The 57,671-nt window shown below is 44.8% G+C and carries 47 protein-coding genes (2 of these 47 cut by a window edge); 17 read left to right on the forward strand and 30 right to left on the reverse strand.

The annotated features are described in order from the left end of the window. From NC997_RS10780 to NC997_RS10870, 19 genes are all read right to left on the reverse strand, one after another. Nucleotides 1–12 carry the beginning of a hypothetical protein gene (locus NC997_RS10780; RefSeq protein ID WP_190524533.1) on the reverse strand. It extends 2,307 nt beyond the left edge of the window, so the window shows 12 of its 2,319 coding nt (coding positions 1–12); its start codon is at nt 10–12; its stop codon lies beyond the left edge, outside the window. A 79-nt stretch (nt 13–91) separates the two neighbouring features. Further along, nucleotides 92–1,057, reverse strand: a complete 966-nt coding sequence (locus NC997_RS10785) for a beta-1,6-N-acetylglucosaminyltransferase (protein ID WP_190524536.1) — start codon at nt 1,055–1,057, stop codon at nt 92–94. 916 nt (nt 1,058–1,973) lie between these two features. Beyond that, nucleotides 1,974–2,771, reverse strand: a complete 798-nt coding sequence (locus tag NC997_RS10790; protein ID WP_190524539.1) for an FkbM family methyltransferase — start codon at nt 2,769–2,771, stop codon at nt 1,974–1,976. Nucleotides 2,772–2,894: 123 nt separating this feature from the next. Next, on the reverse strand, nt 2,895–3,917 hold the full coding sequence (locus NC997_RS10795; RefSeq protein ID WP_190524542.1) for a glycosyltransferase family 2 protein: 1,023 nt from the start codon (nt 3,915–3,917) through the stop codon (nt 2,895–2,897). Nucleotides 3,918–3,934: 17 nt separating this feature from the next. Next, a complete protein-coding gene (locus tag NC997_RS10800; protein WP_190524545.1) occupies nt 3,935–4,873 on the reverse strand; it encodes a beta-1,6-N-acetylglucosaminyltransferase in 939 nt (312 codons plus the stop codon). Nucleotides 4,874–4,926: 53 nt separating this feature from the next. Then, complete coding sequence (locus NC997_RS10805; RefSeq protein WP_190430090.1) at nt 4,927–5,958, reverse strand: glycosyltransferase family 2 protein; 1,032 nt, start codon at nt 5,956–5,958, stop codon at nt 4,927–4,929. Nucleotides 5,959–6,028: 70 nt separating this feature from the next. Further along, the gene (locus tag NC997_RS10810) at nt 6,029–6,853 is read right to left on the reverse strand and encodes a DUF6817 domain-containing protein (RefSeq protein ID WP_190524548.1); all 825 of its coding nucleotides are present in this window, start codon (nt 6,851–6,853) and stop codon (nt 6,029–6,031) included. A gap of 399 nt (nt 6,854–7,252) precedes the next feature. Then, nucleotides 7,253–8,305 (reverse strand): glycosyltransferase, encoded by a 1,053-nt coding sequence (locus tag NC997_RS10815; RefSeq protein WP_190524551.1) that lies wholly within the window; start codon nt 8,303–8,305, stop codon nt 7,253–7,255. A 140-nt stretch (nt 8,306–8,445) separates the two neighbouring features. Then, entirely contained in the window at nt 8,446–10,320 is a 1,875-nt protein-coding gene (locus tag NC997_RS10820; RefSeq protein WP_190524554.1) for an ABC transporter ATP-binding protein, read from the reverse strand. 399 nt (nt 10,321–10,719) lie between these two features. Beyond that, the gene (locus NC997_RS10825; protein WP_190524557.1) at nt 10,720–11,934 is read right to left on the reverse strand and encodes a glycosyltransferase; all 1,215 of its coding nucleotides are present in this window, start codon (nt 11,932–11,934) and stop codon (nt 10,720–10,722) included. A 48-nt stretch (nt 11,935–11,982) separates the two neighbouring features. Then, nucleotides 11,983–13,227: a glycosyltransferase gene (locus NC997_RS10830; protein WP_190524560.1), complete on the reverse strand. Its 1,245-nt coding sequence runs from the start codon at nt 13,225–13,227 to the stop codon at nt 11,983–11,985. A 56-nt stretch (nt 13,228–13,283) separates the two neighbouring features. Next, nucleotides 13,284–14,807: an MOP flippase family protein gene (locus NC997_RS10835; protein WP_199306015.1), complete on the reverse strand. Its 1,524-nt coding sequence runs from the start codon at nt 14,805–14,807 to the stop codon at nt 13,284–13,286. A 126-nt stretch (nt 14,808–14,933) separates the two neighbouring features. Further along, nucleotides 14,934–15,935, reverse strand: a complete 1,002-nt coding sequence (locus tag NC997_RS10840) for a glycosyltransferase family A protein (RefSeq protein ID WP_190524563.1) — start codon at nt 15,933–15,935, stop codon at nt 14,934–14,936. Nucleotides 15,936–16,006: 71 nt separating this feature from the next. Next, nucleotides 16,007–17,314: an O-antigen ligase family protein gene (locus NC997_RS10845; protein WP_190411167.1), complete on the reverse strand. Its 1,308-nt coding sequence runs from the start codon at nt 17,312–17,314 to the stop codon at nt 16,007–16,009. Between the two features lie 87 nt (nt 17,315–17,401). Continuing rightward, nucleotides 17,402–18,871, reverse strand: a complete 1,470-nt coding sequence (locus tag NC997_RS10850; RefSeq protein WP_348257783.1) for a hypothetical protein — start codon at nt 18,869–18,871, stop codon at nt 17,402–17,404. A gap of 924 nt (nt 18,872–19,795) precedes the next feature. Then, nucleotides 19,796–21,103: a ribulose bisphosphate carboxylase small subunit gene (locus tag NC997_RS10855; RefSeq protein WP_190411166.1), complete on the reverse strand. Its 1,308-nt coding sequence runs from the start codon at nt 21,101–21,103 to the stop codon at nt 19,796–19,798. Nucleotides 21,104–21,240: 137 nt separating this feature from the next. Continuing rightward, nucleotides 21,241–21,576, reverse strand: a complete 336-nt coding sequence (locus tag NC997_RS10860) for a ribulose bisphosphate carboxylase small subunit (protein WP_190411165.1) — start codon at nt 21,574–21,576, stop codon at nt 21,241–21,243. 96 nt (nt 21,577–21,672) lie between these two features. Further along, a complete protein-coding gene (locus tag NC997_RS10865) occupies nt 21,673–22,071 on the reverse strand; it encodes a chaperonin family protein RbcX (protein WP_190411164.1) in 399 nt (132 codons plus the stop codon). A gap of 92 nt (nt 22,072–22,163) precedes the next feature. Continuing rightward, nucleotides 22,164–23,594 carry a form I ribulose bisphosphate carboxylase large subunit gene (locus tag NC997_RS10870; protein ID WP_190411163.1) on the reverse strand — a complete coding sequence of 477 codons (1,431 nt, stop codon included), beginning with the start codon at nt 23,592–23,594 and terminating at the stop codon, nt 22,164–22,166. A 271-nt stretch (nt 23,595–23,865) separates the two neighbouring features. Here NC997_RS10870 and NC997_RS10875 point away from each other — a divergent pair, with 271 nt between their 5' ends. From NC997_RS10875 to panB, 4 genes are all read left to right on the forward strand, one after another. Further along, nucleotides 23,866–24,591 (forward strand): hypothetical protein, encoded by a 726-nt coding sequence (locus NC997_RS10875; protein WP_190524566.1) that lies wholly within the window; start codon nt 23,866–23,868, stop codon nt 24,589–24,591. A gap of 158 nt (nt 24,592–24,749) precedes the next feature. Then, entirely contained in the window at nt 24,750–25,862 is a 1,113-nt protein-coding gene (locus tag NC997_RS10880) for a two-component regulator propeller domain-containing protein (protein ID WP_190428494.1), read from the forward strand. 92 nt (nt 25,863–25,954) lie between these two features. Next, entirely contained in the window at nt 25,955–26,488 is a 534-nt protein-coding gene (locus NC997_RS10885) for a hypothetical protein (RefSeq protein ID WP_190428493.1), read from the forward strand. Between the two features lie 85 nt (nt 26,489–26,573). Continuing rightward, nucleotides 26,574–27,362, forward strand: coding sequence for a 3-methyl-2-oxobutanoate hydroxymethyltransferase (panB, locus tag NC997_RS10890; protein WP_190411159.1), 789 nt, complete (start codon nt 26,574–26,576; stop codon nt 27,360–27,362). 127 nt (nt 27,363–27,489) lie between these two features. On the opposite strand, the gene NC997_RS10895 is transcribed toward panB, so the two are convergent. The 4 genes from NC997_RS10895 to NC997_RS10910 form a co-directional block, all read right to left on the reverse strand. Beyond that, complete coding sequence (locus tag NC997_RS10895) at nt 27,490–27,867, reverse strand: hypothetical protein (protein WP_190524569.1); 378 nt, start codon at nt 27,865–27,867, stop codon at nt 27,490–27,492. Between the two features lie 172 nt (nt 27,868–28,039). Beyond that, nucleotides 28,040–28,408, reverse strand: coding sequence for a hypothetical protein (locus NC997_RS10900; protein ID WP_190411157.1), 369 nt, complete (start codon nt 28,406–28,408; stop codon nt 28,040–28,042). Between the two features lie 264 nt (nt 28,409–28,672). Then, the gene (locus NC997_RS10905; RefSeq protein ID WP_190524572.1) at nt 28,673–28,933 is read right to left on the reverse strand and encodes a hypothetical protein; all 261 of its coding nucleotides are present in this window, start codon (nt 28,931–28,933) and stop codon (nt 28,673–28,675) included. Between the two features lie 81 nt (nt 28,934–29,014). Beyond that, nucleotides 29,015–30,643: a mechanosensitive ion channel family protein gene (locus tag NC997_RS10910; protein ID WP_190524575.1), complete on the reverse strand. Its 1,629-nt coding sequence runs from the start codon at nt 30,641–30,643 to the stop codon at nt 29,015–29,017. A 298-nt stretch (nt 30,644–30,941) separates the two neighbouring features. Here NC997_RS10910 and ahcY point away from each other — a divergent pair, with 298 nt between their 5' ends. The 3 genes from ahcY to NC997_RS10925 all read left to right on the forward strand — a co-directional run bounded on the left by ahcY (nt 30,942) and on the right by NC997_RS10925 (nt 35,343). Continuing rightward, on the forward strand, nt 30,942–32,219 hold the full coding sequence (ahcY, locus tag NC997_RS10915; RefSeq protein ID WP_190411155.1) for an adenosylhomocysteinase: 1,278 nt from the start codon (nt 30,942–30,944) through the stop codon (nt 32,217–32,219). A 479-nt stretch (nt 32,220–32,698) separates the two neighbouring features. Then, nucleotides 32,699–33,322, forward strand: a complete 624-nt coding sequence (locus NC997_RS10920; RefSeq protein ID WP_190430793.1) for a DedA family protein — start codon at nt 32,699–32,701, stop codon at nt 33,320–33,322. 767 nt (nt 33,323–34,089) lie between these two features. Beyond that, entirely contained in the window at nt 34,090–35,343 is a 1,254-nt protein-coding gene (locus NC997_RS10925; protein WP_190524577.1) for an Hpt domain-containing protein, read from the forward strand. 149 nt (nt 35,344–35,492) lie between these two features. On the opposite strand, the gene NC997_RS10930 is transcribed toward NC997_RS10925, so the two are convergent. Together NC997_RS10930 and NC997_RS10935 are read right to left on the reverse strand one after the other, a co-directional pair. Continuing rightward, entirely contained in the window at nt 35,493–36,170 is a 678-nt protein-coding gene (locus tag NC997_RS10930) for a VOC family protein (protein WP_190524579.1), read from the reverse strand. Between the two features lie 98 nt (nt 36,171–36,268). Beyond that, nucleotides 36,269–37,042: a class II aldolase/adducin family protein gene (locus tag NC997_RS10935; protein ID WP_190524582.1), complete on the reverse strand. Its 774-nt coding sequence runs from the start codon at nt 37,040–37,042 to the stop codon at nt 36,269–36,271. 1,151 nt (nt 37,043–38,193) lie between these two features. Between NC997_RS10935 and NC997_RS10940 the strand changes: the two genes are divergently transcribed. Together NC997_RS10940 and NC997_RS10945 are read left to right on the forward strand one after the other, a co-directional pair. Beyond that, complete coding sequence (locus NC997_RS10940) at nt 38,194–40,158, forward strand: patatin-like phospholipase family protein (protein WP_190524584.1); 1,965 nt, start codon at nt 38,194–38,196, stop codon at nt 40,156–40,158. 255 nt (nt 40,159–40,413) lie between these two features. Next, a complete protein-coding gene (locus NC997_RS10945; RefSeq protein WP_190524586.1) occupies nt 40,414–42,219 on the forward strand; it encodes an ABC transporter ATP-binding protein in 1,806 nt (601 codons plus the stop codon). A gap of 39 nt (nt 42,220–42,258) precedes the next feature. On the opposite strand, the gene NC997_RS10950 is transcribed toward NC997_RS10945, so the two are convergent. Beyond that, nucleotides 42,259–42,633, reverse strand: a complete 375-nt coding sequence (locus tag NC997_RS10950) for a cytochrome c (RefSeq protein WP_190524588.1) — start codon at nt 42,631–42,633, stop codon at nt 42,259–42,261. Between the two features lie 281 nt (nt 42,634–42,914). On the opposite strand from NC997_RS10950, the gene petG reads away from it, so the two are divergent. Beyond that, nucleotides 42,915–43,028 carry a cytochrome b6-f complex subunit V gene (petG, locus tag NC997_RS10955; protein WP_190411146.1) on the forward strand — a complete coding sequence of 38 codons (114 nt, stop codon included), beginning with the start codon at nt 42,915–42,917 and terminating at the stop codon, nt 43,026–43,028. Between the two features lie 87 nt (nt 43,029–43,115). On the opposite strand, the gene rsmD is transcribed toward petG, so the two are convergent. The 3 genes from rsmD to NC997_RS10970 all read right to left on the reverse strand — a co-directional run bounded on the left by rsmD (nt 43,116) and on the right by NC997_RS10970 (nt 44,959). After that, nucleotides 43,116–43,664, reverse strand: a complete 549-nt coding sequence (rsmD, locus tag NC997_RS10960; protein WP_190524590.1) for a 16S rRNA (guanine(966)-N(2))-methyltransferase RsmD — start codon at nt 43,662–43,664, stop codon at nt 43,116–43,118. Nucleotides 43,665–43,702: 38 nt separating this feature from the next. After that, entirely contained in the window at nt 43,703–44,338 is a 636-nt protein-coding gene (gene hisH / locus NC997_RS10965) for an imidazole glycerol phosphate synthase subunit HisH (protein WP_190524592.1), read from the reverse strand. An 84-nt stretch (nt 44,339–44,422) separates the two neighbouring features. Beyond that, nucleotides 44,423–44,959: a DUF4362 domain-containing protein gene (locus tag NC997_RS10970; RefSeq protein WP_190524594.1), complete on the reverse strand. Its 537-nt coding sequence runs from the start codon at nt 44,957–44,959 to the stop codon at nt 44,423–44,425. 136 nt (nt 44,960–45,095) lie between these two features. Here NC997_RS10970 and NC997_RS10975 point away from each other — a divergent pair, with 136 nt between their 5' ends. The 4 genes from NC997_RS10975 (at nt 45,096) to NC997_RS10990 (ending at nt 49,944) form a co-directional block, all read left to right on the forward strand. Further along, nucleotides 45,096–45,608: a peptidase C15 gene (locus NC997_RS10975; RefSeq protein ID WP_190524597.1), complete on the forward strand. Its 513-nt coding sequence runs from the start codon at nt 45,096–45,098 to the stop codon at nt 45,606–45,608. 249 nt (nt 45,609–45,857) lie between these two features. After that, nucleotides 45,858–47,285 carry a DUF3370 domain-containing protein gene (locus NC997_RS10980; protein ID WP_190524599.1) on the forward strand — a complete coding sequence of 476 codons (1,428 nt, stop codon included), beginning with the start codon at nt 45,858–45,860 and terminating at the stop codon, nt 47,283–47,285. Nucleotides 47,286–47,507: 222 nt separating this feature from the next. Next, the gene (locus NC997_RS10985; RefSeq protein WP_190524601.1) at nt 47,508–48,302 is read left to right on the forward strand and encodes an alpha/beta hydrolase; all 795 of its coding nucleotides are present in this window, start codon (nt 47,508–47,510) and stop codon (nt 48,300–48,302) included. A gap of 265 nt (nt 48,303–48,567) precedes the next feature. Then, the gene (locus NC997_RS10990; RefSeq protein WP_190524724.1) at nt 48,568–49,944 is read left to right on the forward strand and encodes a DUF3370 domain-containing protein; all 1,377 of its coding nucleotides are present in this window, start codon (nt 48,568–48,570) and stop codon (nt 49,942–49,944) included. A 19-nt stretch (nt 49,945–49,963) separates the two neighbouring features. Here NC997_RS10990 and NC997_RS10995 read toward each other — a convergent pair whose 3' ends face one another. Next, nucleotides 49,964–50,506, reverse strand: coding sequence for a hypothetical protein (locus tag NC997_RS10995; protein WP_190524603.1), 543 nt, complete (start codon nt 50,504–50,506; stop codon nt 49,964–49,966). A gap of 587 nt (nt 50,507–51,093) precedes the next feature. Here NC997_RS10995 and NC997_RS11000 point away from each other — a divergent pair. The 3 genes from NC997_RS11000 to sufU all read left to right on the forward strand — a co-directional run. Next, nucleotides 51,094–56,460, forward strand: coding sequence for a CHAT domain-containing protein (locus tag NC997_RS11000; RefSeq protein WP_190524605.1), 5,367 nt, complete (start codon nt 51,094–51,096; stop codon nt 56,458–56,460). 377 nt (nt 56,461–56,837) lie between these two features. Further along, nucleotides 56,838–57,140 (forward strand): STAS domain-containing protein, encoded by a 303-nt coding sequence (locus tag NC997_RS11005; RefSeq protein ID WP_190524607.1) that lies wholly within the window; start codon nt 56,838–56,840, stop codon nt 57,138–57,140. 186 nt (nt 57,141–57,326) lie between these two features. Further along, a protein-coding gene (gene sufU, locus NC997_RS11010) for a Fe-S cluster assembly sulfur transfer protein SufU (RefSeq protein ID WP_190426735.1) crosses the window boundary here: on the forward strand, nt 57,327–57,671 show its 5' portion. Its footprint extends 138 nt past the window's final position; the window shows 345 of its 483 coding nt (coding positions 1–345); its start codon is at nt 57,327–57,329; its stop codon lies off the right edge, out of view.

Below are 57,671 nucleotides of genomic sequence, written 5' to 3' on the forward strand. Positions count from 1 at the left end.
TGCATTAAGCATCGTTGAGCCTCAAATCCCATAATCAGCTACTTCCAACTAAGGAATTATAGCTGACTATACAGATTTGACGGGTTAAGTCTTAACTAATGCCTAAGGTGACTGGGCTACTTTCTTTTAAAACTCTTGCATCAAGCATATCTAAAATTCTGCTGTCCTGCGTCATATCGAATTTTCGGGCAAAGTGAACGTCCCTTCTTATAATTGCTGAGTAATCTTCAGCATTTAGAGTACGAGGATGACCGTGGCGAGTCCCAGTCCAATCAATATAGCGTTTATAGTCGTTACACAAATGAAATTGCCCGCTATTGACTAAAACCGTTTGGACAAAAGATTCATCAGGAATACAAGTCTTTTTATAGTAATTAATTAGCTCGGGGTTATGCTGGCAGAAATGATGTAAATATTCGACACACTTCCTCGATAGAGTCTTGAAGTAAGACCCTGCATAGCATTTAAAGTTTTCATTGAATGGAGATGAAGTCGTACGAACTCCTAGCATCAGCCCATAGGAAGAATTTATTCTCACCAAAGGCTGGACATTATTAATGACCATGCGAGGAATTTTGACGATAGCGCGTTTCCACAGTGGTAAATATTGACCCGAACGCCAGTACTGATAGAGATAGCGATCGCTACCTTCCCGGCTTCCCCAAAGATTTTCCTCTAAATCTGAAAGTACATCAAAATACTCTAAAAAGCCATCAAACGGTGATTCCGCAAGAAACTTCTCAATTTTTGGTAGCGGTTGAATCGGATAGTCTTGGCCTGTAATATTGGCAAGCCAATCAAATTCAACATTATGGCTAAAAAGCCAGTCAATGGCATTCAGATAACCTTGAACAATCGAAAAATCTCCTCGTCCTCCCGTACCCCTAATTACATTCACTCCTGGGAATTCGTGAAAGGCCGTTACGTCTAAATGACAACCCCTAAAGTCATGGCTAATCAATATCTGAGATTGGGGACTTGATTTTTTTAGAGTTTGCACCAGTCTAAAAATCTGTTCGGGATTTTTATGACTTTGAATCAGATATAAAACTTTCACGATCTTTAACCTCCAGAAAACAACTGCACGAAAAAGTGAACGCAACAATCTGCCAAAGTGTTGTGCATAACACTTCGGATGTACCATAAGTAGAGATAGCTAGATTCAACCAGGTCAAGGTATTAAAAAAAAACCTGATTATCTGCTCTCTATGCGGTAACAACAAAATTTGCAACAATTGTCAAACTAGAAATGCCTGCATAATAAATACTGGTGATTTTGTGCAAGCAAAGTCATAAATTGACAGAGAAATCTGTGTTCAAAAACTTAACTAAAACTGTTTAACTGCAATAGCATCGACAAAGTTAAAACAGCAGTAAATAGGTGCTTTCACTGGAAATCAGGCACTCTAGAATAGTTAAGTTCAGAATGGTAAATAGTAAACCTGGTATATAGACGAAATGTGGGTTTATTTGGTTCCCGGTTTTCAACCGAACCTTGTTTTATTGTTTCACCCACATAGACATAGATACTAAACTCTGTACCCTAGGAAAAAAATCTCTGTCTTTTAACCATGTCCAAATTCAGTAATGGTGTACAAAATTAGATTCTTCACGACAGGCTATGACCTTTTCGTTGCACCCAATTTTTTACATTTACAGCTATGGTCATAATTAAAATCCCAGTCTAAGGAACTCTTTAAGGGACTCAAGCCACGCTTGCAATCCTAGTCGCTTTACGCTTTACATCTTGTTACAGTGCCTATGGTGCAAGCGTCCCCCTTAAGATAGACTTTACTTATGCGATTTGTCCGCCTAAAGTAAAACATTAATATATTTCCTTTAAAATTAAAATAACAGTAACAAGCAATACCAATCTTGCCTGCACAAAACTAGCATAATAAAAAGTACTAGAAAATTAGCTAATTGCCACTTTGCAGATAGCTCAACAAGTATTCAGGCAAATTTTTCTGTTACTAAGGCATTGCTAAAAAATTCCAAGCAGAAGATTTTAGAAATTCATCCCGACTCAGCGGAGCTAAACCATCTACCCAATTTTTTAGCTTGAAAATTTTTAGACCACACTCATTGACAAGCAGATCGTAAATTCTGCTGTCGTGCCATTTCCCATCTTTCAATGTGCCATCAACCCATTCTTGAGAATTAATTAAGCCACTCTCGAAGACTAAGTAAGGTTTATAAGTTTTTAATGTTCTAATAGCACCTCTAAAAACCTGCAATTCTACGCCTTCTACATCTACCTTGATGAAATGAATCTTAAAGTCTGGAGCTAGTACATCATCAAGTCTCTGAGTTTTAACAGTGATTGGTTCCATAAGTGCATCAGGAATATGGCTTTCACAGCATTCCTTATCCAAGCTACTTACAGCCGGAGCATTCACTACATACCAAAAAATTGTTTCTGCCTCCGAATCACTCAAAGCTGTTTCTCTGACCTCAACAGTTGGAAATTTTTTTCTAAGCCTACTCGCTAACCGTGGTATTGGCTCAAATGCATAATGAAATCCCAGAGGTGAAAACTGTAAAATTTGGCTAAGTAAATCCCCTGTGTTACAACCAACATCAATACAGTTTGAGTTTTTTGCTAAAACACAAGACATGATTTCAATTGTGAAAGCATTGTCTTGTCTATTAAGAATGTCACTGCGTTTCGGAGGCTTTACGATATCTAAAAATGGTCTAACGACCGGATCGAGAAATGAACCCTTGATTGTTTCTTTGAAAAAGTTTTTTATTTCTAAGAAGATTTTCATGGTTTAGCTGCTCCAGTCACTAAAACGCCACTATGCTAACATCAATTAAGGTAGCTTCAAGGTTTTATTGAAGCAGTTAAATTAATTTTATTAGAATTAAAAAAAAGTTGTTGATTATAAAGATTAGCTAGACTGATCTTGAAGAATACGGCGTCTTTGAATAAGCCCAGTCATTTTGGCAGCAAGAGCCTCTATTTGGTAATAAACAGGATGGGGTAAGAAGCAGAGCAAATAGGCAGCTGCTAAGGTCATCAGCGTGCGGCGGGGCTGCTCCAAAAGGATGCGCCAGTGAGCAGCCAAGGCTCGGTGCATTAGCTGCACAGCCATTGAGCCTGCTTTTAAACGGACTGCACTTCTCGCTAAATATCGCAGTTGATATGCTTTAGTGGGGTTTTCCCATTCAGCAATTAATTCTGGAGCGTAGGAGCGTGTTTTTTCAATTACCCTTTCGAGAGCTTCTAATTGCTTCAGCAAACTAGCTGAAAGACCCCCTGCGTTTACCCGATACAGTGTCAGCGCTTCAGGAATGCCCTCAATTTGCCAGTTGGTTTGAAGGAGGATGCGAAGCCAGCATTCTATATCCTCTGCCTGACGAAAGTTATCATCAAAATAAAAATCTTCAACAGTCCCGTAAAGATTATCTTGAAATTTAATCGCTTCAAATACCTCTCGCCGAACTACGGGAGCAGAACCATTTCCGACTGGATTGTCGCGAAGTAAATCGGGTGGTGTAATGTCCTTGAACTTGGGCATCAGATAGGTACCCAAGGAATTTCCCGTTTCATCAACAAAAGCAGAGCGACTAAAACTAATCCCTACCGTTGAGGAATTATCTAAATGTTCGAGATGTTTCTCTAATTTTTCCGGTAGCCAAAGGTCATCGCCATCTAAAAAAGCTAAATAGTCGCCATGAGCATGGCGGATTCCGGTGTTTCTTGCTCCAGCGAGTCCTCTATTTTTCTGGCTAACGATTTTAATTCTAGGGTCTATATACTGCTGGCAAATTTCTACAGTTCTATCGGGAGAGCCGTCATCAACTACAATAATTTCAAAATTTTTGTATGTTTGAGCTAGAACCGATTCAATTGCAGCACCTATATACTTTTCTACTCCGTAGGCTGGAATAATAACCGAAAATTTTTTCATGAAAAGTACCATTTTCTTTAAGTTGCTTGAAAAATTCTTTCGTCAAGCATATCTAATACTTTGCTGTCCCGGTTCATGTCAAATTTTCTAGCAAAGTAATATTTATCTTTAATTAAATTTGGAAAATCTTCAGATGTGAGGATGCGGGGATGACCGTGTCGGCTGTTCTCCCAATCAATATAGCGCATATTGCGGGGATAAAAATTAAACAAACCACTATTTAATAAGATGGTTTGCATAAAAGATTCATCGGGAAGGCGAACTTTCTTGTAGTAGTTCACCAAATCAGGATTGGCAGAGCAAAAATCATGAATGTATTGAATGCATTGTCTAGAAATTGTTTTAAAGTAAGAGCCTCCATAGCATACAAATTTGTCATTAAATGGAGCTGAAGCGGCCCGTTGCCCGATGATGAGTCCATAGGAAGAATCAATCCGCACAAAAGGCTGAACATTATTAATAAGAACTCGAAAAGGTTTGAATAAGGCTCTTTGCCACTTGGCTAATTCTATACCTGACCACCAGTATTGATAGAAGTAGCGATCGCGCCCGTCTTTAGCTCCCCAAGTACACTTATCAGAAAGCACATTAAAATAATCAAAAAATCCATCGTACTCGGTTGCAGCCAGAAAATTCTCAAATTTTGAGAGCGATTGAGTCGGATAGTCTTGACCTGTGAGATTAGCTAGCCAATCAAATTGAATATTCTGGGTTAAAATCCAGTCAACAACATCCAAATAAGCTTGGGTAATTGAGAAATCGCCTCTTCCAACTTTCTTGGCTCTCAGTACTTTAACATTCGGTAAACTCTCGAAGAGTTCTACATCTATTTGACTAGCATTAAAGTTATGACTCATCACTATATAAGAGTCATTACTGGACTTTTTAATAACTTTAACCAGCCGATAAATTTGCTCCGGATTGGTATGGGTTTGGATCAGGTAGACAACCCTCATATTCTGTAACCTATTTTGATGGCGAGCGGGTGTTTATAAAAAAGGTTCTATCATTATGCCAATTGACGGGAACGATCTTGAAGAATGCGTCGTTTTTGGGCGGCTCCTGTCATTTTTAAGGCAAAACTTTCCATCTGGCGGTAGAGAGGACGTGGCAGTAGCCACAGCGAATAGGCAGCTCCCAACGTCAAAAGTGTCCGCCGGGGTTCGTCAAGAATCATGCGCCAGTGGGTAGATAAGGCGCGGTGAGCCATGTCTACAGCGGTTGGAGCAGCTTTCAGCCGGACTGCCCAGCGGGCTAATTTCCGCAACTCGTAGGCTTTAGCTGGGTTTCCATACTGAGCAATCAAATCTGGAGCATAGGAGCGGGTTTTTTCCAGCACTTTTTCCAAGTCTTCTAACTGCTTAAGCAGATTTGCTGAAGCGCCCCCAGCATTTACCCGGTACAGCGTCAAAGCTTCAGGAATGCCTTCGATTTGCCAATCAGTCTTCAAGGAAATGCGAAGCCAGCATTCGACATCTTCAAAATGTCGCAATCTTTCATCGAAATAACAATCTTTTGCAGTACCCTGAGGAGCATCTTGAAACTTAATAGCTTCAAAAACCTCTCGCCGAATCACCGGAACTGAGCCATTTCCAATCGGGTTACGGCAGAGGATCAAGGGTGGAGCAATATCCTTGAGTTTAGGCATTTGATAGATACCTAATGGCTGCCCCGCTTCGTCAATAAAAGCAGAGCGGCTAAAGCTAAGCCCGACAGTTGGTGAATTTTCTAGATGCTCAATATGTTTTTCCAGCTTTTCTGGCAGCCACAAATCGTCTCCATCTAAAAAAGCCAGATATTCTCCTTGAGCATGGCGAATTCCTGTATTTCGAGCGGCGCAAACTCCGCTATTCTGCTGGCGAATAATTTGAATTCGAGGATCTTGGAATTGCTGACAAATTTCTACACTTCGATCGGGAGAACCATCATCAATAATTAGAAGTTCAAAATGTTTATAGGTTTGGTCTAAAACTGATTGCACTGTAGCAGCTATATATTTTTCGACTCCATAAACCGGAATTATGACAGAAATTTTTTTCATTTTAATTTTGAAAAATTGTGAAAAATTAATATTTGCTACAGCCAGCACTTCCTTGTGATTAACTGCCCCCTTACTCTGACTGACTTATAGTAGGAACATCCTTTGTCATGGAAGTACTGGGACGCAAATTACCAAATTTACGGGCTATGGCAGAAACTAAACGACGCGGTTTATGAATCAACAAATTATAAAAGGTGAGTGACAGCCGCTTCTGGTAGGACTTTGGTGCAAGACGAAACGAAACATCTTGAGCGTTTGTGTTACAAAGTTCCCTAGGTATTTCAGCGGAGGCAGTTTCTTTAAATGCTTCTGTTAGTTGAGTAGCTAAAGTAGGAAAACCTAACTTTTCTGCCATTTCTACGATCAGATGACCGTCATAATTAATGTATTGTTGATGTTTGAAATCTCCACAATAAACAATGCCAAAATCCAAGTATTCCTCTAGCTCATTGGCTAAGCGCACCAAAAGAATATCGCGATCAAGCGGATCGAGCGTATCAATGCGGTGAAAAATAGCGGGAATCGTCTTTTTATTCCAGGACAGCGTTGCATATCTAGCAAGATACTCCTCAATCTCTTTGCCAACAACACGTTTTACCTGTTCGCGTTTGGCATTAGAAATGCCTTTTTTCCCGTTTCCAAAGTCACCATGAGTATAGGTAGCATGAAGCAGACCTGTTGCTACTATCTTTGCAGGTACATGAAGAGAAACCAGGATACTAGCAGTGCTGACTAGATGGGCAATAAACGTCTTACCTGAGGCTCGAAAAGCACCTGTGAACAGCTGCATTGTCAGCTGATAAGCATCACGGATGCGGTTAATATCGTTGCTTGAGTAGCCTTCTGCACGTAGCTGGTTGAAGAGTTGAATGTTTGTTTGAGCAAAAGAGTGCATAATTTTGCTTTTGATTGGAATGCTTCATTTTTGTTGCACTTGGCTTAGGCGAAGTCCATTGATTTTGTCTAAGTCAAGTGCATTTAAAAAAATTAACAATCATTGAACGGCTTAGGCAAAACGTCTCTCTGAAGAAGGAAAACCCAAACAACATTTCAATTTCAACAGGAGCGTTCCTGAAAAAGCGGGGAATCGCTTAACACAGAACAAGTTTAGTAATAGCATCCACTTTTCCAAGGTAGGAGTACGACTAAAAAAGTCTGTGGATTGCGATCGCTTTCCCCACTTGTTTTCTGGATGAAGACTTAGGTTTTGGCTGTGTAAGGGTATTTATCGTCGAAGCGATCGCACCTTCTTTTGGCACCTTCGTTTCGTCGTTCTACACCCTTACACGCCAACCTAACGGGACGATGCCGTCACTGTAGGCTTCTTCTCCGGTATTGCAGGCATCTGAGGTTGTAGCCCTTTCGCTTGCAGGCGAGCCTGACGATTCGTGAGATAACGGTTAAACACCTTATCTAGAGGACGCAACACTTTTGCCACCCCGCCCCCAGCAAGACCTAAAGTCAGGCGGCTACCAATTGGGTTCAGGATTGTCACGTATCGCCGCCATCCCAAGCGCTTGTAGCGATATTTGAAGTACCCGTCCTCGTCCAAATTCCATTTATCGCGCAAGCGATGCAAGCTATTGAGTTCCCAAGCGTCGCTCCAACGCAGCATATAGAAGAGCATATCTGACGGCTTCAGGGGCGGGCCTGGAACATAAGTGACAAGACACGCAGGCTCAAAGTAAACGCTACCACCCGCCTCAACGACTGTCATGCAGAAATCGAGGTGTTCTTTAGTATTGAACATTTGTTCATCGAGCAAGCCGACTTTCTCAAAGATTTCAGTGCGAACCAGTACGCAATGGAATTCTGCTAGTTCGGTTTGTTGACGTTTGAGCTTGGGTCGCACCTCCGCTACTTTCTGACCTTGCTTGTACATTTTCTCGCGGAGACGCCGTCTGGGGTTTTCGCCGACTTTTTCCAGCCAAATGTGGGCTTCTCCACCGGCAAAATGGACAATTTCGTGTACCGGAGTGCCTTGGCAGGTCAGGGGACCCACTACGGTAGCGTTTGTCTCTTCAGCGCACTGAACTAAGCTTTCCAACCAGTCTGGGCTGACGATCACATCGTTATCGATAAAGACGAGATACTTGGTTGTAACCTGACTCAGACCGAGGTTTCTGGCGCGGTTTGGAGTGAGGTAGTGATCGGTGCGAATGATTTGAAATCCTTTTTCACTCGCTTGCTGTTGCAAATAACGCTGAATGTGAGCGGGTGAACCCCCATCTACGTAAACTAACTTGAATGGGACTGATGTATGTTCGTAAATGCTTTCCAGCGACTCGCGGGCGCAGCTGAAACGTTCGCGGGGTGAAACAACAATCGTAACTTGGGGATCTAACATCAGGAACTCCTCGCTAAAGACTAAACAATTTATCGGCTGTTTTGTTTGCTATGCATCAACTCAGCTAGATAGGGAAAAAACTTGTTTGTGTTTAAAGTCTGTACTGTGTAGTTGCCCGGTGTCGCTTGGGCAGGTCTGTTTTACACAGGCAAAGACTGGAGATTGTGGTAAGACCAGTAAGCTCCCTGCTGGGCAAGCAACTCGTCATGCCCTCCCTGTTCGATAATTCGACCTTTCTCCATTACCACAATTTTGTCGGCATTCCGGACAGTAGCCAAACGGTGGGCAATCACAATTACAGTCCGGTTTGTTCGCAAACGTTCCAGTGCTTCTTGCACTAACTGTTCTGACTGCGAATCTAAGGCGCTGGTGGCTTCATCGAGAATCATGATTTCCGGGTCGCGCAGCATTGCCCTAGCAATTGAAATGCGTTGTCGTTGTCCTCCGGAAAGCCTAACGCCTCTATCTCCTACCACTGTGTCGTATTGGTTGGGCAACTGACAGATAAATTCGTGGGCATTGGCAAGGCGGGCTGCCTCAATCACCTTTTCTCTGTCCATTCCCTCTAAACCGTAGGCAATGTTATCCAGAAGTGAGGCATTAAAGATGTAGGTGTCTTGGCTAACGACTCCAATGTGCTGGCGTAGCGAGACAACATCGTAGTTCCGGATATCTTGACCGTCGATCTCGATAACACCATCGGTCACTTCGTAGAAACGGGTAACGAGAGATGCCACAGTGGATTTCCCGGCTCCAGAAGCGCCAACCAGCGCCACAGTTTTGCCACGAGGAATTTCTAGATCCAAACCGTTGAGGACGTAAGACCTGCCGCTGTAGGCAAATTTTACATTTTGGAAAAGAATGCGATCGCGCAACCCTGTAAATTTCTGGTTTCCATTAGGAAGCGGATATTTCTCTGGTAACGAGAGCGCCTCCGTGACTTTCGTTAACGCTGGCAGAGACTCTTGGACAGAACCCCTCGCGGCATTCACCTTTTTCAGTACCGGAACAATTCTAATCAGAACCAGCATGAATATCAGCAGCTCTGCGGTCGTGAGCAGACCCTTGGAGATAAACAAAGTGTAGCTACCGACTAAAACCACCATCGCCGCAGCCAAAGTCGCTAACTCTGTCAGCGGGTCGATGATGTTTAGCTTCTTAGCTAGTCCGATGTTCGCCTCCATATAATTGCTACTGATCTTATTGAAGCGGTTCAGTTCAAAATCCTCCGCACCATAAGATTTAACGATGCGAACACCGCTTAACGTATCTAAAGCCATCGCGTTTAGAGTGCGTTTAGCAGTAACAACTAAACCCCCCGATGTCTTAATCTTTTTCAAGAAATAACTGAGCCATAAAGCAACGCCTGTAATCAAAAATGTCGTTAGAACCGTCATTTTCCACGACACGATCACCAACGTTCCCAAATACGCGATTAAAATCAGCAGGTTGGTCAAGCCATAAAAGAAGTTAGTCAACAGCTTGTTTGTTTCCATCACCTCTGTATGTAAGGTGCTGGTTACTTTACCCATCTGCACATTATCAAAAAATTCAATGGGCGAATATAAATAGGTTTGATACAGCCGTTTCCTCAAGCGTTTGATGACGGCTTCCCGATAAATGGAAGTCAAGACTTGGGAAATGTAGTAGAAATACCCTTTTAAAATTAAAGAACCCATGAGGACTAAGGCAAACAAGCTAATGAGCGTTCCTTTACCTTGCTGCGCTAGCCAACTGTTCAACCCTTCCGTTAAAGCCATTTGAGGAAGAAGCGTTCCACCTCCTTCATTCAAAATTACTTTTAGGAAAGGAATCATCAATCCGATTCCTACACTATCTAGAATAGAAGACAAAATCATTGTCACTAAACCTAGATAGAGAGTTTTCTTCTGCACCTCCAAAATCAGAGAGGTCAGTTTATCGAATTTTCCAATTCGCTTCATTAAGCCCAATTTTAATTTTGCTTTAGCCTCACGCAACCTTGTTTCTCGTCCGAGTGTCTGACTTCGACTCATAGTGTCTACCGCTACTGAACCTTTGAACAGCCAATCGTTGATTGCTAATTCCAGGCTAAATTTTCTTGCCGGAGCGTTTTTTCCTGATGTTTCACTGTGCCGACGCTTGCTCTTAAATTATTTTGCTCGTAGGAAACACAGTGTTAGCTTTGTTTACTTTCTCTAGTAAATGTTACCAGACTTTTTGCTATAAAAGCATCGAAGAAACACGATTTTCCCTATTTTTAATGTGAAGTTTTAGTGAAGTTGCAATTAATATAAAATCCTTACTTGAAGTTTTTATTTTTTAACTCATTCAATCAGAAAATTATTCGGTTTATATCATGTTTTTTCTAGAAAAATATACTTCTAATGGCAGATTTTAACCTGCCAAATGCAATTTTAACGGTTGAACTCTATCTAATGGTAGATTTCTACTAACCGCTCGTTCAACTTGTTAAAGTCGTAATGCGCTTCTACGTAGGCGCGGCCGGAGCGACCCATTTCAGGCCAAACTTCCGGATGTTCAAATAAATAGCCCAACTTTTCAGCCAGAGTATCGGCATCTCGTTCGGGAACCAAAAAACCTGAAATCCCATCTTCAATCAGTTCTGGAATGCCACCGTGTTGCGTCCCTATCACGGGTAAACCCATTGCCATTGCTTCTTTTAATACGTTTACGGGGGCATCTTGATCGCCGTTCTTCGCTGTCACGCAGGGGGCAATAAATATATGGGAGTTGTCGAGAATTTCAATGAGTTCCTGCTGCTGCTTGTGACCCAGCAATTTTACTTTGTCACTAACATCCAGCTCATCAATGAGTTGCTGCAAACTTTCCTTTAATGGCCCATCCCCAACGATGTTGTACTCGATGTTGGGGTATGCCTTAGCCAACTTGGCAATGGCACGAATTCCATACTCAATCCCTTTTTTTTCGACAAGGCGACCTGTGGTGACAATTCCAATGCGACCATCAGCGGGTAGATGACGTGTGGTAAACACAAACTTGCTACAATCGATGCCCGAACGAAGGACGATGATTTTCTTCTCATCGCAACCTAGCTTAATCAGGCGACGTTTGAAATAATCGCAGTTAGAAAGAAAAAGGTCTCCTGTGGCGAATAAGGGATTATAAACGTCTTCACCGAATTCCTGAATATGCTGGCTAATATCGAAACCGCGAAATGAGGTAATTAATTTTCCGTGGGGCGCACCAATCAGCCGAAATGACATCCCGATGAATCCTAAAGGGCCAAATTGACAATGGATGACGTCGTATTCTTTGTTGCCCAATAATGAGACTGCTGCATATAGTAACCTCAATGAAGCAGCTTCTTTGCCATACTTAAAAACATTAAGCGATCGCAGCAAGAGGGCCGGGTCTTTGTAGCTGTTCGCGAATAGCAACCCCAAGCCTTTTAGCCCGCGAATCGCAATATTAGATGGCATTTGGATATAGTAGGTGCGATTCAGGAGTTGGTACTTTTCTACTGCTGGATGCACCTTGGAAGTATCTCCGAGTTGGTCAGAATAGATATCAACTTCGTGACCCCGATCGATTAAACCAGCGATTTGGTTTAAGATAAAGGTTTCTGACAAAACCGGAAATCGACCAACAATCATCGCGACTTTCACAACAATTCTACCCCTATAACTTGACTTTTCTATTTACTAAATACCCTATCAGGTAATTAGCAGTTTCTCGTATATTTCAACTAAATAGTCGTTTAGCTGCCCAATTTCATAGTGCTTTTCCACGTATGCACGACCAGCCGCACCCATTTCGGGCCAGACCTCTGGGTGGGCGATTAGGTAGCCTAATTTTTCAGTCAAAGCATTGACATCCCGTTCTGCAACTAGGAACCCTGAAACCCCATCTTCGACTAGCTCAGGGATGCCACTATGGTAAGTGCTGGCAACTGGCAAACCCATTGCCATTGCTTCTTTTAAAACATTAGGAATTCCTTCTTGATTATTATCCTTACTGGTTACGCAGGGAGCTACAAAAATGTGGGAATCGTTGAGAATTTGCACGACTTCGTGCTGTTGTTTCCAACCCAAGAGATTTACTATATTTCCAACATCTAGCTCTTGAATCAGTTGCTGCAAGTCTGGCTTTAAAGAGCCATCACCAATGATATTGTATTCAAGATCGAGGTTCATTTTTGTCAAGTTAGCAATAGCGCGAATACCATATTCAATCCCTTTTTTTTCAATTAGGCGACCTGTTGAAACAATCCGCACTTTACCATCGGGATGCGGATAGCGTGTCTTAAAGGAAAACCGATTACAATCGATTCCTGAGCGGAGTACAATAATTTTTTTTTCATTGCAGCCCAGACTAATCAATTTATTTTTAAAATGGTTACAAATGGGCAGGAAACAGTCTCCTTTTTCAAAAAGCTTTTTATAGATATCGTCACCATATTGACTGAGATACATAGTGAGGTCAGAACCTCGAAATGAGATAATTACTTTAGCTCTAGAGGCAGCAATTGTCCTAAAGTACATCCCTAAGAATCCTAAGGGTCCAAACTGGCAATGGATTATATCGTATGGCTTATTTGATAGAAATGGGAGTAACGAGAATGTTGTATACAGCATCCTCAATGAAGCAGCTTCTTTGCCATACTTAAAAACATTAAGCGATCGCAGAAATGCAACAGGATTTTTGGGGAAATTTGCTAACAGCAGCCAAATCGCCTTAATTACATAAATTAAAGGATTGGCTGGTCTTTGCTCCGGAACATAGTAGGTGCGATCAAGAAGTTGATATCTTTCCACATCTAGGTGGATTTTGGCAGTATCGCCCGGTTTCTGGGCGTAAATGTCAATCTCGTGTCCTCGCTCAATCAGTCCCACAATCTGATTTAAGATGAACGTCTCTGATACAGTAGGAAATTTACCAACAATAAAGGCGATTCTCATCGTAAATTTCACCTAATATCCGATACTCTGCTGTCATCATTCTGGACGGTTAAGCATCAAGAGCCTTTAGGTCGTTTGAACTGTTTTAGTACAGATAGGTAAAGGTCTTTGGTATTGAATACATAGAACATCAAGATTAAATAGGTCAAAGCCATTACCGCCAAACTGACAATGACTGTAGCCCAAACGGTTAAAGTTGGCGCGATCGCTAACTTAACCCCAAACGCGATCGCTCCTGCGATTAGAGATGCCAGCAAAGGATGCTTCATGGCTTCTAATAAATTGAGCATGGTGATAGACGTGCCGCGCGTTGCATAGTACATACAAGGCAATGTCTGCAATAGCTTGGCAATTGAATAACTTAAAGCAACACCGCGTGCGCCATAAGGTAATCCAAAGAAAAAAGAAATCACTAAGAAGCTGGAAGAAAATACTCCCCACTTGAACATCTGAGCTGTCCTTCCTGAAGAAATATAGAGCCAGCCAGAGGTATTCGTAAGTGGTTGAACGAGTGCAGATATACCAAGAAGCTTGAAGATTGTACCAGCCTCTCCCCATTGGGAGCCAAGTATCAGCTCGACCAATTCTTCGGAGACAATCATCATAAAGAGGACGATAGGCGTCGTCAAAAATCCGATCAGCGATAGTCCTTTTAAATAGTGATTGCGAAATTGCTGTGGCTCAGAATGCAATCGGCTCAGACCGGGAACGGCAACAGCGGTAATTGGGGAGTTGATTTGTTGCAAAGGAAGCATCATTAGGCTGTATGCTTTCGCGTACACACCTAGAGCCTCAGCACCCCACACCCGTCCGATTAAAATGTTGTCCAGGTTTCGGGCGCAGTAGTTAAGGACGCTGAAACCAGTGAGGTTGCCACCAAAAGCCAGCATAGAACGGACGCCTGAGCGTTGAGCAGGTAAGCCAGGACGCCAACCACACATTACCCAAACCCCAGCAGCCGTGACGATTGCCGTAGTCAGTGACATAAATACCAGCGACCAGTATCCAGCCCCATACAAAGCCGAAATAATCGCGATCGCTACCCCCAGCACGATGGAGACGATCTCAATTGCAGCGAGAGCGGTAAAGCGCATCTGTCGCCGAAGCAAGGCTTGGTGCTGGACGCTCAACCCACCAAATATAAATGCACTGGCAGAAACGATCGCAATCCAGGTCAGGCGCGGCTCACCATAAAACCAAGCGATCGCCGGTGCCATAGCCGCAGTCAATAGCATCAGCAAGAGGCTCATCCCCACATTCACCCAAAACAGGGTGCTGACTTGCTTGTGGTTGATTTCGGCTCTTTGGATCGTCGCCGTTGACAGACCCATGTCATTGAAGAGAAACACAATACCCGTCACGCTAGTCACCATCCCAATTAGACCGTAGTCTTGAGGTGAGAGTAGACGAGCTAGCACAACCGTCGATCCCATTTGAAGTACAAATTTGCACCCCTGACTCACCATCGTGACTGCACCGCCACGAACCGAGCGACCTTTTAAATCAGCCTTCAGATGGTCAGTCTGAAAGTGCTGAGTTTGGTCAGGCTCAGATAGAATCTTTTTCTCTAATCTCGACAAATTGATACCTCTTATAAAACTCTTTGAAGCGACTACTTGAAAAGTTACTAATCATTTTGGGTATTTATAGAAGAATTTAAACCCTTCGTATAACTCACCTCAATTTGGTAGGTCTTCAAACTAAATTTAGGGCGTCTCCTTACCGAGATTTTCTAAATTTTTACTCCAGCGCTGATATCGAAAATCACGAAATTTAGTAGATATCTGCCGAAAATAGTTAGCGAATTTAGGGGAAAGCGATCGCATCACCAGCCATTTCAGCAGTAAGCGCTGAGCGCTGCTATTTAGGAGCATTTTTGGATACAAACGAACTGCCGTTTTTAGTTTGTAACCCGCTTGCTTAACTGCATCAGGATCTGCTTTACGAGTTAAATACAAATCGGCGAGGTGCTGATAAACATTTGCTAAACTCTGGTTCTTGAGAGATTGCAACTCTGCTGGTGCTGTCTGAAAAGCCTTTTCAAGCGCCATCAGATTATATTTTTCCCTAACCTCTATTTTGGAAGAAATTGAGCCAGGTACTTGACGATAAAAAATCTGATGTTGAGGAACCAGAACGTAAGACCACTTAGCTGCTAACCTGAGCCAGTAATCCCAATCATGAGTAGATTTTAGTTCTGGGTCGAGTTCCCCAACGGACTCAATTGCTTGCTTACGAATCAGTGGAATTGAACCACAAACTAGAAAATTGCTGACTAATAATTGTGGATAAACATTTCCTTCAAAATATACGGGTTGCTGCACATATAAAAGTTTTCCTTTTTCATCTATAAAAGAAGTCCAGCTATAAGCTACTCCTGCTTCGGGGTGCTTTTGTAATTCTGCAAGTTGTAGTTCTAGCTTGTCTGGTGTCCATAAATCATCTGCATCAATAAAGGCAATAAATTCACCTTTAGCGTGAGCTAAACCGCGATTGCGAGCGACGGCGGCTCCGCCATTTTCATAGACAAATACTTTTACCCGTTCATCTACAATTCCTTTAAGCAGTTCTACGCTTTTGTCACTCGATCCGTCATCAACTAAAATTATTTCCAAGTCTGAAAATGTTTGCTGCTGAACAGATTTAACCGTTTCCAAGATTGTTTGTTCAGCATTGTAGACCGGAATTATCACTGATATTACTGGCATTTAGTTTAACCTTTGTGTAAGTCTAATAAAAAAAATGTTATCTTAATTCCCCTCAATCATCAGTAAACAGTTTAAAGTTCTGTTTTGACTCTATAACCGTTTTCAGGAATATTGGTCTCAGTGAATAAAAAGCTAGGAAACTTTTCTTTGATGCTAATTCCTAACATAACTAACCCAGGCCAATAAACATAGGCAAGAGCCTCTATATTTTCCCCAAAAGTAAACATAAATATCACCAAGATTATACTTAATCCTACTCGTGAAACTCGACTGCTTTGCGACTTAATTACTAAATCTATGAAGCTCCAAGCCAAGGGAATGACAAGTGCCGTAAACCCTACGATTCCTTTCGTTACCAGAAGACCAAACCAAGTATTGTGAGAACCGATGGGCTTGAATGTTGCAACAGCAGGCCCTTTAAATTCACCAATTCCATGTCCCCATATAGGAGCTTCTTTCCAACGTTCTACTGCTAGGCGAGCCAATATATCTCTCACTCTGGAAGAGCCTGCTCTTGCCTGGTAGAACATATCTGAGAAAGCTCTAAATGAATTGATTAGCCAGGAAGAAAACACTCCCATAATAAAACTAGCGATTCCGGCTATGAGCTGTATATAAGGTTTCGTAAAATTTGATAAAGCCCAAGTAGAAAATATGACAAAAGGAAGAGATACAATACCTAGGCGCGAAACCGAACCCACAATCATTGCAACCGCGCCAATCATGCCAATGAATCGCCATTTTTTGTTCGATTCTTGCGCTGCTAGAAAGAAATAGATATTTCCTACCATTCCCAAGGCGGGTGCCCAGGGGGTAAACAATTCAAGACGAACTCCACCTCCTTCAGGATCGAGACCGTAGAGGTTAACACTGTAGTAAGCAAGACCGCTACGTTCTATGATCCGCAAAGGGGAAGTGTAGATATGAGAAGGTAGGTGTAATCTAGACGCTGTATAGCAAACGATCACAGCAATTAAGCTTTGCAGACAAAGTATGCAAGCTGCTCTATAAATTATCTGTGGTCGAATTTTTAAACAGCCTGCAAGAGGAAATAACGCTAAGGGAGCATATCTTACAACCCAATTGATTGATGAGTTAAGAATTTTGCCTAATCCTAGATTGAAATTCATGTGAGCAGCAATTAAAGCCACCTCCATGACTAAGATACAAATAATCCACACCCAGATTGTTGTGGGAATGGTTATTTTCTCCTCAGTGGGCGTATTCTCTGTTTGGTTCCACAGTTTCTTTCCTACACGCCACAAGAAAAACCAAGCTAGTATAGGCACTAAGGTCATTTGTAGCCCAAGAATGTGAATTACATAAATCCAGGTAATGTAATACCAAATCAACTTTTCTTCAAGATTTTGAGGTTTCATTGATATCTGGTTCATGCATCTTGGGTCTAATCAAAACAATATTGTTGCTGCGGTTTATCTCCTGAAATCTGAATCGATTTCCAGTGATTACGGACTGGTATCCAAGTAGGTATGTTTAACTAGCGTAGAAGACCGAGAAATTTTGCGATCGCGCAGCCACAGTAACAGTAGTCCATTAGTACAAAACAAGGAACCTAAGGCTGCACCTAGCAGAACTAATTTCTTATTGGGGGCACTCGCAGAAGTTGGAATTGTAGGCTCTGTAAAGATTTGAAGTTGAGGATAAGAGGAAGATATATTTGACTTGCTCAAATCCAATCTCGCTAAAGTAGAAGAAAAAACTGCTTCGGCAATTTGCACATCTCGCATCAGGTCGGCTAATGAAACCTCTTGCTGTGCAAGTGACTTGAGCCGATTCTCAAGTAGAGCAAGCTGTTGGTTGAGCGATCGCGCTTCTGCTTGGAGTCCTTGTGCCTCTGTCTGCACTGTCACTAACTCTAGGAAAAGAGCATCCCGCGAGGTTCCCGATCCACCACTTTTGCTCAGGTTAAGTTCTTCTAGACTTGCTATCGTAACGGGTCGCTTTAAAAGAGATCGCCCCTGCCTCAGTAAAGCCGTTTGAGCGGCATTTAGCTTTGCCTGCTGCTGAATTAGAGCAGGATGATCGGGTAAAAACTTTGATTGCAAAGCAACGAAGAGGCTGTTCGCTTCACTATAGTCTTGTAAGTATTGTTGAAATAGGGAGTCGGCTTGAAGAACAAAAGCATCTGCTGCTTGTTTAGCCGATAAATCTAAGCTACTAGATAGTCCTTGCAAACGAGCATTCGCATCTTGCTGTTTAGCTAATACTTCAGCCCGCTGTCGGCGTAGCTGTTCAATATTTTGTGAAAGGTTCGTAAGTTGATCCGTAGAAGTTAAACCCGAACGCGCTTTGTACTCAGATAGGCGTGTTTGCGCTGCTTTTAATTTTTTTTGGGACTCCCCAAGGGTGGATTGTAGCGTTTTATCCTGCTGAGCGGCTTCCTTAATTCTCAGTTCGTTGATTTTTACTTGCAAGGCTTCGTAGAGCGCTAAAGATTTTTTATAAGCTTCGTCGGGAGTCGTTCCTTGAAACTCAAAAGTCATCAGCGTGGTGTTGTCTAATACTTTAGCCCTAGGTTTACCAAAATCTTGCAAGGGCATATTGAGCTTATCAGCAGCAGTCTCCAAGACCGGCTTACTGAGAGCTAGAAATTTATAGTTCTCTCTAGGATCTTGATTCGTACTCATGTACGGAGAGTCGCTTTTAGAGGAAGCTTGCCCAATCCCTGGCAGGTTGATATTGCTGGCTGAACCGGCTGAGGGTAAACTAAGCGCTAACTCAGTGCTGTAATTGGGTTTGGTAACTTTTATATAATATAAAGCTCCTCCCCAAATAGCTGCATTAGTTAATAGTCCTAAGACTAAGTAACGCATCCAATTTCCTTGAGACCTTGCTGATTTCGAGGAAGATTTAGAAATACTTGCAGAGTCAGTAATAGCCAAATCTTCATGGGGAGAGGTAATCGGGCGTTTCATAGTCAAAGAATTAGGCTTACACTAGGGTTATTGCGATTGTTTGTCTCTTTGAATAGCTAGGCTCAAGGACTGAGTGGCAATCTTGATTCAATAGTTTTGTATAACCTTCGCTTATTAGAGTATACACAGCCTTTACTTCGCTACTTTTTAGGAGTGATTTATCATTGCTCCCGTGAAGAGATTAAGATAAAACGCTTTGATTTTTTCAGTTTCAAACAACAGCTAAAATGCAATTTCAAGAGCTATTTAAAAACTACTAAAAAGCCTTTTGATTGACTGCAATTGCAACATAGAATGTTTTTCTATCCACCCTATAATTTATTTTTCGCTAGTCATTCGCTTTTCGCATTAGAAACACCCGGAAAAAGCTTAGTTACTCGTATTTAAGAACAGCCTAGATTTCAATGAAATGATTCGGTTCAAGGAATCATTAAACATAATTTTAGTGTCATCTCATCGTAAGGGGCTTTACATAGCGAAACATCAGTCCAGAGGATGATTATGGACTGCATGATTTTTTTTAACCAAAGTGCAAATCTAGCGAACTAAAAACGTGTCGAAAGAGCCACAGGCAGCTTGTTTGAGCGATTCCTCGTGAGATAGCGATCGCTCTGTTACGGTGACAAGTAAAGTGATTAAGCGATCGCTATCTCAGCAATGAAAACTTCATCAAAAATTGCACAAAAATCGTGCAACTTTACCTAAACTTTACAGAAGTTGGATTGATTTTGTGATTCGATGAGCCTCTATATCTTAATCACGATCGCTCACTTCGTTACTGTAAATTTATACCGCAAAGGGCGACGAAATTAACAAATTTTTGTTCCCATCTCGCTTTTATTGAATTATCGATTCGCCAGGATAAACAAAAGCGATCGCCCCAACAGAGCGATCGCTTTCCCAGCAAATACTGTACTACAAACGTTAACTATTCGGACGTTGGATAATCGTTTCTGCAACGCGCCGCTTGGCCTTGGGGTCAATGCCAATGAAGCGCACGTACTCCCCATTATGCTCGCTCAAGCTAGCTTCCAAAGCAGCGATCGCTTCCGACGCATTTGTTGTCTGAATGGGATCGCCGCTTTGCCAAGATTGGCTGCGGAACCGACGTGCATTTGCGTGTTCTATACCAATGCGATAGCCTTGGGCAAGTAGATCCCGGATCTGTTGCTGCACCTCTGGACTAATTCGGGCACTATTTACCTGAGTGTTGCTGCTGTGACCGTTACCTCGATCGGACTCATGAGGGTGCGATGGCTCGTTCGCCAGTTCATTGCGGACAACGGTCTTCCGATTTTCCGGGGGTAGGGATGACATCTGAGGCACATCCCTAACTTCTGGAGTCACGGAGCGTCGGCTTGTATTGTACTCCTCTACCAAGCGTGAATTCTGAACTCGCTGCTGTTCTTGAACCATCAGGTTGCCAAACTCGATTAAGCGAGAAAGAGTGAAATCAGGCTTTTTGAACACTGGTGGTCCTTCAGCACTGTTTACTACCCTAGTAGAAACCCGGTTAATCCCAATATCGTGGATGAAAGAGCGGATTTGTTCATCGTAAATGCGCGATCGCACTGCACCAAAGAAATCAATCGCTTGATCGGGAAAACGATCGACTAACTGTTCAATCTGACTGCGAGATAATCCATCTGGCTCAAAAATGCCTCCGACGATGCCAATCTTGTCATCTCTATCGGGTTCCCAGTGGAATTTTTCCATCCGACCATCCCGAATCAACGGCGCATACAGGGTGGCGAAGTCATTGCCTGTGACAATAATCGGCACTCTGGGTAGCGGCGTGGAATCATAACTGCCAGGAAGTTGCACATCTGTAGGTTTATCAGCAATATTCATCAGCGTGCCATTCACCAGCTGAGTATTCACCGTATATTGGGTGCCTTGATCGAAGCGCCCTGCCCCAGCATCCAAATCATTGATCATTAGCACGCACATCTTGCCGCGCACCTTGATCAAGTCTGCTGCTTCCCGATAGCGCAGGCGGATCAAACGCCCGGGATCTCCTGCATCTGGACTTTCCAGTTCCCCTGCCGACATATGGACAGCTTCAATGCCCATCCGCTCAAATACTAATTCACACTGAAAAGATTTTCCCTCTCCCTTCCGTCCGTGAACTCCGAGAATCAGAGGAACTCGTACTCCAGGGAGGTCAAGAAAATTTTTGGTGATATGAACCGCCAGCTTGTCTAAAAAGCGGGGAGAAATGTAGTAGGTCATAGTCTGTTAAAGTGAATGCTCCGATTGCTAGGCATCAAACAAACAAATTGGAGAGGTAGATTGCTCTGCCTCTCCAATTTTGCACGAACGAGTTAAAAGTGAGTCGGTTAGGCAGCGCCCACCTGACTAATTAAGGTTTAGTAACCTCTTTGGTTTGGTTTCCCAACGATGAAGCTGAGAACTTGGCACTGCTTGATGTTATCAAAGCCCATGACTCGGACATAGGCGTTGGGGTTCTCAGAACGGCAAGCTTTGATTTCAGTGAGAACTTCTTGGGTTGTCGTAGCATTGAACAGAGGCAGTTTCCACAATGTCCAGTAGTGCTGTTCCGGTGCAGAACTATCGCTGAATTCAACCCCTGCAATATAGCCTTGGTCGAGGATGTATTGGATTTGCTTGTTGATTTGCGCGTCGGTAAGGGCTGGCAAATAGGAAAGAGTCTCGAAACGAATCTCTTTAGGCAGAGTTCTCATAGTTGTGTGGTCTTCCTTGTAGGTATGTCTGCTAAGTGGACGCTTGATGCGGTCTAACGTCCAAAGTTGAAGAGTTCTGTCAGATGACGGTCGAGGTTATCCAGACTCGCCTGGTGATTCAGTTTGTTGTTCCGGCTGGAAGCTGGGGTCAGGTAAAGTAAGTAGCGTAATTCGCTCCAGATGTTGACGCCGATATTCGATATTAGATTTCTCAATACCAGTGCGAGTCATCTCAGGTAAAAAGTCTGCTACTTCCTCTGCAAGATGCTGGCGCACAGTCATAATCCGAAGCGCTAACTCTGGATTTTCTTTGAGTAATTCCTTGACGTAAGCTTCTCCATCTTGGATGACGCCCGTTTTAGAAAAGTTACTCAGCCAAATTGCCAAAGGAGGATTTGTTTCGCTCAACTGAGCCACGATATTTTTCACTGCCTGATAAGTCAGGTAGCTAATCAGTGTCTTAGCCGTGTCTTTGGCAATTTGCTTGAGATCCATATTTGACCCCAGACCTAAAGAGTTCTGAATTTTGAGTGTTGAGTTTGTTTAAGTTTAACTCAGCACTCAACAATCATGACTCTGTCATTAGATTACAGAGTATCCATTGCCTCGAACTCGAACTTGATTTCCTTCCAAAGTTCGCAAGCAACCGCCAACTCAGGACTCCACTTACAAGCTTCGCGGATCACGTCGCCGCCTTCGCGCATCAGGTTGCGACCTTCGTTACGAGCTTGGACGCAAGCTTCCAAAGCAACACGGTTGGCGGTTGCACCAGGTGCGTTACCCCAGGGGTGCCCAAGGGTTCCACCACCGAACTGCAAGCAGGAGTCGTCACCAAAGATTTCCACCAGAGCAGGCATGTGCCAAATGTGGATACCACCAGAAGCCACGGGCATCACACCAGGCATAGAAGCCCAGTCTTGAGTGAAGAAAATACCGCGAGAACGATCTTCTTCAATGTGGTCTTCGCGCATCAGGTCAACAAAGCCCATCGTGATGCCTTTTTCGCCTTCCAGTTTACCAACGACGGTACCGGAGTGCAGGTGGTCTCCACCAGACATCCGCAGACACTTGGCGAGAACGCGGAAGTGAATACCGTGGTTCTTTTGACGGTCAATCACAGCGTGCATCGCGCGGTGAATGTGCAGTAGGATACCGTTGCGGCGGCACCACTTAGCGAGGGTGGTGTTAGCGGTGAAGCCACCCGTCAGGTAGTCGTGCATGATGATCGGTGTGCCGATTTCCTTAGCGAATTCAGCCCGTTCCATCATCTCTTCGCAGGTGGGAGCAGTCACGTTTAGGTAGTGACCTTTGATTTCACCTGTTTCAGCTTGAGCTTTTTCGATGGCTTCTTGAACGAACAGGAAGCGATCGCGCCAGCGCATGAAAGGCTGGGAGTTAATGTTTTCGTCGTCTTTGGTGAAGTCCAAACCACCGCGCAGGACTTCATAGACTGCACGACCGTAGTTCTTAGCTGATAAACCGAGCTTCGGCTTAATCGTACAACCCAGCAAAGGACGACCGTACTTGTTCAGTTTGTCGCGCTCAACGGTAATCCCGTGAGGAGGGCCTTGGAAGGTTTTGAGGTACGCAACAGGAATTCTTAAGTCTTCCAAGCGCAGCGCACGTAAGGCTTTGAAACCAAACACGTTACCCACCAGAGAGGTCAACAAGTTGGTAACAGAACCTTCTTCAAACAAATCCAGGGGATAAGCAATATAGCAAAAATATTGGTTGTCTTCGCCTGGTACTGGCTCGATGTTGTAGCAACGACCCTTGTAACGATCCAGGTCTGTCAGCAGGTCTGTCCATACTGTTGTCCAGGTACCTGTGGAAGATTCAGCAGCAACAGCAGCTCCAGCTTCTTCTGGAGGAACACCAGGCTGAGGCGTAACCCGGAAAGCCGCCAAGACATCAGTATCTTTGGGGGTATAGTCTGGGGTGTAATAGGTGAGTTTGTAATCTTGAACCCCGGCCTTATACCCAGTCTTTGTCTGAGTTTTTGTTTGAGAGTAAGACATGTCTTCCTTCCTGAGGGAATCCTGAATGTTGTTACGGGTTTAAGCGATCCCATAACTTTTTTCTTTATTAATTTTTAACTATACCAGCAAGGTAATAAGTTGATATTCTAATCTTCTTTTTGTAAACATAAGCTTTACTTATTGCCTATAAATCTATAGGTTTTGTTACAAATAAAGACTTGACTTTTGGAAACAATTAGTAAACGAATAAAAATCACTGAAAATAGCGATCGCGCACCGAATATTATAGGGTCGTTGTTTTTTGTTGGGAATGCTAAAAAAAGTTTCTCTCCTAGCCGCATCCTTGATGCTGGCAGCGTGTAGTGCGATCGCTGTATCCAACCATCTGCCGCTGAGTACATTAACCGATGTGACCACCTCTCGCCGCGATCCCGCTTCGATCGGGACTCAAGCAGCCCCATCCATGACAGCGCTACCAGAACCTCAGTGCCAAGGAGAAATTCCCAAATCGCTCGAAGCAAGCTTGGGCGAGTATCGCTTGGCGCAAGAATCGGACTTTGTCGCTTCCATTCGTGCCTACGAGCGAGAAAATCCCGGACAGCGAAAGACTTGTAGCATTTTCACTGCTGACTTCAACGAAGACAAGCAGAAAGATTACGCTCTATTGTTAGTCAACCCTAAAAATAATAATTTTCGATTTTTGATCGCCATTAGCCAGAGCAGCGGACAGTTCGATTCAGCCGTGGTTAAGGATTTCAGCCATCTTCCAGACTCCTCAGAAGGCACTATTTACACAGCGATTAGCTTCAAACCATCCGGAGAACTAGGACCAGCCGCCCGCGAATATTCTCCTTTGAAATCTGGAACATCGGAACAGCAAATTTTTAAAGCAAAACCAGCAATTGAACTCTGGAAAGCACTACCAACTGATTCAGCCGGTGTCCCTCAATATTTAGAAATTGGCACCCTTGCATACTGTTCAAATGCTTTCTACTTTGTCAATGGCAAACTAAAAACATTTGGCGTTTGTGATTAATTTGTTGAGTACATATACTCAAGTTATGCAATCTGCGATCGCGACTTCGTTGTAATTTTTCAATCTGTCGCTAACACAGGCTTAAATGTAGTAGGAACTTATATTTCAGCTAAATGAAGAGAGGCACGTTAGCAAAGCCTCTTCTAAGGAGATTAGCGATGGCATTCTTGAGTGAGCGTATCGGTTTGTTTATTAGTGCTACGCTGCTTTCTTTAAGCCTACCAGTATGGGGAATCATCCAATCAGATTCACAGACCCGTGGTAGTGGCGTACTAGCTCAACAATCTACGGAGGTAGACCGGGGAGATGACCTACTCACCTATCCACCCTCATCGCCGCCGCCTGGAGGTCGTCCCTTGCCCCCCGAACGCCGACGGCAAGAAGCCACCCCCCTACCCGCAGATTTTCGCGTCACTGCATTGCAACCGGGTTATACCGGCAGTCTCTGGGTTGGTTCCTGGCAGAGTTTAGCGCGGATAAATCCGAGGACAGGCAATGTTTTGGCTCGGATTGCTCTACCGAACTATACCATCGGCGCGTTAGCGCAAGACCGAGTGGGACGGGTTTGGGTGGGAACTTACGAAGGACTGTTGCGTGTAGATCCCCGTAGCAATGAAGTGACGGCGCAAAATTTCACCTTACCGTCTAACCGGGTGTTGTCGCTATTGACTGACCAACGGGGTTATCTGTGGGTAGGAAGCGATCGCGGTCTTGCCATGATCAGTCCCGACCAGGGATTGTTGATGACAACGGTGCAAAAGCTTCCCGGAGTGTCAGCGAATGCCCTCACCCTCGACCGCGAAGGTCAGTTATGGGTTGGAACCTTAGAAGGATTAGTGCGAATTAATACCGCCAATGCCTTTGTGATGAAGCGGCTGAGGGATATTCCCGGCACCACAGTGCAAGCTCTCACCCTAGATCCACAGGGACGGATTTGGGCAGGAACGCCCAGCAGTTTGCTAGTCATTGACCCGAAAACCGGGGATGTGCTGCGGTCGGTGACGCCACTCAGGGGGCGCAACGTTACCGCTGTGCGCTTTGCCCAAGATCGGAGCGTTTGGGTGGGGACAGATAATGGTTTATTGAGATTGAATCCGGATACGGGTGCGGTTCTGGATCGAGTTGGCGACCTCCCCTCCAGTCGGATACTCTCTTTATCAACGGATGTCGCCGATAAGTTGTGGGTGGGAACCAGTGAAGGACTCGCTTGGATTAGCTTGACGACGGGGCGCGTGACCCCGCACTTAGCCTTCGTTCGGGGAGAAGAGTAAACAATTTGTCAAGGTCTAGATTAACGGAATAAGTCAGCCGGAAGTTGAAGTCTGTTACAGGTTGTTTGAGTCATTAACAGATTGACGCTTCCATGCTGAAAAAATTTGCCAAAACCGTTGTAAGTGCAGCGATCGCTGCCACAGCTTTCTCTGCGATCGCTCAAGCTGCTAGTCCAGCAGACATCCGGATCAATACCATCCGATTAGAAAATACCCTCGATGCCAGTGCTAACGTACGACTGGGTTACTTTGAAGTCCCCGATCGAAACACAACTGTTTCTGCTTTCGGGGGTGAGATGCGCCGCTACGATGTCCACATGGCGCGGATGATTGCCTTGAGTCATCGATTCTACTGTCAGCAACCCTATTCTGCTGGAATTGAAAAGGTAGTCGTTTGGGATTACAGAGCTAACAATGGCAGAATCGATATGGGTACGTTCAATATGCCTTGTACTCTGGTAGAACAGGTAGTGAACACCTATGGTCTTGGTGGAACAGTGCCGATGGAAGTCGAACTGACTGACGGTTCTGTAGGAGTTTTTAACATACAGACCCTAGATATTGAAGACGGTTGGGAAACTGACGATTTTCTAAGATTTGTGCAAACGATGAAACCGGAGCGCTGAAATAGTTGTTAATTTTTACAAGTAGGGTGGGTTCTAGCCTATCCCTACCAATGATTAACAACCTTCTCAAAATCGCATCTAAAAAATGGCAGTCACCACCCAGCAATTAATCCAGTGGAAACAACAGGGGCGTCCCATTGTCGTGTTGACAGCTTGGGATTATGCGATCGCGCAACTTTTAGACGCCGCTGGAGTGGATGTGATTCTGGTGGGGGATTCCCTAGGGATGGTGGCACTCGGTTATCAGACAACCCTGCCGGTGACGCTAGATGAAATCCTACACCATGCATCCTCCGTGCGTCGCGGTGTCAAACAGGCGTTAGTCGTGTGCGATTTACCATTCTTGAGTTATCAAGAAAGTCCTCAGCAAGCGATTCACTCAGCTGGGAGAGTATTAAAAGAAACTGGCGCTCAGGCGGTGAAAATGGAGGGAGGATATCCGGCAATGGTGGAAACGATTGCCAGAGTCGTGCAAGCAGGCATTCCGGTGATGGGTCATGTGGGTCTGACTCCCCAATCGGTACATCAGCTAGGCTACCGACAGCAGGGGAAAACACCAGAAACGGCAGAGAAAATTTTACAAGAAGCGATCGCGCTGGAACAAGCAGGTGCTTTTGCGATGCTTTTGGAGCATATCCCATCCGATTTGGGATTGCAGATTACCCAAAAATTATCGATTCCGACGATAGGAATTGGGGCTGGGGTGCATTGCGATGGACAGGTACTCGTTACCGCCGATTTGCTGGGACTCTCCGAACGCCAGCCGCCCTTTGCTAAATCTTACGCCAATTTGCGAGAAACAATTACCCAAGCAGTGCAGAATTACGGTAGCGAAGTGCGATCGCGTCAATTTCCTGATTCCCCACAGCCCTAAGCAGGATTGCTAGATTCTTATTTAGACGCCAAGAATAGCACCAAGGTACGCGAAGGGAATCCTGATTCTGCGTACTTTTGCGTTATTAACCTCTGCGTTTTTTGTATTGAAAAACAGGCTTGTGTGGCTAGGATACTGGATCTAAAGGTTCGCAAAAATTTTCCACACCCTGCTGAGCCACATACATCAAAACGGGCGTTACTAAAGGGCTTGGACAAAGTTTTGTTGCTGCCAAATGTCCCATCATCCGGGCGAATTTCCCATTAACCAGCTCGTCGCGAAATTCTTCTTGGCAGATAACAGCGCGGCATTTTTTACTTACAATAGGCAACCATTCAGCGTTCGCTATCTCTGGTTGCTGTCCTACTCGAATGGCTAGCACCATCGCCGCATCTTCTAAATCTCCTTCACAATCCTCGATTACATCCAAAGCTGCCAGAGCGTCTGGATAATCTGCCAATTCGGAGCGAAAATTTTCAATTTCTGCTGATGTAACGATAGTCATGAGATTGTTATTCAAGGTAGCCAATCTGGAATTCAGATAGGCAATTACAACTATTGTGCCAAAGCATTGCCATTGTGGTGCGACAAAAAAAGGGCGGGCAGTGCCCACCCCCACTTGTTTGTAGAAACACCGACTTATCCCATCTTCTGGTCATCGGTGAAGCTTTTATCGCTTACACACCCACCAGTTCCAAGGCTTCGGAACCAGCAAGCTGTCGGGCGATCGCAAGACGTGTTTCCAGCTTGGCAACGCTAAACTGGTTGCGGAGATACTCCAGGTGAGCCACCGCATTGGCTTTTTCAGCACTTAAGCGCATCATCGTATTCAGCGCCTGCTGATACTCCAAATTCACCATCAGTAATTCAAAGCGACGCGCCTTGCGTTGATTGTCATTTTTCAAATCTTGCTCAAATGCCACCGTTTTGTCAGCATTGCCTTCCATGCGGTTAATCACCAGATGAGCGGCGGCAAGCTGAGCATCCACTTCATTTACAGTATGAGCAGCTTGAGCGATCGCAGCGGGATATTGACTCAGTTTCATTTGCATCTTCTTCTTGAAGAATACTTGTTGTAGAAAAATCTGTACTAGTCCACCGAAAGCGGACTTCCGTAGCGTCGGTAGGCGAACGGCACTGCCTTGTCCTAGTGTCGTCCGGACATGAGAAGCTGTAAAAAATTTGTACTAGCCTTCATGAAAGGCGGCTGTGTTCTTGTATCCCCACCCTCGCCGGATTTCGACTTCAAACCGGAGGGCGGGTTTACAACAACGATTGCTGAAATGCCAAATTAGTTGGGTATTCCGCCTCTACGCGACTAATTCCTTGAGCTGCTTCGGCGTCACTGGCACATCCAGATGAACGCGCTCTGGTTGCAGATTTGGTGCTTTTTCCAAAACTTGGACTTCGATATGGACAGCTACCAGGTAAGAACCGGCATCCGCTCCCACAGCTTCGGCAATCAAACTCGCTAAGTCTGGGCGTTCAGCAGTGATAGGGTTTCTGAGAGTGCAACGATCCCAGTCATGCTGAGCAGTCGGATTCAGGCTGAGAATGTAGTGCTTGGTCATGGCTTGAATACTTGACTCCATGTGGGGTTCAGGCGGTTTCTCGACTGGATTTGCCTACCCTTTTATTATAGTACATCAGTACTAAATTGGCGAGTGAGATTCGTGTTCATCTATCTGAGATTTTGCAGGCAGAGAACGGTTAAACCAAATCTCCTGCTGGGGTAGCGGGATTGGCACGCCCGTCTCATCAAAGGCGATTTTTAGACGGCGGCGGAACTCCCGCGCCACATCCCATTGTTTCAAGGGCTGGGTTTTAATCCATACCCGAATCGTGACGCCCCGTTCCCCAAAATTATCGACTCCTAGGACTTGGGGTTTTTCCAGAATTTGCTCTTGCCATGTCACGTCACGGCTCATTTCTTGGGCAATGGTGTCAATCAGCTTCAGCGCCTGATCGACATCGGCATGGTAGGCGACAGGGATATTTAAGTCTGCCCGCGACCAGTTGCTGGAAAGATTAGCGACAATTTTGATTTCACTGTTGGGAATCGTAATCAATCGACCCTCAGCATCGCGTACCTGAGTAATCCGCAGATTGATGTTTTCTACCAAACCGCCTACGTCGCCTACAGCAATCACATCGCCAACCGCATACTGGTCTTCCACAATGATTAAAAACCCATTAATCGCGTCCTTAATCAGGTTTTGGGAGGCAAGAGACACCGCAACGCCAACCAAGCCAGCACCAGCAAGTAAGGGGGCAATCTCCACACCTAATGTCGTCAGGGCGACCAAGCTACCCACTCCTAACAAGACTAGGGTGGTAATACTTTTGGTGACACCGGAAATTGTCGAAACTCGCAGTTGCAAACGGCGGGAGGCTTCGGGCGTGAGTAAATAGCTGTTGGCTAAAGCGCCAGCGAAGCGGTCGATCAAGACGTAGCTCAAACGTATGACAACATAAGTCCCTAGTCCGACAATCCCCAGTCGCAAAGGGATTTGGAGAACGTTGAGCATCAAAACCTGTAGGATGCGGGTGTAGGGGAATAAACCAAGCCCGATGAGGGTTCCCCCGCCCCAAATACTGGCTTGCGCCATTTGATACAAGCGGCGCTGAACTTCTTGTAAATTCCCTTGTTGTTGTTGAGCCAGCTGGGTTGTGACCGGATGACCTGTAGGTGTAGTGGTGGTGCCGGTTAACCGTCGTCGCGATCGCTTGGAACTACTGTGAATCGCGCAGCTACTCACAATCATTGCTACCAAAAACCCGCCCGCGATCGCACCTCGACGAGTTAAAAACTGGGGTTGTCGCTCCCGTTTCGCCCGTTTCAGTCCTTCTTGCAAGGATTCTTTGAGCTTTTCTGCCCGTGTATCTAAGTCTCCCCCTTGTAAGTCGGCATCGGGTCGTGTCACTGTCAGCAGGGGTTGGTCATTGACATAGATGACTGGCAAATTATTTTGCTTTTTGATTTGAATTAGGAGTTTTGAGGAATCCTCCTGCAAATATTGGCGACTAATTGTTTCCAATCTCTGCTGAATATCTTGGATACGTGCGGGTAATTCCGACTGGGGTGCGGCGACTTGAAACAGACAGCGACCATCCAAGCGGATGCAACCAGACATGATTCGGCTTTGTGCATCGCTACTGGGTAGGCTAAGTGCGGGTAGTTCCAAATTCTGCGGAAGTGGAATTTGAGCTTGAATTGGAGATGCTACCCAACCAGTCAACAGAATGGTTCCAGCGATCGCCCAAGAAGATTGAGAAGGCATTTCAAACCTCCGAAATGCATTGAACACAGGTATTTGGGTAAACTTAAGTACATTTGCTTACTTAAATAATCCCCACCCAGCCTAACAACCCCTTTGTCAGGTAACTTCACACCAAAGCGAGAAGTTAAGCAACAACTTGGCAGAGTAAGGGTTCTGGCTCGATTTCGGATTTCTCCTACCCTCAAACCATTGTGTGGCTGGTGGGGTGGGGCTAAAAAATCAGGCTACCGTTTTAGCGGTCTAGTCGAGTAACCTAGTAAAAACCTGCAACTTAAATATTTGTTGAGCAAGCAATTTCATGACTGCAACTGTTACTCAGCCCAAGCACGAAGTCAAAGACCTCTCCCTCGCACCTCTAGGTAAGCAACGGATTGAATGGGCAGGTAGAGAGATGCCCGTGTTGAGACAAATACGCGATCGCTTCGCCCAAGAAAAACCCCTCGCCGGTATCCGGTTAGTCGCCTGCTGCCACGTCACAACTGAAACCGCGCACTTGGCGATCGCTCTCAAAGCCGCTGGTGCTGATGCCCTCCTCATTGCCAGCAACCCCCTCTCCACTCAAGATGACGTGGCTGCTAGCCTGGTTGCCGATCATGGCATCCCCGTATTTGCCATCAAAGGCGAAGACGCTGATACCTACAGTCGCCATGTGCGAATCGCCTTGGATCACAAACCCAACATCATCATCGACGATGGTAGTGATGTGGTCGCTACTCTGATTCAGGAACGTCAACACCAGATTGCAGATTTGATTGGCACCACCGAAGAAACCACAACGGGCATTGTCCGTCTTCGTGCCATGTTCAAAGATGGTGTTCTCACTTTCCCCGCCATCAATGTTAACGACGCTGACACCAAGCACTTCTTCGATAACCGCTACGGTACCGGGCAATCTACTCTGGATGGGATTATTCGCGCCACCAACGTTCTGCTCGCTGGCAAAACGATTGTTGTCGCCGGTTATGGCTGGTGCGGCAAAGGCACGGCACTCCGGGCGCGGGGAATGGGTGCCAATGTGATTGTCACCGAAATTGACCCCACTAAAGCAATTGAAGCGGTGATGGATGGCTTCCGAGTGCTGCCAATGGCAGAAGCCGCCCCCGTAGGCGATTTGTTTATTACTGTCACTGGCAACAAGCACGTCATTCGCGCCGAGCATTTCGATGTGATGAAAGACGGGGCAATGGTTTGCAACTCCGGTCACTTTGATATTGAAATTGACCTCAAGTCGTTGGGTGCCAAAGCGACTGAAGTCAAAGAAGCGCGGAACTTCACCCAAGAATACCGCCTCCAGAATGGTAAATCGGTTATTGTGCTGGGCGAAGGGCGTTTAATTAACTTGGCGGCTGCGGAAGGACATCCCAGCGCAGTGATGGATATGAGCTTTGCCAACCAAGCTTTAGCTTGCGAACACCTCGTTAAGAACAAAGGCAACCTGGAACCTGGATTGCACTCCATTCCAGTCGAGGTTGACAAAGAAATTGCACGGCTGAAGTTGCAAGCAATGGGCGTTCAAATTGACAGCTTGACACCCGACCAAATTGAGTACATCAATTCTTGGACTTCTGGAACCTAAATCGGTAAGGGTGGGCAATGCCCACCCTTCGTCATCATGTAGTAACAACTCAGGATTGCCACTTATCCGGATTGTTTGTTTGTATTACCGAAAATTTTGCAAGAACAGCCTCAGTTGTAGAAACTGACCCAGAAAACGTTAGGGTTACTCAACAGCTTTTCAACCTCACGAGATTCTTAATGCAGTCAATCTGAGCTTGCTAAAAACTGAAACCTGTCTTTAGTAAAAAAGGGTAATTAAAAAATGATTCCTACTTCAAATTGCCAATAAAACTTTCACTGCAAAAATTGGATATTGCAAATTTACGATGAAGATTTAGATAAATCAATTTTCAGATTCTCGAAAACCTGATAAAGTTAAGCAAACTTAGCTTGTTCACTAAACTTAACAGTTTAATTGTGACGTTAAGACAATGCGATCGCCAGAAGTATTGAAATTTTCAATTAAAATAACTGTCCCCTAATACCCAACACTGACTTATGCAGGAATGGATCACGAACACCATGAATTCCCTCGGTCACTTGGGAATTGGACTGCTGATGTTTTTGGAAAATCTTTTTCCCCCCATCCCTTCCGAACTGATTATGCCCTTGGCAGGGTATGTCTCAACGCAACCAAATAGCAAAATCCACTTTTTTGGAGCGATCGCAGCAGGGGTAATCGGCACGATGCTGGGTGCATTGCCGTGGTACTACGTGGGTAAACTCGTAGGCGAAGAAAACTTAAAGCGATTAGCGAATAAGTATGGCAGGTGGATCGGGTTATCCAGCAAGGATATTGACAAGGCAGATAATTGGTTTGATAAGCACGGCGGTAAAGCAGTGTTTTTCTGCCGTTTGGTTCCTGGAGTTCGCACTTTAATTTCGCTTCCAGCAGGCATCAGCGGGATGCCTTTATTGCCTTTTTTAATCTACTCAACCCTTGGCACTACATTATGGGTGGGTTTGCTGACTTATGCCGGATACGCACTAGGCGAAAACTATGAGCTTGTAGATGAGCATCTTGGGCCTGTTTCTAAAATTGTGTTTGTGATTCTTATTGTCGCTTTTGTTGTCTGGTTAGTTAGGAAAAAGCAAAAAAACAAAGGCAACAAGCAAGCGTGAAGAGGAAAAGCTTGGTTATCTACAAAGAATCATTGATTCCCAGAATGGCTAAGTCATTTTATAGGTGTAGCCATCCTCAATGATTTTTGAATCTCTGTAGAGACGCGATATATCGCGTCTCTACAAGCAAATATCCGTTTATAAATTAAATAGGATTTCTATAAAAAAATATTCAAGAACTAGGGTACTTTCCGAAAAAATTTAATTGGTTCGAGCCAAATTTACTCAATAGCTACCCTTAACCCTACTTGCTCAGGGGGTTTTGTTACACGCGGAACTTTTTTTATAAAAATGTTAAAAACTCCCCAATACCAATTCACTTTTTCGATGCTGAATATCTGAATTTCTTAAAGCAATCAACAAAGGGGTGCCAGACCGAACTCTTGCAGAAATAGAGCGAAAGGGTATAAGCAAGAAAGGAGTTATATTGGAGCGTTTTTCACAAAATTTTCGCACTTTTCGCACTTTTGCTCCAAAATTGCCGTATTAGCGCTGTGCAATCGCGAACGTTTTTAGCTTATAACTGGATCTGGCATTTTTAAAACTTTATATTAAAACTTTAGAAACAGGGAAGCGATCGCAATTGAGTGGAGCGATCGCTGACAACAATTATTGAAAAAACTTCAATCAGTCTCAAGCTGTGTTAGAACCGGAGAGATCGGTAAACAGAGCGCATACGCTACGCGACCCCTGCGGAGTTTTCCCTTGAGCGAAGCCTAGCGCGTTGCGGTAGAAAATACCCTACGCGAAAACAAGGAGAAAAGAGAATGATGTCGGGACAACATCAGCGAATTATTGGCTACTTTATTGAAGAGGCAATTGACCACCTCAATACACTTGAGCAAGGTCTCCTGGATCTACAAGGCACTATCGAAGACCCAGAAAAGATTAATCAGGTTTTTCGAGCTGCTCATTGTATCAAAGGTGGTGCAGCAATGCTGGGATTCCTCAGCATTCAGAAAACGGCTTACCGCCTAGAAAGATGTTTCCAGGTCTTCAATGCTTGTCCCGTTAGGATCGATCAAAAGCTAGAGTCACTCTTACAACGGGTTTTGGATACCCTAAAAGCTCTGATGCAGGAGCTTTCTTGGTCTTGTGGGTTGAATGATGAGCTGACTCACAAGATGATGTCGAAAGTTGAGCCAGTTTTTGAAGAACTTAATAATCACCTCAATCACTTGTTTATTGAAGGAACAAGAGAATATATCCAGACAATTGAGCAAGGATTGCTGTCCGAAACAAGCACGATTAAAGACGCAGAAGAAATCAACCAGCTTTTTTGTGCTGCTCATTCGATTAAAAGCGGAGCAGCGATGTTGGGACTCACAAGTATTCAAGAAACTGCTCACCATTTAGAAAAGGGATTCCAGGTTATAAAAGAGTATCCAATTCAGGTTGATCAAAAGCTAGATTCATTCTTGTTGCGGCTTTTGAAGACGCTACAGGCACTTTGGCAGCAGTTACAAAGAGCGCTTGGTCTAACTGAAGAAATAACAGGCAAAATTATGTCGGAGGTTGAGCCAGTTTTTCAAGAACTCGACAATCACTTGAGATTGCTGGTTATTCAAGCAGGATTTGTTCGCACCAATCTGACTCTCGTAGCCACGGCGGGAACGCAACGGATTGATATATGTGGTTATTTTACGGTTGAAGCTAAATGTACTCTTAAAGTCATTCGTCAAGCTGTCAGTAAAGTCGGAGGCAGAATCACGGGTTGCCAATGCATACCGGGTGCTATCAACGACCACTTTTTCGGGGAACCAGAGGGAATCAACGACCAGCTCTCGATAGGCGTGTGGCTACCAACCTTTTCCTGTCAGCAAGAGCTTCGAGACACGATTCCGTCTGAGGGTGGAGTCATTGAAACCGTTCATATAGAAGCGCTCCAGACCTGTCGAAGATGCCGTTTTTACTACGGACAGTGCGAAATTGTCTGTGCGGTTCATCCTTCTGGCCCCAAAGAAGAACCTTGTCGGGATTGGGAACAAGGGGATGATTGGATAGGGGAATTATGGGCTTAGGTCGCTGTTATCTTAATACTTAGGCATCAAGAAGCAAATGAGCGATCGCTTTTCTCTGATTTCATCCCAGAACAGATAGCGATCGCATCATCATCAATTCTAAAACGCCTCTGGATCAATCACCGGCAACTAGCTACTTAAATCAATACTCATTTTGCGTTAATCCCTGCGACTTCCGAGAGCCGAAGACCCCCTATATTTTGGCAGTAAAAAGTTGCGTGATTTTCAGGACTACGACCAATTAGCTCGATAATTTGTCCTGCTGAGTTTTGCCAAAACCATTGGCATAGAGAATCACCCTTAAGAGGCTCTCTAGACAATGGATGAAACCCTTTTTTCTCCCAAACTAAACCAGCACTCTGCACATCGTCTACCCGAATCGCAATATGGTGGACGCCAGTGTTTCCCCGCTCATGTAGGAATCGGTCAAGTTGATCGTCTGGTGCGTGGGGCGCAGCTAGAACCACCAACCCCCCCGACGGCATCAATATTGTCAACAAGTGCAACCATAAATCATTGGTAATTACATAAGTTTCAGGACAAAATTCGATAGGAAAGAGTCCTGGCCCTTCAACAATCTGACCGCCCAATTGACACAAAGCTTCAGCGTAATTTTTGAGACGTGTAAAATCAGGAAAAGTCAGGACAAAGTGATCCACTTGCACTCGTTCACCATACACATTGGTGACAAATGACCAGCGTTTGAAAAACTCAGGAGTGGTCAATTCTGCCTCGAACTCCAATAAGCCATCTTTTTGGGAAAAAGGTGAGTCTAGGTCGGAATTCAAAGTTTTATCGTTTCCTTTAGGTAGCTCTAATTTCGTCATTTATCTACCCTCATTATTCTTTAAATCCAATCGGTAGATGCTGGTTTGTAAATCCAGCCTTTGTTAGAAGCTTCCTCACTCCACACTTTTAAAAACACTTACTCCAGCAGATCTGGTTGTTGACGCACAATCATGTCGTAGAGTGGTTGAAAACTAAACCACCCCATGTGGTGCGACCCCACTTGACGAGACGTCAAACGAGCCATATCGGAGTCAATCAGGACAGGCTTCCCAGCCGCCTCTGCCATTAGCTGTGCCTGACAGGAGCGATCCATTGTGATAAACCACCAGGCAGCTTCATCGACTGAGTGACCTACTGTGAGCAGCCCGTGGTTGCGGAGGATGAGAGCTTTTTTGCCGCCTAAAGTGTCGGCAATCCGCTTGCCCTCCTCTAGTTTGAGAACGACGCCCGTGTAGTCATCAAACAGCCCGTGGTCTTCGTAGAAGCTACAGGCATCTTGCGTGAGAGGGTCAAGGAGGCGACCCAGACTTGACCAGCTTTTGCCGTAGGTTGAATGGGAATGTGCGGCTGCTACAACGTCGGGACGGGCGGCGTGGATGCGGGAGTGGATGGCAAAGGCTGCTTGATTGACAGGCTTATTCCCCTCAACGACCTCACCTTGCTCATTGACGAGAAGCAGATCGCTGACTCGGATGAGACTGAAGTGCATCCCGAAGGGATTGACCCAAAAACAATCGCGGTGTTCGGGATCGCGGGCGGTGATGTGTCCGGCGATGCCTTCACTAAAGCCGAAGCGAGCAAACAGGCGAAATGCAGCGGCTAGGCGTTGTTTGCGGTGGAGGCGTTCATCTTCGACAGAAGCAAAGGTCGGCGGCTGGGGAATATTGATAGGAATGTCTAATGTCTGCATAGATTCAGCCTGTATAAATCGGTTGTTGCAAAGATGTTTAATTCGTGAGTGTATTGTATTCTGCCAGGAATTCACTAGAAGAGCGTTAGCGATCGCTACCGATGAGCGGCGATTGAGCGCAGGAGTTTTTCAGGCAGATACAAGGCTTTCTCTAAAGCTGTTGCCCGAATTTTGAGTTCTAGAATTTATTTTTCCTTGGTAAGGAAGCCATTGCAATCTGAGCAATCGCTATAAAGTATTTATTTCTTTAGCTTTATTCCTAGCTAAACTGAAACTAATTGGAGAGAGGTTCTTGAATGCAGGAAGAATTTTATTGGTAATTCTTCTTTTATTTTAAACGTCTTTCTTTTAAAGTGCCATCATGGACTAATTCATGAATTTATATTTCGTCATAAGAAATAGAGCAAAAAAATTAATCTTTCTTAATTATTCATAAAGTAGCGATCGCTCATCTAACTCCTTTAATTGTTCGGCTCAAGAGAGCGATCGCGCTTCAGCCAACTAACTTTATTATTCATAGGATGGGTGGAGCAGAAGCAAAACCCATCAAACTTTTGTCAAGATTGGAGTCACTGATACTGCTGGCATTTATAATACTGAATAATTACACAAATGTAACAATTGCTGAAGCCATTGGTATATTGATATTTCGTTCCCCACCAAAAGGTGTAACACGATAGAGGATGTATTTGTAATACTTTCATGAACAGCATCTAGAACTCAACGCAGCTTCCAAAATTACACAGTTGATTAAAGCATCCTAACTTAGTTCTGGAAGTAGCCTCAGCAGCAAGTTACAAGCAGGAGAGGAGACGCTTGTGATTCTTTCCCGAAAAAGTTTTAATTATTCTCTGCTCATATAAAATAGTGAGGTTGTCGAAGAAACGAACAGCTACTTAGAGCAGCATCCCCCTATTTATAGGAATGGCTGTCGCCAGAGAAGCAAGACGCTAGCTCAAAATGCCAGCTTAGCAATATCACTCTGTTTGCTCAATGCTATGTACAACCAGAACCCAGCTTTTATCTCTTCTGTTGCCAAGCAAAACAATTTTCTAGAATTCCAAGCAATACTCTTATGCCAAGAACCTCATAACAGAAGTTCGCTGAATTAAACTAAACTTCAAGTTATTTTCACCGCCAAGTATATTGTCATGAAAACCGAAACCAAATCTGCACAAACTCCCAAACTGATTACACTCAACTGCTCTGGTGGCATTTCATTGGGTGCTTATATGGCAGGAGTTTTTTATGAATTGACGAAAGAATCCGTCAAGGCTGAACCGAAAGTGATTATTGATATTATTACTGGATCTTCAGCAGGGGCAATGTCTGGTGTCATCGCCGCCTACTGCTTACTTCAAGGAAAGGTAGATCCACCTTTTAAATTCGATCAACGACTCAAATTTTCAGAAGAAGAGCATAAAAGCCCTTTGTATCAAGCCTGGGTTCAACAAGCCGATATTCAAAAAATCGATAGCTTTTCGGTAATGCTATCTAGTTTTAAAGATGGATTTCAAGCGACGATAGAAAGTTTTGCCGATAGCTTTGAAGCAACCCTAGAGAAATATAAAAAGAGTTCTAATCCACTTAGAAAAGGTTTTTATAAGCTTTTTCATCGTTCTAAAGCCTCTAAATCTACTCCCCAAACAAAACGCGAAAAAACCAATCTCAGCGTTCTTTCTGGTGAAGCAATTGAAAAAATTGCCGAACTTGTTATCAAGCCTCCCCAAATTACAGAAAATACGAAACCCCTGGCGCTTTTAATGACGCTTACCAACTTGCAAGGACTTCTTGAACAAATCAATCTCACCGATGCACAAGGACATTTGGAACAAGAAATTGAAACGATTACCAGTTCAGAGACTCGTCAATTTCTTTTTCATTCAGGAATTCCTCAAGAAACAATGAATAAGATGTGGGCCAAGGCAGTAATGGGGGGTCGCGCTTCCGGCGCTTTTCCGGTTGCTTTTCCACCCATTTGGGATCATTCTGATATTAGTAGTATCAATCTTAAAGACCTCAGTGATGACTACTTTAAAACACCCAAAAGACAAGAACTGAAGGAAGAAGGGCTAGGCGCTGTACGTGAAAGCAAGGCAGATGATACACATTTAGTATTTCTGTATACGGATGGAGGCATCCTAGATGGTCTACCTATTCTAAAAGGAATTGAACTAGAAAATGATTTGCGCTCCAATCAAATACACAAAAAGGAGCGTTCAAGTCAGTTTCAGGAGGAATTTACGGCACAACAGCCATCAATTAATACAGAACGATTGCACGTGTATATCCGTCCAGTTCCCGTAGAAAATTTGAATAGTGCAAAACGCCTAACCCAAGGGGAATTTTCGACACTAGAAGTTGGATTGAGTGGCTTAACGCTGCCAAAATCAGAACATGACTCGCTCCGCTTAAGAGAAATTCAAAAACGAAATCAATTAGCCTTAGCAAAGGAAAAATTAATAGAAGCAATTGAAGATAAAAATTTTGGAGATATCAGCCAGATTGAGAAAATTATCGAAGAAGCAATCCCTTATCGGCACATAAAGCTTCGTCCAATTACTCCAGCAATTATCGGCGAAATTGCTAATTCTAGAAGTAATGGAATAAGCAGGCTGCAACCCATCTACGATAATCTACCCAAAAATATTAAAGCTTCTCTGCAAGAAGGAAGCGCCGCAGAACTACTCGCATCAGATTTCCTGGGTGCATTTGGTGGTTTTTTTGACAAACGTTATCGAGATCATGATTTTCTATTGGGGCGAATTTGTGGAATTACTTGGTTACACCAATACTGCAATGTAGAAATTACAGAAGCAGAAGTAGATACGATAGTAAGACAAATCAAGAAATATCTGCTAGCACAAGATCCGCAACCTGCGGATCTGAAACTTAGTCAAAAAATTAGGATTGCTAGAATAGTTTTACGCGCTTTGAGAATTGTATTAACTGAATCAAAAATTATTGGATTGATTTGGTTATTCGTTTTTGGAATCCTGAAAGTATTAGCGATTTCAGGGTTAGCAATTCTTGAAATTTTGGCAACTGTATTGATTGTGGTTTCTGACTTGATGGAGAAAGCACAAAACAGGATGTTTGGCAACGAAAAAGTATAAAAAAATGTGTCTGAATACTGACATTGTTGGTGCTGCCATTGAGCGATCGCAACTTCGTCTACCTCGTCGATACACACAAGCTGGAATGAAACCCTCCCCGCTAGCAGAAAGAAAGCGGGATTGCCCTTATTTTCCTTGCGGAAGGGGGAAGCGATCGCTTCCTATCCCTAAAATACACCCAAGAATAATCGCTCAGAAACAACCGAAAACTGGTAGCGTCAGACAAAGGAGAAGATTATTACAGGACGTTAAGGTTTGAAAACGCGCTCTAGTTACTGGCATCTACTGCCATACATCCGCCCTCAGTGGAAAACCATCGCGCAAGCTTTCGCTTGCACGTTAGGGGTTACAGTATTCTGGCCCATCCAGGCGGCACTTGCAGGCAAAATCGCCAATTTCATTGGACAAGGCGATATGGCAGCACTTGCCCAGTTAGCAGGAGTGCTGGCAGTCGTTTTTCTCGTGCAGAAAATCCTGATGTATGGACAGGATTCGCTGATGGCGAAAGCCGCCCTTTTCGTTGCCTTTAACTTACGCAAGCAAGTTTATACTCACCTACATCGTCTCAACTTTGGCTACTTTGAAACTGCACAAACCGGCGATTTAACTTACCGTCTCACCGAGGATATTGACCGAGTTGGGGAAGTCGTCAATAAAGTTTTCCATGACTTTATTCCCTGCGTGTTGCAGCTAATCGTCGTACTGGGCTACATGATTTATCTCAACTGGCAGCTGACATTGGCAACGTTTATCGTCGCACCGCTGATGGGCGTTTTAATTGGCTGGTTTGGCGAACAGATGCTGAAGTTTTCTCGCCGCAGCCAAAATCGCGTCTCTAATTTATCGGCGTTGCTGACAGAGGTGTTTAGCGGAATTCGTCTAGTACAAGCTTTCGCCGCCCAAGATTATGAAATTGCCCGTTTTGCCCAGGAAGCTGAAGAAAACCGGAAAGCGAAGTATGCAACTGAACGGCTAAAGGCGATTCAGAATCCTGTGGTTGGATTTTTGTACGCGATGAGCGTTTTACTGCTGTTTTTCCTCGGTGGCTGGCAAATTTCGATTAATAATCTGACTGGGGCAGAATTTGTTAGCTATATCGCAGCAGTGGCGTTACTGATTGACCCGATTGCCCATCTCACCAGCAATTACAACGAATTTAAACAGGGTCAGGCATCGGTCGATCGGATTTTTGAACTGATGGCGATTCAGCCAACCGTAGTGGAGAAGCCGGGTGCCGTTGACCTTCCGGCAGTCACGGGTAAGGTGGAATACTGTAACGTTACCTTTGCCTATCCGGCACTAAATTCCCCAAGTCCTACCTTCTCAGAGGATGACTTAGATAGGGTGGAACCTCTTTCTAAGTTGGGGCAAGGAGGAACTCCGGTGCTGCAAAATTTGAATTTGCTGGCACACTCCGGAGAGATGATTGCCTTGGTGGGTGCGTCGGGTGCGGGTAAAACGACTTTGGTGAATCTTCTTCCCCGCTTTTATGACACCCAAGCGGGTGAAATTTTGATTGACGGGATTAATATTCAGGATGTGACGCTGCGAAGTCTGCGGCGGCAAATTGGGATTGTACCGCAGGAAACGATTCTATTTTCTGGGACGATTGCTCAAAATATTGCTTTTGGACAAGCGCAGTTTGACCTCAAGGACGTGCAAGTGGCGGCAGAGATAGCCAACGCCCACCAGTTCATTACCCAATTTACCCAGGGCTATCATACCTGGGTGGGGGAGAGAGGGGTCAATTTATCGGGGGGGCAAAAGCAGAGAATTGCGATCGCGCGTGCTGTTTTGCTGAATCCTCGAATCCTCATCCTGGATGAAGCAACCTCTGCCCTGGATTCGGAATCAGAAGCCTTGGTGCAGGAAGCCCTAGAACGGATCATGCAAGACCGGACTGTTTTCATCATCGCCCACCGCCTCGCCACGGTGCGCCGCGCTGACCGGATTCTGGTTGTGGAACAGGGGCAAATTATGGAATCGGGAACCCATGAAGAATTGCTGCAAAAGGGCGATCGCTATGCCCGATTTTACGCACAACAGTTCAGTCAGGTCTAGGCTGATGATGAATGACCGATCATCCATGCCCACTCCCATCTACAATTCCTCTAAATAACGCAGTAAGTCTGCCATTTCTTGGGTACTGGGCTGAAACTGGGGCATGGGTGGTGTATCCCCACTGATGACTTGGTGAATGATTCTTACGCGAGACTTGCGCTTAGAGATGGCTTCCAGACTTGGCCCCACTCGACCGTGTGCTTCCAATCCATGACATCCCGCACAGTTCATTTGAAAAATCGCGTGTCCCTTCACGGGGTCGCCCGTTAGGGTCAAAACTGTCTTGACATAAGGATCGGAGACGCGAAACAGGTTAACCCCAACAAGTGCTAAGAGGATGACCAGGAAAGCAGCCAATGCCATCAAGCTGAGGCGCTGCATCAGGATTTCAGGTTTAGGTAGCTGGTTATCCAAAGGTTTTTGAAAGTGAGATGTAAGGGCAGTTTTTGATCGGGGCGCAAGCGATCGCTATGCAATGAACGAGTATAGCGATATGTGTGGTTGTGTATCGATAAAGATTTCGATTCATATACATAGCTTAAATTTTCTAGAGAGTCGAGGCAAGCGTAGTTTTCTCCAGCCTGCTACTGGAATCGGAGATGCCTTGAAATTGTGTCGCTACAGCCTCACCCGTTCTTCCGCTCTAGCTTGTAGGATGAGAAACAGGCAAGAAACGTTAACAAAGGAGTACTGACGTGGTAGAACCCCTGCTTTCTGGTATCGTGCTTGGTTTGATTTTAGTCACCCTCGCGGGACTATTCTTCGCTGCCTATATGCAGAAAAAGCGCGACAACAAACTAGGAGTATAAAAGTGCTGTAGGGGCGCGGTTCTCCCGCCCTCCTGAGTCAGCTGAGTGAGGTGGGCACAGCCCACCTTTTTAAATGGTTGTAAACTTTCAGATGCTGGCTGGGCAATAGAAGCTAAGGGCAGTGTTGCCGTAAACCTTTTGGCGACAGATTTCCAGTGCGGGAACGGGTTCAACCGTCCAGTTGTTAGGACTATGTTCCACTGCGAATTCACCGCCTTCAGCCAGTAGTTGATGCTGCGCGATCGCTTCCAACACCGGCTGATATAATTCACTCGCATAGGGTGGGTCAAAGTATATCCGGTCGAACTGCTGACCGCCAAGGGTTTTCAATCGTTGAACGACATCCCCCCGCAACACTTGAAATTTTTGGTCTTCTTGAGCGACTTGCTGCCAGTTTTCCTGGATAATGGCGCAGGCGCGACTCCACTGTTCAATTCCGACGACGTAACTGGCACCCCGACACAATGCCTCTGCGCCCATCGAACCACTACCGGCACACAAATCCAACCAGCGACAGCCGGTGATGCTGCCCTGCCAAATGTTAAATACTGCTTCCCGCACTCGCCCTAGTGTAGGTCGGGTTTCTTGACCTGGCAAGGTTTTGAGTAAGCGATTGCCGTAGATTCTGAGGCTCATAATTAGGTCAGACGTGCCGCTACGCTAAGGCAACTTTACTATGCGGCAACTTCGGTTCGTACCTGGGCAACAAAGTTGGATAATATTTGCAGTCCGCTGGTAGAAGATTTTTCCGGGTGGAACTGCACAGCCATCAAGTTATCACGCGCGATCGCAGCCGTCACCGTTTGGCTTCCGTGGGTGATGGTGGCGGCGCGGATTTGAGGATCGACGGGATCGACGTAGTAAGAATGGACAAAATAAACCCAAGACTGAGACGGTAACTGCCGCCAGATTGGGGCATCCGGTTGGGCGATTTCCAGTTGATTCCAACCCATGTGGGGAATCGTCAAGTTAGGTTCAGGTCGAAATCGTCGCACCACACCGGGGATAATGCCTAAACCGGGTTCTTTGCCTTCTTCGCTGGAATCGAATAGAATTTGCAATCCCAGACAGATCCCTAAGAAAGGTTTGCCGGATGCGATCGCTTCTTTGATGGGTTCTACTAGGTGGCGCGATCGCAAGTGTTGCACTGCCGGATCGAAAGCTCCCACCCCAGGCAACACTACAGCATCCGCCCGTGCAATGTCTGCCGGTGAATCCGTAATTTTAGGGGTTGCACCCGCTTTTTCCAATCCCTTACAGGCAGAGTGCAGATTTCCCATGTCGTAGTCGATGACTGCAATGACTGACATTAATATGCGCCTTTGCTGACTTTTGTTGTTTGTGTTGGGTGTCTAGTTCCCTTCTTTTAACTTTACATTCTTTTGTTAAAAATTTCAAAAATATCTCTTTTCACCGTTTGGCAATTCATACTGAATGAATATTTCTTTACCTTCAGGCAGTTGTAATTCCGAAATTTTGAAAATTTTTAAGTTTTTGTCATCTTCCTCAAAGTATCCCCGATTAATTTGAATGGGATTATATACTTCTACATCCCTTGTCCCAAATCTATCTTCGGAAGAATCTAAAAGTATCTTTATTTTATCATTTTCAACGATCATGTATTCTGTGACAGGATCTCCCTCTTGGGTGATACAGATTTTTTTTGCCCCAAGATTACCTTTTTTTAACTTGAATACCCAGCTCAGCAAAGACTTGGTTGAATTGTTTTCATCAAAATTAGTTAATTCTTCTCTAGATGGGCACTCGATTGCTTTGAGCAATTTGTCTTTCTTCAGCCGCTCAAGCAAAGCCTTTTCTTCTTTTGTAATCTTTTCTTGATTCAGATTGACAGTCTGCGTTTGAGCGGCTTTTTCTAAATTACAGCCTGATGCCAGAAGCACCACTCCTAAAATAAGAAGTAATCGTCGCACTTTCTACCTCAACCTCATTTCAACATTTGTTACATTTGCGTCTATTAAACGAAAGACGCATCTCTCTAAACATTTGTTGCTGTCAGGCAGGTAAGTGGTTAGATTAAGCTAATCCACGCATCCCACAAAGCTACTTATGAATCGAAAAATTCTGCTAACGTCTTTTACTACCTGGCTTCCCCATCAAAACTCTAATGCTTCCGACGATCTATTACTGGAAGTTGGCAACCTAGACTCTTTATCGCTATCATTGAGTTTTTTAAGAGAGCTACCCGTTGATGTTGCTCAAGCAAGCGATCGCGTCTTTGCCAAAATTAACGAATTACAGCCGGATGCCATTATCTGCTGCGGTATGGCAGAGTCTCGGACTCAATTGAGCGTAGAATCCTGTGCGGCTTGTGGAACCACACTGCTAAAAACATCGGTAAATCTAGAAAAACTATTAACAGGCTCAGTCGCAACTGAAATCAGCGATGATGCCGGTAAATTTGTCTGCGAAGGGCTGTATTACTCAGTATTAGACTACTTACAAGAACGCCAAATTAACAGCCGCTGTATCTTCGTTCACGTCCCAATCCTAACTCCGGAAAATTCTTCGGGAATCATGGCAGATTTTTTATGTATTCTGAAGAACCTGGCACTTTCTTAAAGTCCTTGATGTCTTAGCACCCATCCGGAAAATCTTTGGTTGGCATCCTCAGCGAACGTACAAGGACGACTCAGTAAAGTTGTGGCTTCACGGACGAAGTCCGCCTACACTGACTAACAGTAAATTTAGCTTGCGGAGGCAGGCTTTGTTTGTGTCGTCCCATTTAGTCTGAGGGCACACTTTTCAAAAAGTCTAGTCAGATGATTTTTCCGGATAAGGTCGTTATCGTTTTTAAATATTAATCTTCCCATGTTGCCATTCTTGCCCCTTTTACCGCTTGCTCAAACACCACCGCCGCCACCCAAACCAGCCCCTCAAGAGATTGTGCGACCCCAGCCAGTTATGCCTTTACCCGGACAACTGGATAAAGTGCCGATGTTTAACAGTAACAGTCCAGAATGGGTGAAAAGTGAAGGGATTTTACTTTCTACTTTTCCCCCAAATGGGAAAAAGGTGCCAACGGCTCATCTTAATTTTCCTTTCCAGGGGAGATTTGATTTATTTGCCCACCACTTTAGCCACACTCCCAAGGATTTGCAGACGCTTTATCTGGGCGTAATCTTGCATAATCCGGGGAAAAAACCCGTCAAAGTGGAAGTATTGCAAGCGGCAAGTCAGCTAATGCAGAATGCGCCCTATGTCAAACTGCCAACTTATGTCGAAAATCGCAACGGAGACGTATATTCCGGTCATGGCGATCGCGCAGTCAACGATGTCATGCGAGGCAAGCGACAAGCTGATTTTCCCGCCCAGCTAGTGATACCACCGGGACAAAGCCGTTTGTTGATGAATCATCCGATTCCGGTGCGGAATCTAGAAAAGCCCATCAATGGTCGGTCTACGCTAATGAGGTTGCAGAGTAATGGCAAGGTTTATGCAGCCAGTTTAGCGATGTATGCCAAAAAAAATCCAGATGGCAGCGAACGGAAACCAACCCAAGCAGAATGGCAAACTTTACTCGATACAGGCACTTTAGCCGGACCCAGAGATAAAGCCCCCTCCCCTCCAGGGCAAACCAGCGGGCAATTTATCTATAGTCGCGTAGCAGGAGTCTCTGAAGGTTCTGCCTGGAAAGCGCAACTGGTAGATAAACCCAATGCCCAAAATCTCACCATCCCCCAACCCGGTAACGCCATCTCCTATCCCATCAGTTCCCTCAAGTTAGGCACCCTCGGTACAAGTCAAGTGCAAACTGCAAAGATGCTGGTGCGCTATCCGGATACCGCTTACGAAGCACATGGGAACTACGGAGTTGAATACAACCTCAGCGTGCCCTTAATCAACTCCACAAAACAACCTCAAACTGTCACCCTGACGCTAGAAACGCCTTTGAAGGAAGACAAGCTAGCAAAAGGAGGATTGCGTTTCCAGCAACCCCCGCATTTTCCAATTTTCCGAGGTACGGTACGGTTGCGCTACAACGATGACCAAGGAAAACCCCTGACGCGCTACGTGCATTTGTGGCACCAAACGGGTCAGGTAATAGAACCACTGCTAACGCTAAAAATGCCACCGGCGAGTCGCCGCCAGGTGCAAGTCGATTTGATATACCCACCAGATGCGACGCCGCCGCAAGTCCTGACTGTGCGAACTTTAGAAAATACCTCAGCGAATGTAAGTGATAAGTCATTAGTGGAATTGATGCGTGTCCTGTATGGAATTCGGTTTGTACTTTAGTTAAAAAGTTTCCTGATGTATTGGCTGCGGCGTTTGCCTCGCTTCCCTATTTCCAGGTGTAGGGCTTCCAGGCGTAGGGACACGGCATTGCCGTGCCCTTACTTTAGACAGATGAGAAAACTAGATAAAAATTGTTAACTTATGTAACATCGTCTAATTTAGGAACCTGTCCAAAATGCCTAAATTAGTGCCCTCTGTCTCAAAAAATTGAAGGTCAATTCAGTGAAAAGTAATTTCATCAAAAAGCAAGTTAATTTGGATAACTGTTGTCTTTCCTACTATGAAGGAGGAATTGCCTCAAATTTAGATCCGATACTTTTTATACACGGATGGGGAGTATTAGTTGAACCTTATCAAGACAGTTTAGATATTTTATCTGAGCGTTATCAGGTAATTGCGCCTGTTTTACCAGGTTTAGGAAACTCAACCGCACCTGAAAAAATTCAAAATTCTAATGACTATGCAAATATTATTGGTAATTTTGTAAAAAAGTTAAATTTAAAAAAAGTTCATGTAGTTGGACATTCATTAGGGGGCGCAATTGCCATAGCGTTGGCTGCTTTAATGCCGTCGATTGTCCGCAGCCTCATCGTCGTAGATAGTACAGGGATTCCTCTGGGTTCTATACCGGAAGTTGTATTGAAAAGGGCAATTGAAATGCCTGCCCAATCTTGGCAAATGAAGATTCAGCCTGTCAGCGCTATTTTTCAAAACTTGTTTTATAACAGCTTGTTTAATCCTGGAAATACGATAAAGATGGGATTTATCGCCTTACAAGAAGATATCAGACCAACTTTGCCAAAGGTTGAATCCCCTTGTTTGATTTTATGGGGAGAAAACGATGTTCTGACTCCGGTAAAATTTGCCCAAGAATTATCACAAGGGATAAAAGGTTCTAAGCTAAAAATAGTTGAAGAAGGATATCACGAATGGAACCTTTTTTTTCCAGAGAAGTTTACAGAGATTATCTTTAGTTTTATTGCGGAAATTGAGGAGAAAACCTCAGTGCGGGTATAAAATTACCTAAAAATTTGGCTAAGAATAATTTTGGGCGATAAATCCTTCTTTTTTCCCGATCGCGAATCGCGTACTCATAAAAAAATGCTTTTTGTAACGATGCCAGGTCTAAAATAACTTTGTTTTAAAATTTCCCGATCCAATAGCAGCAGCTCTTCCCTTGCCTGTCCTTGGTAAATTGGCTCAATTGGGAGAATAGGGGTGCGATCGCATCCTACAGCGGAGAAAATGGTGAGTGCTAACCGTGAGACTCCGAAATCGCTTCATGCTGACTTTTTTGCCGCTTTTTCTTCTCGCGCAAACAAATCCAATCCCGACACCTGCACCCCCGCCACCACTTGAGGTCGTGCAACCGCAGGAAGTCCGCGCTTTACCGGGCAAACTGGATGACGTGCCAGTTTTTAATAGCAACAGCCCGGAATTAGTCCAGACAGAGGGAATTTTACTTTCAACCTTTCCCCCCAGCAAAAAAAGCACCTCGGCGGCTCATTTAAATTTTCCCTTCCAAGGGCGTTTTGATGTGTTTGCCCATCATATTGCTAAGCCGCCGACGCCGGAAGACTTACGGACTCTATACTTGGGAATCATCGTGCATAATCCCGGTAAGCAACCCGTCACGGTGGATATCTTGCAAGCCGCCAGTTATCTGAGTCAACCAGATGCGCCGTTTGTTCCAATGCCGTCGGTTATTGAGAATCCCTTGGGTACCGTGTATGCTGGCCCTGGCGATCGCGTCAGTAATGATATTTTGCGAGAACAGCGTCAAGCTGATTTTCCCCCTCAGTTGACAATTCCGCCGGGGGAAAGCCGGATGTTGATGAATCATCCGATTCCTGTAAAGACGCTAACGCCGCCACTGAATGGTCGCTCAACATTAATGCGGTTGCGGAGCAATGCCAAAGTCTATATGGCGAGTTTAGCGATGTATGCGCGTCAAAATCCTAACAAGAGCGAACGTACACCGACGCTGGAAGAATGGCAGACACTTCTGAATTCTGGTAATTTAGCACAGCCGCGCGATCGCGTTCCGACCTCTCCTGAAGCCAATAAGGGGCAATTGATCTACGGTCGTGTTGCTGGTGTCGCACAAGGTTCTCAGTGGAAAGCCAGACTGGTAGAAAGACCGGGTGCAGCGAATCTGAGCATTCCCCAACCTGGAAAAGCGTTTTCCTATAGCCTCAGCACCGTTCCTCGCGGCACTCTCGGCACCGAACGAGTGCAAAGTGCCCCCATGTTGGTGCGCTACCCAGATACCGCTTATTTGGCTCACGGCAATTATGGAGTGCAATACAGCCTCACCTTGCCGTTGATTAACGATACAAACGATAGTCAGACTGTAACCTTGGCGATACAGACACCAATTAAACAGGATCGCTTGCAAGGAGGACTGCGTTTTCTAGAACCACCGCCTCAGCAAGTTTTTTTCCGGGGCACCGTCCAGATCCAATACACTGATGACCGAAGCTTACCGCAAATTCGTTACGTGCATTTAGTTCAACGGCGCGGTCAGCAAGGCGAACCTTTGATAACCTTGAAGATGCTACCGGGCGATCGCCGACTGGTAAAAGTCGATTTTATTTATCCCCCAGACGCCACGCCGCCACAAGTTTTAACGGTTAGAACCTTGGAAAAGACTTTTTAAAACGTTGTAATTAAGCCTTTTATCTGCGGGATAATCCCTGACCGCGATTGATATAGGTCTGGACATTCCGCAGTGCTTGGCTCGCATAATAATCGCCCGGACGCTGCTTCAATGCCCTTTGGAAATTAATCAGCGCGGTGTGATAATCGCCTTTCTTGGAAGCCTCGTAGCCAACTCTCATGTATTTGTCATAGTTTGTTGCTGCTGGGGCACTTGCTGGCGGGGGATCTTGCCCTTTTAAATAGTCTGTAATATTCCAATAAGCGAGTGTGGCATAGCGGTCAGTTGGGCGTTCGGCAAGTGCTGACCGAAAGTAAGACAAAGCGGCTGGATAATCCTTTCTTTGTGTCGCTGCATACCCCAGTCTCATGTACTGGTCATAAGCATATTCCGCACCATAAGTCGGGGTTCCGTCGGGAGCCTTCGTCGGTGTGGGAACCACAGTCTGTGTGGGTTGAGGAACGGCAACGGTCGTTGTCTGAGCTTGGGTTCGTTGCGCGGGGACAACGAAAGCGATCGCTAGGAAAGCTGGCAATATTTTTATCCAATTTGTTAGTTTCATATTGTTTCTCTTTTTTGTTTTTCTCCTCTTTCCTACAGAGGTATATATTCATAGAATGCCACCTATTTTTTCTAGCTACCTCTGCCACAAGTCAGGGAAAAACTCGAACTAGGGACACTCCTCTCGATAGAAATTTTGCATTTGTTCGCTGCATTTATAAGCAATCCACGCAAACTTTGTTTAAGTCCCGTTCGCTCAAACATAGAGTTAACGGTTAGCGCAAACCACTCTATAGCAATCCATTTAAGTCATGAGATTCTACCAGTTCATATTCCCGCCTTCTTTGTGATGTCGGGAATCTCAGCTTTACAAATTCTTGAAGACGATTATATTTACAATCAACGAGTAATTCTTTGGAATCAAACTAACTTTTTTATAAAGACTTGATGAAGATTAAGTAAAGATACGTAAAAAAAGAGTCATTTTAAAAAAGCAGTATTTATAATGTTGGTGAAATTGCTGAAAAAGTAAAAAATAAATAGCTGCAAGCAAAAATAAGTTAACGCTTGACTAAAAGTTAAGCGTTATTCTTGCAGCCAAAAAAATTTTAAGTTTTGCAAAATTAGATAATCCTGAGCGAGAATCCTATGAATGCGGTGAGAAGCATTGGTCGGTTGCTGGTAGTTTTTCCTTTGGTAGGAGCGATTAATACTCAAGCAGTGCAGGCGCAATCCATTGTTCCAGCGGGTGACGGCACTGGTACCGATGTTGTCCTTGAGGGCGATCGCTTCGACATTAGCGGCGGACAGCAATCTGGAGCGAATCTTTTCCACAGCTTTGAGAAATTCGGACTGAACTCAAGCCAGATTGCCAACTTTCTCTCCCAACCAGGAATTGAAAACATCCTGGGGCGCGTTGTTGGTGGAGACGCCTCCATTATTAATGGACTGATTCAGGTAACAGGCGGGAATTCTAACCTCTTCTTGATGAATCCCGCAGGCATTATCTTCGGCGCAGGAGCCAGCCTCAACGTGCCTGCTTCCTTTACAGCGACAACAGCAACCGGAATTGGGATCGGCTCAAATTGGTTCAATGCAGCAGGTTCTAACAACTACGCCGCACTGACAGGAAACCCCAACGCTTTTGCTTTCGCCACCAGTCAGCCAGGAGCGATTATCAACGCTGGCAACCTCAGCTTACAGCCGGGACAAAACTTCTTAACTTTGTTGGGCGGTACCGTTATCAATACCGGGCAGCTCTCGGCACCAGGGGGTAACATTACCGTAGCTGCCATCCCTGGCGAAAGTGTCGTCCGCATCACTCAGCAAGGACTGCTGCTAGGTTTGGATATTCAACCCTTGGCAACGGCAGACACTCAACCTGAAAACTGGACATTGCCGATTCCCACATTACCCCAACTGCTGACTGGTGGAAGTGGGGGCAATGCTACCGGAGTGGCAGTTAAAAACGGACAGGTAGTATTAACTGGCTCAGGCATCCAGATAAATGGTGAAACGGGCACTACTATTGTCTCTGGTACTCTCGATGCGGCAAATAAAGCACCCGGTGCAGCTGGAGGCACTGTGGAAGTGCTGGGTAACAAAGTTGCCTTAGTTGAACAAGCTCAAATTGATGTCTCTGGAGATGGAAAGGGAGGCACTGCCTTAATTGGCGGCGACTATCAGGGTAAGGGTGAAGTACCGAACGCCACGCAGACGTATGTAGGTAAGGACGCAACGATTAAAGCTGACACCATTAACAATGGCAATGGTGGGAGAGCAATCGTTTGGGCAGATGAGAAAACCAGTTTTTCTGGGAGTATCAGCGCCCGTGGTGGCAAGAATTTCGGTAACGGTGGATTTGTCGAGGTGTCCGGGAAGAACAGCCTTACTTTTGAGGGCACGGTTGATCTGAGTGCCGTTCAAGGTAGTTTTGGCACTTTAGAAATAGATCCAAAAAACATCAAGATTGTCAATGGTACTGGAGACAATGACGGTGAATTAAATGACGGAAAAATCTTCAAGGATGATGGAAATCCTGACGCCACATTTACGATTTCTGTAGAAAAACTGGAATCTATCTCTAAGACCGTAGCGAATATTCTTTTAGAGGCGACGAATGATATTACTATCGAAGACCTAAGTGATAACAGTCTGGATCTCGCTACTAGTTCAGGCTCGACAGTCACCTTCAAGGCGAATGCTGATGGTATCGATGGTGGTTCCTTTTTTATGAATTCAGGAGATACTATTCAGACTCAAGGAGGAAATTTAAAGATTGAAGCCGTAAACATTACAACCGGAGCAATTAATACTTCATCTTTAAAAGAAAATGGTGGTTCTGTAACTTTTCTTGCGTCAGGAAACATTAAAGTTGCCGGAAACATCAATACATACGGCGATTCTGTAAGTTTGTCTGCTATAGGAAACATCACATCAGAAGACATTTCTACTGGTAATGGCGAAGAGTTTGTTCCTAGCGGATATGGTGACAGTGCTGTAGTTTTGTCTTCAACGGCAGGCAATATTGTGGTCGGTAGCATTGATGCGGGGGCTGGTGGTATTGACATTACAGCTTTTGGTATTTTCCAAGCTAAGAATTCTTTTAATCCTTCTCCATCGGGTTTAGAGATAAAAATCAAACCTGAAAACGATCCAGAATTACTGGGGTTTCTTCAAAGCAAAAATATTGAATTTGATTCAAAAAAAGGAATTACAGTAGTTACAAAAGATATTTCATCTAGTTTGCATGCTAGACCGAGTAGCGACAAAACTAATGAAGAAATTAATGCCCCGATTAGTATTCGGTATGGAGGTGCAACCACAACAATTGTATCAAAACAGTTTGATATTTATACTCCCGGAAGTTCAACACCTAGTGGCAAAGGTAGCATTTTAATCCAAGGTGGAAACGGAATTTTTATTGTTGGGTCTGAAATCAAGAAAGGCGACGAAGCCTTTAAACCAGTTGAACCAGACCTTCCTTATGATAAAACTTTTGATGCTAATTTTGATTTCCAAGAAGACTTTGCATTGCTTAAAAACGAAATTTACACGCCGCTTGATTTTGGTTCAAATAAGTTTCCCAATAATGTTAGCGGTACGGTGGGAGCTATCACCGTAGGAGCTGGAAGTAACAGTTCCTTTTATGGGTCTATTCAAAATATCCCTTTTCCTCCAAGCGTCCAAAACCCCAACCCTACTACAAATCCTAACCCTAACCCTAACCCTAACCCTAATCCGAATACGGACACTGGTATTAAACCGAATACGGGGAGTGGCAACAACACAAATATTGGTACTAATATCGTTGCCAACACAAATACTGGCACCAACACTAATACGAATACTAGCAATGGCACCAGCACGAATAGTAACAGCGATACTACTACTGATGGATCTGACAATCTCACAACAGATATACAACTCATTGCGCTGAGAAATGACGCTTCTAACTCGCGCTCATCGGATTCGAGCGATCGCGTTCTTGTCTTTGATAACAGCCTCAAAAGCAGCTTAGATGCACGTCATGCGAACCGGGTAACGCGCAACAGCGATGGAACGCTAAAATTGTCAACGACTGAAGCATCTGCTGTGTGCGCTGCACAACTGCAAGATCCGCGACGGAGAAACCTGCAACTACGAGATCCGCGTTGTTTGCAAGAACAACCCGCCGCACCAATCGCATCAGCGTCAGCTCAAAATAGCCGCAAAGTGACGGCAGATCAACTGTTACAGCAAGGCTTTGAACAGTATCAGCCGAATAAGGTTGAATCGGCTGTCCAGTCTTGGCAACAGGCATTAAGAATTTACCAGGAACTCAAAGACGTTCCGGGGGAAGTTGCAGCTAGAGGGGTTCTGGGTGCGGCTTCTCTGGTTCAGGAAAACTATCGGGATGCGATCGCCCTCTTAGAGCCATTCTTGACGATGGAAGCGGGAAATGGCAATCCTACAGCTAAAGCACAAGCACTTTCAAATCTGGGAATTGCTTACAAAGCCGTAGGCAACTATGCAAGCGCGATCGCATCTCATCAGCAAGCTTTGACCATTATGCAGGAAACCAAAGACCGTCAGGGAGAGGGTCAGGTTTCAGTCAATTTAGGAAATACTTACGAAGCTTTGGGTGAATATGACAAAGCAATTCAGTCTTATCAACAAAGTTTAACGATTGCGCGAGAAATTAAAGATCCCTCAGCGGAAGGGAGAGCCTTAGGAAATCTAGGAGCTATTTACGCTAATTTGGGCAAGTCTCAGCAAGCCGTTCAGTCTTACGAACAGAGTTTAGCGATCGCGCGACAAATTAGCGATAAGGAAGGACAAGGAAGCACCCTCGCCAATCTCGGATCTGCTTATCATGTTCAGGGCGAATTTACCAAAGCCCTCGATTATTATCAGCAGAGTTTAGCGATCGCAAAAGAAATTAGCAATCGCGAGTTACAGCACAAGGCACTCGGAAATTTAGGAATTGCTTATGAGGATTTAGGCGACTATCCCAAAGCGATTGAACATCACCAGAAGAGTTTAGAAATTGCGCGATCGCTGGGTGACAAACGAGGAGAGGGAGCGGCTCTCAATAACCTGGGGCATACGCTATTTGCTTCCGGCAAACTTCCAGAAGCCGAGAAAAAACTCCGCGATGCCGTTGAGGTTATGGAATCTCTGCGACCAGGATTAAACGATATCCAAAATGTCTCAGTTTTTGATACACAAGTTCTGACTTACAACCTATTGCAACAAATCCTGATTGCCCAGAAAAAAGAAGATTTGGCTCTGGAAATTTCCGAACGGGGACGTGCCCGTGCCTTTGTAGAATTACTGCAACAGCGATTATCCCCTGAAGCTTCGGCTCGCTCTCAACCCAATTTAAATCCTCCGACGATCGCACAAATTAAAAAAATTGCCAAAGAACAAAATGCCACGCTAGTTGAATATTCAATTGTCCCTGAAGAAGAATTCAAAGTTCAAGGTAAACTCAGAGGTCAGGCATCAGAACTCTTTATTTGGGTCGTTCAGCCTACAGGTAAAGTGGCGTTTCGCCGAGTTGACTTGAAACCGCTGCGACAGCAAGATAATTCTTTTGAAGAGTTGCTAGCTAACAGTCGTATTTTATACGGCCCTAATCTTCAAAAAGGAGAATCTGCTAGAGCGAAACTTCATCAATTGCTGATTCAGCCAATTGCTGATTTTCTGCCGAAAGACGCAAATTCCCACGTAATATTTATCCCGCAAGGTGGGCTATTTTTGTTGCCTTTCCCGGCGCTAAAAGCTCCGAATGGCAAATACTTAATCGAGCAACACACAATCCTAACCGCTCCAGCCATTGAGGTGCTAGACCTCACTCAGCAACAACAGCAACGTGTAGAAGAGTTGCATAGAACATCTCTAGATAGTAAAAACGTCCTAGTGGTGGGCAATCCGACGATGCCCAAGATGCCTACTACTAAAGGTGGACAAACGCCTCAGCCACTAGCACCGTTACCGGGTGCCGAACGGGAAGCGCTGACGATTGCTAAACTCTTGAACACTCAAGCGATTGTGGGTGACAAAGCAACCAAAGTTGAGATTATGCAACAGATGCCCCAGGCGCGGGTAATTCATCTAGCGACGCACGGCTTACTGGATGATATTCAAGAATTAGGCATTCCTGGCGCGATCGCTCTGGCTCCATCCAAGAACGATAATGGATTCCTCACTGCTGGAGAAATCTTTGACCTGAAGCTAAATGCTGAACTTGTAGTGTTGAGTGCTTGTCACACGGGACGCGGCAAAATTACTGGCGATGGTGTCATCGGTTTGTCGCGATCGCTCATTTCATCGGGAGTACCCAGCGCGATCGTATCCCTGTGGGCGGTTCCTGACGAGCCGACGACCCTTCTCATGACAGAGTTTTACCGAACTGTGCAAAAAAACCCGAATAAAGCCCAGGCATTGCGCTTCGCAATGCTAGCGACGATGAAACAACATCCAGAGCCACTCAACTGGGCAGCTTTTACCCTCATTGGGGAAGCACAGTAATCACTCGCCTTTTTACTTGCGTTAGGGATGCGCGATCGCGGCGCTCTCTTCGCAGGGATTTAGGAGATAGCTGCGTAAGCCCTGACAATATTACCGACTGACCGGTCGTAAGGGCAAGGCGAAACTTTGCATTACCTTTACGTAACTTGTGCTGTCTTCATCAACTTCATACGAAAAATTACTGAGCTGAGGACTAATCTTTGTAAAGAACCAATTAGTCTACCTCAGCCACAACTATGGGTGTTTCTAGACTTATCAAGTTTTGGCAATCGACCATACTTCTTCCTGAATTGATTTTTTCCTCAGTAATTAAGCGGCAAAAGTCTTGCTGTGAATTTACTGAAGTCCAAAAAAACCTGAAAGCCAGCTCCCGAATTGTGATTCAGCCACAAGGGGTTCTAAATCGCTGTAATGGCGCTTTCTTACAGCAATGGATTGTGAACAACGTCGTACTGAATGCTCCGGCTTTATGCGTGCTAGATATGACCCATATCAACGGGGTGGATAGTTCGGGACTATTTTCTTTAGTGGCAGGACTCAAAGCAGCCCGGAAACAGCAGTGCCATGTTGTAATTTGTAACTTGCAATCTCCAGTCAAAACACTTTTTGAAGTGGCTCAGCTTGAGGAAATGTTTGATATTGAGGAAAGTTATGAAGCTGCCCTTGAAAAACTGGCTTGACAACTTCATCAAGAGCGCCAGCAGCCGAACGATTGCAGGCTATAAGGGCACTCTAGCCTGAGCTGCGCGGCTAGAAATTTTATCTAAATTCAGCGTTAGGAAGTCAATGCTCGGCTTTCAGCCCTCCGGAAATCAAGCGACACTGATAGGATCGAGATGGATGAATATCGTCTTATCAATCTCGCCATGACTTTGGGCAATCTACGCGACCTTTATCAACAGGTCATTTTAGAACACTACAAGAAGCCACGGCACAAGGGTCAAACCAATCCTGTGCATCGGTCTCAGAGAGGGCACAATCCTTCTTGTGGCGATACCATTGAGCTGACATTGCAGATGAATGCAGCAGGCGACGTCATAGAAGATGTGAAATTTGAAGGAGAAGGCTGCGCGATCGCAATGGCTTCTGCTGACTTGATGGCGGATGCTTTGCGGGGAAAGAAAGTAGATGTAGCCTTGGAAATGGTAGAACGCTTCCAAAACATGATGAAAGGGGAAGCCGAGTTCCCCAAAGAACAACGCAAGCTGAAC

Origin of the sequence: Trichocoleus sp. DQ-A2, assembly GCF_039961915.1 — a bacterium.
Taxonomy (GTDB): Bacteria; Cyanobacteriota; Cyanobacteriia; order Cyanobacteriales; family FACHB-T130; genus FACHB-T130.

Excerpts from the sequence above, each read along its gene's own strand:
- NC997_RS10895 (WP_190524569.1), bottom strand. The coding sequence starts at position 27,867 with ATGACTATCGTTACATCAGCAGAAATTGAAAATTTTCGCTCCGAATTG.
- NC997_RS10855 (WP_190411166.1), bottom strand. The coding sequence starts at position 21,103 with ATGACCTACTACATTTCTCCCCGCTTTTTAGACAAGCTGGCGGTTCAT.
- NC997_RS10885 (WP_190428493.1), top strand. The coding sequence starts at position 25,955 with ATGCTGAAAAAATTTGCCAAAACCGTTGTAAGTGCAGCGATCGCTGCC.
- NC997_RS10845 (WP_190411167.1), bottom strand. The coding sequence starts at position 17,314 with ATGAAACCTCAAAATCTTGAAGAAAAGTTGATTTGGTATTACATTACC.
- panB (WP_190411159.1), top strand. The coding sequence starts at position 26,574 with ATGGCAGTCACCACCCAGCAATTAATCCAGTGGAAACAACAGGGGCGT.
- ahcY (WP_190411155.1), top strand. The coding sequence starts at position 30,942 with ATGACTGCAACTGTTACTCAGCCCAAGCACGAAGTCAAAGACCTCTCC.
- NC997_RS10905 (WP_190524572.1), bottom strand. The coding sequence starts at position 28,933 with ATGACCAAGCACTACATTCTCAGCCTGAATCCGACTGCTCAGCATGAC.
- NC997_RS10810 (WP_190524548.1), bottom strand. The coding sequence starts at position 6,853 with ATGCACTCTTTTGCTCAAACAAACATTCAACTCTTCAACCAGCTACGT.
- NC997_RS10990 (WP_190524724.1), top strand. The coding sequence starts at position 48,568 with ATGCTGACTTTTTTGCCGCTTTTTCTTCTCGCGCAAACAAATCCAATC.
- NC997_RS10995 (WP_190524603.1), bottom strand. The coding sequence starts at position 50,506 with ATGAAACTAACAAATTGGATAAAAATATTGCCAGCTTTCCTAGCGATC.
- NC997_RS10935 (WP_190524582.1), bottom strand. The coding sequence starts at position 37,042 with ATGCAGACATTAGACATTCCTATCAATATTCCCCAGCCGCCGACCTTT.
- NC997_RS10930 (WP_190524579.1), bottom strand. The coding sequence starts at position 36,170 with ATGACGAAATTAGAGCTACCTAAAGGAAACGATAAAACTTTGAATTCC.
- NC997_RS10925 (WP_190524577.1), top strand. The coding sequence starts at position 34,090 with ATGATGTCGGGACAACATCAGCGAATTATTGGCTACTTTATTGAAGAG.
- NC997_RS10790 (WP_190524539.1), bottom strand. The coding sequence starts at position 2,771 with ATGAAAATCTTCTTAGAAATAAAAAACTTTTTCAAAGAAACAATCAAG.
- NC997_RS10980 (WP_190524599.1), top strand. The coding sequence starts at position 45,858 with ATGTTGCCATTCTTGCCCCTTTTACCGCTTGCTCAAACACCACCGCCG.
- NC997_RS10805 (WP_190430090.1), bottom strand. The coding sequence starts at position 5,958 with ATGAAAAAAATTTCTGTCATAATTCCGGTTTATGGAGTCGAAAAATAT.
- NC997_RS10870 (WP_190411163.1), bottom strand. The coding sequence starts at position 23,594 with ATGTCTTACTCTCAAACAAAAACTCAGACAAAGACTGGGTATAAGGCC.
- NC997_RS10920 (WP_190430793.1), top strand. The coding sequence starts at position 32,699 with ATGCAGGAATGGATCACGAACACCATGAATTCCCTCGGTCACTTGGGA.
- rsmD (WP_190524590.1), bottom strand. The coding sequence starts at position 43,664 with ATGAGCCTCAGAATCTACGGCAATCGCTTACTCAAAACCTTGCCAGGT.
- NC997_RS10975 (WP_190524597.1), top strand. The coding sequence starts at position 45,096 with ATGAATCGAAAAATTCTGCTAACGTCTTTTACTACCTGGCTTCCCCAT.
- NC997_RS10830 (WP_190524560.1), bottom strand. The coding sequence starts at position 13,227 with ATGAGAATCGCCTTTATTGTTGGTAAATTTCCTACTGTATCAGAGACG.
- NC997_RS10865 (WP_190411164.1), bottom strand. The coding sequence starts at position 22,071 with ATGGATCTCAAGCAAATTGCCAAAGACACGGCTAAGACACTGATTAGC.
- NC997_RS10795 (WP_190524542.1), bottom strand. The coding sequence starts at position 3,917 with ATGAAAAAATTTTCGGTTATTATTCCAGCCTACGGAGTAGAAAAGTAT.
- NC997_RS10900 (WP_190411157.1), bottom strand. The coding sequence starts at position 28,408 with ATGAAACTGAGTCAATATCCCGCTGCGATCGCTCAAGCTGCTCATACT.
- NC997_RS10850 (WP_348257783.1), bottom strand. The coding sequence starts at position 18,871 with ATGAAACGCCCGATTACCTCTCCCCATGAAGATTTGGCTATTACTGAC.
- NC997_RS10860 (WP_190411165.1), bottom strand. The coding sequence starts at position 21,576 with ATGAGAACTCTGCCTAAAGAGATTCGTTTCGAGACTCTTTCCTATTTG.
- NC997_RS10940 (WP_190524584.1), top strand. The coding sequence starts at position 38,194 with ATGAAAACCGAAACCAAATCTGCACAAACTCCCAAACTGATTACACTC.
- NC997_RS10880 (WP_190428494.1), top strand. The coding sequence starts at position 24,750 with ATGGCATTCTTGAGTGAGCGTATCGGTTTGTTTATTAGTGCTACGCTG.
- hisH (WP_190524592.1), bottom strand. The coding sequence starts at position 44,338 with ATGTCAGTCATTGCAGTCATCGACTACGACATGGGAAATCTGCACTCT.
- NC997_RS11000 (WP_190524605.1), top strand. The coding sequence starts at position 51,094 with ATGAATGCGGTGAGAAGCATTGGTCGGTTGCTGGTAGTTTTTCCTTTG.
- NC997_RS10820 (WP_190524554.1), bottom strand. The coding sequence starts at position 10,320 with ATGAGTCGAAGTCAGACACTCGGACGAGAAACAAGGTTGCGTGAGGCT.
- NC997_RS10840 (WP_190524563.1), bottom strand. The coding sequence starts at position 15,935 with ATGCCAGTAATATCAGTGATAATTCCGGTCTACAATGCTGAACAAACA.
- NC997_RS10800 (WP_190524545.1), bottom strand. The coding sequence starts at position 4,873 with ATGAGGGTTGTCTACCTGATCCAAACCCATACCAATCCGGAGCAAATT.
- NC997_RS10815 (WP_190524551.1), bottom strand. The coding sequence starts at position 8,305 with ATGTTAGATCCCCAAGTTACGATTGTTGTTTCACCCCGCGAACGTTTC.
- NC997_RS10910 (WP_190524575.1), bottom strand. The coding sequence starts at position 30,643 with ATGCCTTCTCAATCTTCTTGGGCGATCGCTGGAACCATTCTGTTGACT.
- NC997_RS10875 (WP_190524566.1), top strand. The coding sequence starts at position 23,866 with ATGCTAAAAAAAGTTTCTCTCCTAGCCGCATCCTTGATGCTGGCAGCG.